Here is a 55,504-nt window from a genome sequence, read left to right on the forward strand (position 1 = left end):
GGAAGAGGGCCAGTTCCTCCGTGTCCAGGATGGCCGCGGCGAGGTCGAGGAGCTCGTGGACCGCGCGGTCGGTGAGGACCTCGGGGAGTTCGCCGGACAGGAGTACGACGGACTCGCCGTCCGGGCCCCGGACCACCGCGGTGGCAGGCCCGCCATGCACCAACAACACGTTCCCCCCAAGGGCCCGTGGTCGTGCGGCTCTCGCTCCTCGGGCAGGACGAGAGACTAGCGGGGGATCTCGGCCCGTTCGGGTGGACTTGCTTTCTTTTTCCGAGTTGACGGAAGCGTGGCCGGGTCGGGGCGCCGGTCGGACACTCCGTGACGCGCCCCGGTACGGGGCTTCAGTCCCGCTGGTCCGGCTTCGCCGCGCGGCCGAGCAGGGACTCCACCAGCGCGGTGACATGTCTGCGGTCGTCGGACGACAGCCGCTGCACGCTGGCGATCAGCAGGTCCACCTCCGGGTCGCCGGAGCGGGGCGTGGACGGTGCGGAGTCCTCACCGGCCGGACTGCCGTACACGTGGATGCCGCACGCCTCGGCCGCCGCGCGGCGGACGGTGTCCAGCGGGAGTTCGAGGCCCTTGGCCAGGCCCTCCAGGGTGCCGGCCTGGGGCATGCGCACCACGCGCTCGGTGGTGGCCAGATGGTGGACGGTGGAGCGGGGGACACCGCCGCGACGTGCCACTTCGCCGTAGGACCAGCCCTCGCGGTCCAGGCGCTCGCGGATCAACTGCTGCAGTGCGTTGGCCACCGTTGGTCACTTCCTGCTCGTCCTGCTCGCCGCTCGGCCGCACGTCCCTGTCGGGAGGGAGTCTACGGGCGAGTAGCTGAACCGCCGAAAGGGCGATTACCCAAAAGGGTTGCGGACAGCCGCCGCGAGGGCCTAGTGTCCAATCTCGTTGGACAGCTCGTCCGACCAAGTTGGACAGAGTCCGGGGGGAACCTGACTCGGTCCGACCGGAAACGCCCATTTCCCGAGGGGGAATCACCATGATGGACGCCCACGAGCTCGAGGCCGAGTCCGCCGAACTGCTGCCCGGCCGCGAGGCCCTCGGCAAGCTGAAGTTCAGCTTCAACAAGACGGTCAACGTCACCAAGCACGTCGCCAACATCGAGGCCGCCAACCAGTCGGCCGCCCTCAACGACCACTCGGCGTGGTCCGTCGCCAACTCCGGCGCGTCGCAGGCGATCAGCGTCAGCCAGTAGTCCGGACCGTCGGGAAACAGCAAGCACCACAAGCAGGACAAGAGGGGAACACCATCATGAGCATGGACATGCGCGACCTGGACGCCGAGTCCGCGGAGCTGCTGCCGGGCCGCGAGGCTCTGGGCAAGCTGAAGTTCAGCTTCAACAAGACGGTCAACGTCACCAAGCACGTGGCCAACATCGAGGCCGCCAACCAGTCCGCCGCGCTCAACGACCACTCCGTGTGGTCGGACGCCCAGTCGCACGCCGGACAGACGATCACCGTCAAGCAGTAGCCCCACCGCCGCGACGGCGGTCACGGGGGCGGACCGCGCCCGAGCACGGGCCGGTCCGCCCCCGCGGCCATGCCGGGGGGAGAGCGGCGGTGAGGTGGCATCGACGTGGGGGGAGACCACAGATGACGGTGCTGGGGAACGGCACGACCACGCTGTACGACACCGGACCGCTGCCCGGACCCGGTGGCTGGCCGGTGACGTACGAGCAGGTGGCGACCGGCACTCTGCCGACCGCCGGGGTGCCCGCCCGGCCCGTCCCGAGGCTGAGCGCCGGGATGCGGCTGCACGGCGAGTACCAGGGCTCGGGGTTCACCGAGTCCAAGTACATCGCCCGTCGGGGGGACGGGCAGGTCGTGCAGCTCTCGCGCCTGCTGTACCTGGTGGCGTCGTCCGTCGACGGGGTCCGCGACGACGACACGATCGCCCACCGGGTCAGCGCGCGCTTCGGCCGCGAGGTCAGCGCGGAGAACATCCGCTACCTGGTGGAGAACAAGCTCGACCCGCTGGGCGTGACCGTCCCGGAGGGCCAGGAGAGCGACGAGGTCGACGCCCCGCGCTCCGACCTGCTGCTCGCCCTCAAGGGCCACCGGGTCATCTTCGACGAGCGCCGCACCGCCCGGATCGCCAAGTCGCTGGCCTGGCTGCACCGGCCGGTGGTGGTCGCGGCGGTGCTGCTGGCGGCCGTCGTCATGGACGTCTGGCTGTTCGGCTTCTTCGGCGCGATCGAACCGGTGCTGGAGGTGCTGGACCAGCCGGTGCTCATCCTGCTGGTCTTCGCGCTCACCGTGGCCTCGCTCGTCTTCCACGAGTTCGGCCACGCCTCCGCGTGCCGGTACGGCGGGGCCAGACCGGGCTGCATCGGCTGCGGGCTCTTCCTCATCTGGCCGTCGATGTACACCGACGTCACCGACGTCTACCGGATCAACAAGGCCGGGCGCATCCGCACCGACTTCGGCGGGGTGTACTTCAACGTCGTCTTCATGCTGGCCATGGCCGGTGCCTACTTCGCCACCGGGGAGCAGTTCTTCCTCGCCGCGGTCTACCTCGGCCACTTCGAGATCCTGGAACAGCTCATGCCCGCCGTCCGCCTGGACGGCTACTACATCCTGGGCGACCTCGCGGGCGTCCCGGACCTGTACGGCAAGATCAAGCCGATCCTGCTCTCCCTGGTACCGGGGACGCGGGGACAGGCGGCCCGCCAGGAGGTCGCGGGGCTGAAGAAGTCCGCGCGCGTCATCGTCGCCACCTGGGTGCTGACCATGGTGCCGCTGATCGTCGGCGAGCTGGGCTACGGGCTGTGGAACCTGCCCCGGATCATCAGCACGATGATCCGCTCGCTCACCGAGCAGGTCACCGGGACGGGGTCGGCGTTCGCGCAGGGGGACGTGCTGCCCGGCATCGTCGGGGTGCTCGGCACGCTGATGCTGCTGTTCCCGATGGCCGGTGTCCTCTATCTCTCCGTGAAGATCGGCGGCAGGCTCTTCCGGCTCGCCAAACGCTCCACGGCCGGACGGCCCACCCTGCGGATCGCGCTGTGCGGGCTGCTGCTCGCCGGACTCGGCGGGCTCGCCTACGCCTGGATGTCCGGGGTGACCCCGCAGCCGCTGCCGAAGAAGCCGCCCATCGCGCCGATCCTCCAGCCGGGGGTGCCCACCACGCCGCCGCCGTCCCCGGACGCCTCGACGCCGGGCGCCGGTCCTGGACGCACCTCCGGCGGGCCGGGCGCCGCCTCCGGTGAGCCCTCGGCGACACCGGGCGCACCGGCCGAGGGCAGGCCGGGGGACCCGAGCGCCGGGCCCTCGGACGGCACTTCCGCCTCCGCTTCGCAGCCCTCCGCCGCCTCCTCGACGGCCCCGGACAAGCCGACGCGCGGCGAGGACGGCCCCAAGCAGAGCGAGAGCAGCAGCGGCGGGGCACCGGTCGGCCAGCCGTCCGCGCAGCAGTCGCCGCCCCCGGTCACCGAGACCTCGTCGGTCCCGTCGGAGAGCGCCACGCCGACGCCGACCACCGAGCCCTCGACGGCGCCGACCAGTGATCCACCGGTCCCGGTGTCGTCGTCCTGACCCCGTCGCGGCCCCCGGCCCGGCCGCGACCGTGCGTGTGCCGGGCCTCTCATCAGCACGTCCTTCATTCCTCGGGAGAGAACCCATGAGCAGTCACCGGAAACCACGCAGCAGCCCGTTCAACGGGCGGGCCGTCCGTACCGTCCTCCTCGCCGCCGGTGCGGCGGGGGTGGCCACGGCCGTTCCGGCGCACGCCGCGACCGGGCCCGCGCGGTCCGCCGCGGTGGTCTCGGACAGCGTGTTCACCAACGCCAACCGGCTCCACCACACCCAGGCCCGCGACTCCTTCACCATCCGCGAGTTCGGCAAGGTCAACGCGACCTCCGTCCGCAACCAGGCCCGGGCGGTCTCCATGGGCTGCTCGGTCGACGACCACTGCCGGTCGGTCGCGCTGTCCTTCCAGATCGTCACGGTCGCCGGGGACGCGCACCACCTGAAGGCGGTCAACGTCAGCGACGCGGCCAACAAGTACTGCGACGGCTGCCAGACCCTGGCCGGGGCCTACCAGTTCGTCGTCTCCACGCCCCACCCGCTCAGCCTCGACGCGGGGGCCCGCCGCCAGCTGGCCGACGTGCACCGCAGGCTGGACGCGCTGACCCGGTCCACGCTGCCCGCCGCCGAGCTGCAGCAGCGGGTGGACGCCCTCGCGGGCGAGGTGAACGGCGTCCTGAAGGCGGCCGTGGCCAAGGCGCCCAAGGGCACCGAGAAGCCCGACGTCACCCTGCACCGCCGACTGGACGGCTGGCCGGGCCACTGACCCCGGTCTGACCGTCCCTCCCGGCCGGCCGCCGGTCCCCGCGAGCGCCTCCCGCGGGAACCGGCGGCCGGCCTCCTCCGTGCCAGGTCAGGCACAGAAGAGCTGGCATATAAGAGGACCGGGCTGGGAACATGGCTTCCGCGCGGTGCGTTGGTCAAGCACGGCGAAGGAAAGATCCTCCTCAGGGAGCAGGGCCGATCCTTTGCCAGTCCATTACTCTTGAGCCAAGGCTGCGCACGGCAGCCATGGAGGAGTGAAATGAGGAGCAGCAACCCGGTCTTCTCGCGCCGAGGGTTCGGTCGCGACAACGGCTACGCAGGCTTCGACACCGCACAGCAGGCCGGGTACGCGCAGGGCAACCCGTACGGCCAGAACCCCTACGCGCAGAACCCGTACGCGCAGACCACCGTCGGCCAGGGCGCGCCGCCGCAGGCGCCGCCCACGACCGGCCGGATGACGATGGACGACGTGGTCGTCCGCTCGTCGACCACGCTGGGCGTCGTCGTCCTCGGCGCGGTGCTCGCCTGGGCCCTGCTGCCGGTCACCCCGACCAGCTTCGCGCTCGCCTTCGGGTCGGCGCTGATCGCCATGGTCCTGGGCCTGGTGCAGAGCTTCAAGCGCAAGCCGTCGCCCGCGCTGATCCTGGGTTACGCGGCCTTCGAGGGCGTCTTCCTCGGGGTCATCAGCGAGATGTACAACAGCCGGTGGAGCGGCGCCCCGTTCCAGGCGGTGCTCGGCACCATGGCGGTCTCCGCCGCCACCCTGCTGGTCTACAAGGCCGGCTGGATCCGCGTCACCGCCCGCTACGCCCGCATCGGCATGGCCGTCGCCATCGCGTTCGTGCTGGCCATGGCGGTGAACATGCTGCTGGTCGTGTTCGGGGTCGCCCCGGACGGCGGGCTGCGCGGCATGGGCCCGCTGGGCGCGATCGTCGGCGTCCTCGCCATCCTGCTCGGCGCGTTCTTCCTGACGCTGGACTTCAAGCAGATCGAGGACGGCATCGCCTACGGCGCCCCGCGCGAGGAGTCCTGGCTCGCCGCGTTCGGTCTCACCGTGTCCCTGGTGTGGATCTACCTGGAGATGCTGCGCCTGGTCGCCATCTTCAGCAGCAACGACTAGCGCCCCGGCGCGACGGAGGGCCCCCGGTGCACCCGCACCGGGGGCCCTCCCGCGTGTGCGGGCCGGTGCCCGTCAGCGCAGCTTGCGCGCGGCCCTCCTCAGGTCGTACTCGTGGACGATGGCCTTGGCGTGGCCGTACGCGAGGTCGTGCTCGTGCCGGAGCCAGCTGACCTTGTCCTCGAAGCGGAGGGCCGGGCCCTCGTCGACGGTGCGCAGCCAGTCGGCGACTTCACGGCCGGTGCAGTGCGGGATGCGGGCGAGCAGGTTGCGGTGGGTCTCCTCGGAGAAGACTTGGGACATCGGCGCCTCCGGACACAAGGGAAATTAAGGCCGGTCCTTCAGGTCACCGTGCCCGAGCACGGGCCGCTTGGCAACAGTGCCCGCGTTACGCTCGGCGCGTGCTGGATACGACGCCCCTGACCAAAGCAGTGGAACTCTTCGCCGACCGGCTGCGGGCCGCACCGCAGAGCAGGCTGCAGCGCGGCGCGGCCGCCGAGGCGCTGGCGGTCGCGCGGGAGCTGGCCCGGCGGGCGCAGGAACTGGAGGAGCCGGGCAGCGAGCCACGGGAGATGCCGGACGCGGGGATGTTCGCGGCGGCCGACCAGATCACGGTGGCCGGGCACGACCTGGCGGTCGCGCTGCGCGGCGAGGACCAGCTCGCCAAGGCGGTGGAGCTGGTCGAGGAGGCCCGCAAGCGGGCCGGTGTCTGAGAGGCCGGGCTAGAGGGAGGCGATGACCCGGTCCGCGAGGACGTACACCGTCTCCTCGCCGCAGGCGAAGGTCAGCGTGAAGGCGCCGGAGATGCCCGAGCCGCCCAGCAGACAGGGGGCCTCGCCCTGCTGGAGCGCGGCCGCCAGCCGTTCGGCGGTCTCGCGGTGGCCCGGGGTCATGCACAGGGTGGTGCCGTCGGCGAAGACATAGACGTCGAGGGTGCCCAGCGGGCCGGGGCGGACGTCGGCGAGCGCGGTGCCCTCGACGGACAGCCGCTCCAGGATGGTGACGGCGCGCTCCTCCTCGTCGCCCACCGGGGACTGCACCGGGACGAAGTCGGGGTGCGAGGGGTGGCGGCGGCGGGCCGCGGCCAGCTCGGGGGAGTCGCCGGAGAACTCGTCCGGCTCGACGCCCGGTTCCGACACCGGCTCCAGGCCCGCGAAGTCGGACGGGCGGGGCAGGAACGTATCGGCGTCCAGGCCGTACAGCGGGGGCGGCGCGTCGGAGAGGTCGCGGACCTCCTGCGCGGCCCAGAAGGCGCGGGCCTCGGCCAGTTCACGCTCCCGCTCCTCGGCGAGCGCGGCGGCCACGGCCTCGCGTATCTCCTCCGCGTCGGCGGTGGTGCGGGCCGCGGGCAGCAGCGCGCGGATCTCGGCCGCCTGATGCGCGGCGAGCTGGGTGTGCAGCTCGGCGATCTGGCGGCGCAGCCGCAGCACGGTGCACAGGACGGCGACGCCCACGGCGCCCGTGGCGGCCGTGGTGAGCAGCAGGGCGATGGACATGGCGCTCACTGACGTACTCCCAGGTTCAAAGTCGACCCCCGACTTCCTACCTCAGCTTGAAGGGTGGACTGACCGCCTGTCAGTGCGTAACGTCACGAAACGGACAGGGTTTTGGCCTCGGCGGCCTCTGGTGTCACTCGGGCGACGGCACTGACCTGCGCCGATCCCCCAGCGAGCGAGATAGGTCACACCCTGGGGGAGATTGGATCACAAAACGGCCCAGAATCCGGGGGCTTTACCGGGTTCTGGGCCGTTCTCGACCGACCGTGCGGAGGCGGTCACCGAGGGTCGATCAAAAGGGGTTTAGCTCAGGCGCTCGATGACCATGGCCATGCCCTGGCCGCCGCCGACGCACATGGTCTCCAGACCGAACTGCTTGTCGTGGAACTGCAGCGAGTTGATCAGCGTGCCGGTGATGCGGGCGCCGGTCATGCCGAAGGGGTGGCCGACCGCGATGGCGCCGCCGTTGACGTTGAGCTTGTCCAGGTCGATGCCCAGCTCCTGGTAGGAGGGGATCACCTGGGCGGCGAACGCCTCGTTGATCTCGACCAGGTCGATGTCGCCGACGCCGAGACCGGCGCGGCTCAGCGCCTGCTTGCTCGCCTCGACCGGGCCGAGGCCCATGATCTCGGGGGAGAGACCGGAGACACCGGTGGAGACGATGCGGGCGAGCGGGGTCAGGCCCAGCTCGCGGGCCTTGGTGTCGCTCATGATGACCAGGGCCGCGGCGCCGTCGTTCAGCGGGCAGCAGTTGGCCGCGGTGACCAGGCCGTCGGGGCGGAACACCGGCTTCAGGCCCTCGACGCCCTCCAGGCTGACACCCGCGCGCGGGCCGTCGTCCTGGCCGACCACGGTGCCGTCGGGCAGCGTGACCGGGGTGATCTCGCGCTCCCAGAAGCCGTTCTTGATGGCCTGCTCGGCGAGGTTCTGCGAGCGGACGCCGAACTCGTCCATCTCCCGGCGGCTGATGCCCTTGAGCCGGGCCAGGTTCTCGGCGGTCTGGCCCATGGCGATGTACGCGTCCGGGATCAGGCCGTCCTCGCGCGGGTCGTGCCAGGTGGTGCCCTCCTGCTGAGCGACCTCGGCGGTGCGGGCCTCGGCCTCGGCGAAGAGCGGGTTGCGCGTGTCCGGCAGGCTGTCGGAGTTGCCCTTGGCGAAGCGGGAGACCATCTCCACACCGGCGGAGATGAAGACGTCGCCCTCGCCCGCCTTGATGGCGTGCAGCGCCATCCGGGAGGTCTGCAGCGAGGAGGAGCAGTAGCGGGTGATCGTGCAGCCCGGCAGGTGGTCCATGCCCATCTGCACGGCCACGATCCGGCCGAGGTTGTTGCCCTGCTCGCCGCCGGGCAGGCCGCAGCCGAGCATCAGGTCGTCGATGTCCCGGGGGTCCAGCTCGGGCACCTTGGCGAGCGCCGCCTGGATGATCGTGGCGGTGAGGTCGTCCGGACGCAGGTCCTTCAGGGAGCCCTTGAAGGCGCGGCCGATGGGGGAGCGGGCGGTCGACACGATGACGGCTTCGGGCATCACGGCTCCAGAGGCTTACGGGAATTCGGGCAGGGCCGAGTCGGAAGTTACCCGTACGTATGGTCCGGGTCACCGTTGCGGCGGTGTGACACTGACCGCAATTGTCTAAGCGCTTGCTTGGCCAGTGTCATTCCCTCCCGTCGCGGGTCGTGCCCTTCAGGCGGGTCGTTCCCTTCAGGACGGTGTGACCGGTTCCGTCTCGCGCACCCGGCGGCGCCGCCGTCGCTTGAGCAGCGCCCAGGGGCCGCGCGGCCCGGTCGGCATCGCCGCCGCGACCTCCGTACCCGCCTCCGACGCCGCCTCGGCGGCCGCGCGGGCCACCGGCAGGAAGCCCTCCCGGCGCGAGGCGTCCGGCACCTCCTCCTCGGCGGGCCACAGGCCGAGCGCCGCGCAGAGGGTGGGCAGCACCGCCATCGCCGCGGTCGCGTACCCCTCGGCCGAGGGGTGGTAGTGGTCCGGGCCGAACAGCTCGCGGGGGTTGGCCGCGAACTCCGGGCCCAGCAGATCGCCCAGCGACACCGTCCGGCCGCCCCGCTCCACCGCCCCGATGGTCTGCGCCGCCGCCAGCTGCCGCGAGGCGCGCCGGGCCAGCCAGCGCAGCGGCTGCCGCACCGGCTCGATGGTGCCGAGGTCGGGGCAGGTGCCGACGACGACCTCGGCACCGGCCGAGCGCAGCCGCCGTACCGCCTCCGACAGATGCCGGACCGAGCGGGTGGGCGGGATGCGCCGGGTGACGTCGTTCGCGCCGATCATGATCACGCAGATGTCCGGCGCGGCGATCGGGGCGGCCAGCACCAGCGCCACCTGCCGGTCCAGGTCGTCCGAGGTGGCGCCCGGCAGGGCGACGTTGCGCAGGGACACCGGGCGCTCCGCCACCGCCGCCAGCCCCGCGGCCAGCAGCGCGCCCGGTGTCTGGCCCGCCCGGTGCACGCCCTGCCCGGCGGCCGTGGAGTCGCCCAGCATCGCCAGCCGCAGCGGGGGCTCGCCGAACCGCCCGTACCCCGCGCCGTACACACCGTCCGCCAGGGGGACCCGGCCGGTGGTGTTGCCGTTGTTCACATGGCGCCGCGCCATCCGCATCTCTGTCAGCAGCAGTCCGACGGCGGCCGCGCCCACCAGTCCGACCCCGCCGCCGCCGTACGCCGCCCCGGCCGCGATGCGCCGGGCCACTCTCGCCCTCGACATGCTCGTCATGCGTCGCCGCCACCTCCTCGTAGCCGTACCCACTCCTTGCCCCGTACGGCATGTGCGCCAATCTCCACACGGAGTGAAGGCCCGTCCGCATCTCCTCCCGCTGGCCGTAGGCTGGCACAACCACGACGACCGCAGTTTTTTGCAAGCAACCGGAGACAACGGTGCATTTCCACGACTCGATGATCAGCCTCGTCGGCAACACCCCGCTGGTGAGGCTCAACAACGTGACCGAGGGCATCCAGGCCACCGTCCTGGCCAAGGTGGAGTACTTCAACCCCGGCGGTTCCGTGAAGGACCGCATCGCCCTGCGCATGATCGAGGCGGCGGAGGCGAGCGGGGAGCTGAAGCCCGGGGGCACGATCGTCGAGCCGACCAGCGGCAACACCGGTGTCGGGCTCGCCATCGTGGCGCAGCAGAAGGGGTACAAGTGCATCTTCGTGTGCCCCGACAAGGTCAGCATGGACAAGATCAACGTGCTGCGCGCGTACGGCGCCGAGGTCGTGGTCTGCCCGACCGCCGTGGACCCCGAGCACCCGGACTCGTACTACAACGTGTCCGACCGGCTGGTCCGTGAGACGCCGGGCGCCTGGAAGCCCGACCAGTACTCCAACCCGAACAACCCGCTCTCGCACTATCACTCGACCGGCCCCGAGCTGTGGGAGCAGACGGACGGGAAGATCACCCACTTCGTGGCGGGCGTCGGCACCGGCGGCACCATCTCCGGCACCGGCAACTACCTGAAGGACGCCAGCGGCGGCAAGGTCAAGGTCATCGGCGCCGACCCGGAGGGCTCCGTCTACTCCGGCGGCTCCGGCCGCCCGTACCTGATCGAGGGCGTCGGTGAGGACTTCTGGCCGACCGCCTACGACCGGAACGTGGCCGACGGGATCGTGCCGGTCTCCGACAAGGACGCCTTCCAGATGACCCGCCGCCTCGCCAAGGAGGAGGGCCTGCTCGTCGGCGGCTCCTGCGGCATGGCGGTCGTCGCCGCGCTGCGCGTCGCGGAGGACCTCGGCCCGGACGACGTGGTCGTCGTCCTGCTCCCGGACAGCGGCCGCGGCTACCTCTCGAAGATCTTCAACGACGAGTGGATGGCCGACTACGGCTTCCTGGAGGACGAGGGCCCCAGCGCCCGCGTCGCCGACGTGCTCAAGGACAAGGTGGGCGGCGTCATCCCGTCCCTGGTCCACATGCACCCCGAGGAGACGGTCGGCGAGGCCATCGAGGTGCTGCGCGAGTACGGCGTCTCGCAGATGCCGGTCGTGAAGCCGGGCGCCGGTCACCCGGACGTGATGGCCGCCGAGGTCGTCGGCTCGGTCGTGGAGCGTGAGCTGCTGGACGCGCTGTTCTCCCAGCGGGCCTCGCTCGGCGACCCCCTGGAGAAGCACATGTCGGCCCCGCTGCCGCAGGTCGGCTCCGGCGAGCCGGTGGGCGACCTGATGACGGTGCTGGGCGCGGCGGACGCCGCCATCGTCCTGGTCGAGGGCAAGCCGACCGGCGTGGTCAGCCGCCAGGACCTGCTGTCCTTCCTGGCCAAGGGCGGGCTGCACTAGTCCACTTGACCGGGGCGTGGTCCAAGCGGCACGAGCGTGTCACGTGCGCGCAGCACCCGCTTAACACGCGCCCGGCACAGTAGTGGGTGTCGGCAGGGCGGGAGCGGCTCCCCGCCCGTGCCGACGCCGTACGGCGCCCAGGAAACTCCGGAGCGGCTCCCGGACCTCCCACGGCGCCTCGGGCGCGCACGGGCCTGACCCGACCCGCGTCCTTCGCGGGGACCGCCGTCGTCCCGCCCCCCTTCACCGGGGGTGCGGCGGTCCCCGCGAAAGTCTTCTACGGGTTCTCAGCTGGGCCCCGAGGTGTCCGCCGCCAAGGTGAGCGCCAGGCCCCCCAGGACCGTCCCCATCGCGTACCGCTGGAACTTCAGCCAGGACGGTCGTCGGGACAGGAACGTGGCGATGGTTCCGGCCGCGAGGACGATGGCGAGGTTCACCGCGACGCTCACCGCGATCTGGCACGCGCCCAGCAGCAGGCCCTGGGTGAGGACGTGGCCCCGGTCCAGGTCGACGAACTGGGGGATCAGGGACACGTACATGATGGCGATCTTCGGGTTGAGCAGGTTCGTCATCAGGCCCATCGTGAAGAGGCGGCGCGGGGAGTCCGGGGGCACCTCGCGCGGGGCGAACACCGAGACGCCGCCCGGCCGCAGCGCCGACCAGGCCAGATACGCGAGGTATCCCGCACCGGCCAGCTTCACCGCGACGTACAGCTCCGGGACCGCGAGGAAGAGCACCGAGAGGCCGAGGTTGGCCGCCAGCAGGTAGGCGAGGAAGCCCAACGCCACCCCGCCGAGGGAGATCAGCCCGGCGCGTCTGCCCTGGGTGATGCTGCGCGAGACCAGGTAGATCATGTTCGGGCCCGGGGTGAGCACCATCCCGAGGGCCACCACCGTCACCCCCAGGGCCGCGCTGGGCTCGATGAGCATGGAAGGTCCCCCTGTTGGGCGCGTGAGCGGTATTGCCTTGAGGCTATGGACCCTCAAATCTCGGTGCAATAGCCGCTATTGTTCTCAGGGCAATGTCATGGGAGGGGGCCTGGGTGAGCGACTACCGGAGCGTGGCCGACGCGGTGGCCGAGGAGATCCGCGGTGGAACCCTCCGCCCCGGTGACCGGCTGCCCCCGCAGCGGACGTTCGCCCGGCGGCACGGCATCGCCGACTCCACCGCCACCCGCGTCTACCGCGAACTCGCCCGCAGGGGCCTCACCGTCGGCGAGGTCGGCCGGGGCACCTACGTCCGCGCGGGAGCCGAGGCCGCGACCCCCGCCCTCACCGAACCCGCCGCCGCCCCCGTCGACCTGGAGCTGAACCACTCCACCCTGCCCGGCCACGCCGACCTCCTCGCCGGGGGCCTGGCCCCGCTGACCCGGCCCGACATCCTTGGGGACGCCCTCCGCCCGGTCGGCGCCGCCGGTACCCCGGCCGCCCGCGAAGCCGCCTCCGACCTGCTCGCCCGAGGCGGCTGGCGCCCCGACCCCGGCCAGGTGCTGTTCGCCGGGAACGGCCGCCAGGTCATCTCGGCCGCCGTCGCCGCCCTGGTCCCGCCCGGCGGACGGCTCGGGGTGGAGGAGCTGACGTACCCCGTCATCCGGACGGTGGCGGCCCGGCTCGGCGTCACCCTCGTACCGCTCGCCATGGACGACGAGGGGCTCGTCCCCGGCGCCGTCGAGCAGGCCCATCGCCGCGCCCCGCTGCACGCCCTCTACACGCAGCCGACCCTGCACAACCCGCTCTCCCTCACCGCCCCGCCCGCCCGGCTGGCCGCGCTCGCCGAGGTGCTGACCCGGCTGGACCTCCCCGTGGTCGAGGACGCAGTCTGGGGCTTCCTGTGCGACGAACTCCCGCCACTGGCCGCCCTGTTGCCCGAGCGGACCGTGCTCGTCGACAGCCTCTCCAAGCGCGTCGCCCCCGGCCTCACCCTCGGCTTCCTCGTCGCACCCGCCGCCCGCACGGACCGCCTCGCCACCTCGCTGCGCTCCGGCGGCTGGACCCCCATGCGCTTCCCCCTGGAGGTCATGCGGCGCTGGCAGCACGACGGCACCGCTGGGACGCTCGCACGGGACAAGCGCCGGGACGCGGCCGAGCGGCAGACGCTGGCATCCCGGCGCCTCGACGGATTCGACGTGCGCGGGGACTCCCGCGCCTACCACTGCTGGTGGCGGCTGCCGGAGGGCTGGCGGGCGGACACCTTCGTCGCCGCCGCCGCGCGGCACGGCATCGCGGTCGCCCCGGCCGCCGCCTTCGCCGTACGCCGCGACAGCGCCCCGCACGCGATCCGCCTCGCCCTCGCCTCCCCGCCCATCGACGTGCTCGCGGCCGCCCTGGACACCCTGGCCGGGATCGCCCGGTCCGCGCCGGAGGATCTGCTGGCCGACTGACGGGCCGCCCGCCGCGCTGTATAAAGGTATGCAGGGAGCGTCGCGTCTGAATAGGCGACGGTGCCCGACCCCGCCCCGGCGCTGTACCCTCCGTACTTTCCGCGCGGGGGCGTCAGGACCCGACGACATCTGGAGGGGAGCGCGGCATGAGCGCGAGCGACAGCCCTGCGAACCGGTTGCAGGCGCTCTTCGAGGGGCACCGGCTCACGCCCACCCAGCGCCGCATCGCGCACAGCATGGTGCGCCGCGCCGCCGACGTGCCGTTCCTGTCCAGCGTGGAGCTGGCCGAGCTGGCCGGGGTCAGCCAGCCCTCCGTCACCCGGTTCGCGGTCGCCCTGGGCTTCGACGGCTACCCGGCGCTCCGCCGCCATCTGCGCGAGGTCGTCCCCGCTGAACCGGCCGCCGACAACGGGGCGTTCAACGAGTACCAGCAGGCCGTCGAGGCCGAGATCGAGAACCTGCGCCACCTCGCCGAACTCCTCGCCGACCCCGCCCCGGTCGAGCGCGCGGGGCGCGTCCTGGCCGCCTCCCGCCCGCTTCTGGTGCTGGGCCTGCGCGCCGCCGCCCCGCAGGCGTTCGGCTTCGCCTACTTCGCCGCCAAGGTCCACCCCGACGTCCGGCTGCTCGACGAGGGCGGCTCGATGGTGCAGGACCGTATCGACGCCGCCGTACGGGCCGGTGCCTCCGCGCTGCTCTGCTTCGCGCTGCCCCGGCACCCGCGCGAGGTGCTGGACACCCTCGCCTACGCCAGGGAGGCCGGGCTGACGATCGTCACGGTGGCCGACTCCGCGTTCGCCCCGGTCGCCAAGTACTCCGACCTGCTGCTCCCCGCCGCCGTCGGCACCGGCCTCGCCTTCGACACCGCGTGCGCGCCGATGCTGCTGGGCCGCGTGCTGCTGGAGGCGCTGTGCGACGGGCTGCCCGACGCGCAGGCCCGGCTGGAGGAGTTCGACGCGCGGGCGGCGGCGCGGGGGCTCTTCGTGGAGTGACCGGCGCGCTCTCAAGGCTCGCGCGGCGGGCGACGCGACCCCCGGTGGGGCCCGCCGCCGTGCCACGGCGTCGTTGTGACTCAGCGGGCCTGCCTCAGACCTCCAGCTCCGCCTCGATCCGCTTCAGCTGGTGCCGTGCCATCGCCAGGTTCGCTCGGCCGTCCAGCACCAGGTAGAGGAACAGGCCGTTGCCGCCGCGGCCCTTCAGCAGCCGGATCAGGTGGTACTGGTCGCTCAGCGTGATCAGGATGTCCTCGATCTCGGCGTTGAGCCCCAGGTGCTCCATGGTGCGCATCTTGGCGCGGATCACGTCGGTGTTGCCCGCGGCGGCGACGTTCAGGTCGAAGGTCTTGCTGCCGCCCAGCGTGCCCAGCGCCATGCCGCTGGTGTAGTCGACGAGCGCGACGCCGGTGGCACCCTCGATGGAGGTGAGCGCCTCTTTCAGCGCCGTTTCGGTGTTCGCCATGGTTCTGCTGTCCTTTCGGAGGTTCAACTCTCGGTTGCGGTCGGTGTTTCGGTGGCCGTGGCCCGCGCGGTGCGGGCGGCGGCGCGGGTACGGGCGGGAGCGGGCCGGGCGGGCCGCTCCGGCGGGCGGCGCCGGGCCTCGGCCTCGGCCGCGTCGAGCAGCTCCCCGACGCGGGCGCCCGCCCGGCGGCCCTCCAGGTGCAGCCGCCCGACGTTGACCCGGTCCTGCGCGAGCAGCGTCAGTACGGCGGTGCGTCCGGCCGCGTAGGTGGCGACATAGCCGCGTTCGCCGCGCACCAGCAGCTCCCGGAAGCCGCCGTTGCCGGTGGCGTCGGCGAGCCGGACGGCGACGCCCAGCGAGGCCGCGGTGAGCGCCGCGAGCCCGTCGGGGTCGACGCCGGGGGTGTCGTGGGCGACGACGAGACCGTCCACGCCCGCCGCCAGGGCGCCGGTGAGCTGGGGTACCCGGGTGCGCAGCCGCCGCAGCTCGTCCAGGACGACGGCCAGATCCGATTCGGGCAGCATCAGCTCTCTCCTCTCGGCGGGCGGTTGCCGTTCAAAGCGCCTCCAGCGCATTCCTGAGCCTCTTCAGCAGCGCGATGTCGGGGTCGGTGACCGTCAGCGGGGCGGGCGGACGGAACGCCGCGGGCGGCGGGTCCGGCGCGGTCGGCACCGGGGCCAGCAGGCCGTCCGCCGTGAGCCGCCGTACGTCCACCAGCGTGTGGAACGCCTGGCGCCCCAGGTCGTGGGCGATGCGCGACGCGGTGCGGACGCCGTCCACCCGCTCCAGCACCGCCCGGCGGCGCGGCGGTACCTGGGCCGCTCCGGCCGGGTCGGCCCGGATCAGCGGGGCGCTGTCGGCGGCCGGGTCGGGCCAGAGCCGGTGCAGCAGCAGGCGGCGGCGCAGCGTCTCCCGTTCCAGCGCGACGACCGGCACCGAGGGCAGCCCGCCCGGCTGGGGCGTGCCGTCGTAGCGGAAGCGGCCCGGGGTGCTGCTCGGCGCGAGGGCGAAGTACCCGGCGTCGTACAGCGCGTCCAGGTGGCACAGTTCCAGCGCGCCCTCCGGCAGCAGCCCGGCGTCGAGCAGCAGCCGGGCGGCGTCCGACGGGCTCTCGGAGCGCTCGGTGGCGCGCTGCCAGGCGGTCGCCGCGAGGGTGCCATGGGCGGTGAGGAGCACGCCGAGGCCGGGGGCGAGCGGACTCTCGGCGTGCACCACTCTGCCCTGGGCGAGGTAGAGGGTGCCGTGTTCGCGGACGAGGATACCGGTGGCCTCTTCCTCGGCGAGCCGTCTGAGCATCGGGGACAGGGCGCCCGAGGCCGGGTCGCGCTGGTCGCTCCGGTCCCGCACGGGCAGCGGCGGGGGTATGTCCACCACGGTCATCCCAGCACCAGCCGGTCGGCCATCTCGCCGAGCCTGATCCGGGCGAGCGCGAGATTGCCCTCCGCGCGGCCCACCCACAGATGGAGGAAGACGCTGCTGTCGAAGGACGTGTCCACGAACCGCAGCAGGTGATAGCTGTCGTGGTTGCTGACGATCACGTCCTCGACGGGTGGTCGCCCGTCCGCGCTCTCCCCGGCCGAGAAGGCGCCGTGTTCGGCGGCCAGCCGGGCCAGTTCGGCGGCCTCGGCGGCCGTGGTCTCGTGGTCACCGCCGGGTGCCTCGCCGACCGTGCCGAGGGCCAGTCCGCTCGTCCAGTCCACCAGCGCGGCCCCTCGGGCGCCGGGCAACCGCATGGCTTCCAGTAAGCATTCGTCGATTCCGGGCACCGTGGGCTCCCCTCCCCGCCTGGGACTCCGGCTCAGTGACACTGACACTACGCAACGTGTGCGTGGCGGGTGGGGGCTTTGGCATTTTCCGTTGGAACGTGCGTCCGGCGTACTAATGTGGGCCGATTGGCGTGCGTTGCGCGGAAGTCGGCCCCTTTGGTCCCTTTGTTAACCGGCCCGGCTTTCCGCGTCAACGGCTCCCAGGCGTGCCCAGGGTGGTGAGCGCGTCGGCGTGCGCCCCGCCGGACTCGGCCACGATCTCCGTCACCGTCTGCGGCTCGCGCACCACGGCGAACTCCACGCCCCCGGCACCGTCCGGCACGAAGCCGTAAACACCCGGCCGGGCAAGGGAGTTGTACGCGTAGTGGTGGGCGAAGTAGTAGGCGCCGGTGTCCAGCACGGCCGCCAGGTCGCCCTGCTCCAGCACGGGCAGCGAACGGCCCTCGGCGAGCAGGTCCCCGGAGAAGCAGGCCGGACCCGCCACGTCCTGCACCACCTCCGGCCCGGACTTGGGGCGGCCCTCGGCGTCGTACGCGGCGACCCGGAGCGGCCACTGCGCGGGCGCGTACACGGTCCGCGCGGCCACCTGCACGCCCGCGTGGGTCACCGCGATCCGCCGCCCGCCCGCGCTCTTGGCGTACTCCACCCGCGCCAGCACCGTGCCGTGCTTGGCCAGCAGCGACCGGCCGAACTCGGTCACCAGCCCGTACCGCCCGTCGAACAGCCCCGGCACCTCGGCGGCCAGCAGCCGGGCGTACTCCGCGTACGTCGGCGCGGTCGCCTCGGCCGTGAAGTCGACCGGCAGACCGCCGCCGATGTCCAGGGTGTCGATCTGGCGCCGCCCGGCCCGCTCGTTGACCTCCTCCGCCAGCGCGTACGCCTCCGCCACGCCCCGCGCCATCAGCGGCAGCGGGATGCCCTGCGAGCCGGTGTGCGCGTGCAGCCGGGTCAGCCAGGGCCGGTCCAGATACGCCCGCATCACCCACTCCCTGGCCCCCTCGTCCAGCAGCGCCACCCCGAACTTGGAGGTCGGCGTCGCCGTGGACGTCGCCCCGATGGACCCGCCGCCGACCTGCGGGTTCACCCGGATGCCGAGCGGGGAGCGGGTGGGCCCGGCCGCCACCAGGGCGTCGATGCGGGCCAGCTCCTGTGGGTTGTCCGCGTTGACGGCGACCCCCAGCGCCAGCGCCTCACGCAGCTCGCCGGGCGTCTTGGCGGGGGAGTCGAACACGGTCCGGGTGGCGGGCATCCCGGCGGTGCGGGCGAGGGCCAGCTCGCCGGGGCTCGCCGCCTCGGCGCCCAGACCGGCCGCGTGCAGCAGGCTCAGTACCGGCACCAGCGGGGCCGCCTTCACCGCGAAGGCGTGCAGCACCGGCGTACCCGGCGCCACCACCGCGTCGAACGCCGCGCGCAGGGCCGCCGCCGACTCCTGGATGCCCGCGACATCCAGCAGCGCGACCAGCGGCGCGTCCGGGCCGAGCAGCCCGTCGGTCACCGCGCCCCGCACGGCGGCGTCCCGCCGGGCGACACGCGCGGCGGCCTCCCGCTCCCGCTCGGCGGTGCCGTCGTGCTCCACGGTCTCCTGTGCCACGGTGTGCCCTCGTTCCTCTCGCTCGCCCCCGTTCACTGGTTCCAGCCAAACATTCCCGACGCGCGGGCGATGGCACCTGGAACCTATTGACTAGCTCTATTCACGACTGGACTATGTGAATAGCGACAGCAACAGGAGGAGCACACGATGTCGGGACCCCGCCCCGTACGAGCACCGCGCGGCACGGAACTGAGCGCCCTGGGCTGGCAGCAGGAAGCCGCCCTCCGGATGCTCCAGAACAACCTCGACCCCGAGGTCGCCGAGCACCCCGACAAGCTCGTCGTCTACGGCGGCACCGGCAAGGCCGCCCGCGACTGGCGCTCCTTCGACGCCATGGTGCGCACGCTGCGGACGCTGAAGCAGGACGAGACGATGCTCGTCCAGTCCGGCCGCCCGGTCGGCGTCATGCAGACCCACGAGTGGGCGCCGCGCGTCCTCATCGCCAACTCCAACCTGGTCGGCGACTGGGCCAACTGGGAGGAGTTCCGCCGCCTGGAGGCCCTCGGCCTCACCATGTACGGCCAGATGACCGCCGGTTCCTGGATCTACATCGGCACCCAGGGCATCCTCCAGGGCACCTACGAGACGTTCGCCGCCGTCGCCACGAAGAAGTTCGGCGGCACCCTGGCCGGCACCATCACGCTGACCGCCGGACTCGGCGGCATGGGCGGCGCCCAGCCCCTCGCCGTCACCATGAACGACGGCGTCGCCATCTGCATCGACGTCGACCCGCGCGCCATCGAGCGCCGCATCGAGCACAAGTACCTCGATGTGAGGGCCGACAGCCTCGAGCACGCCCTCCAGCTCGCCACCGAGGCCCGCGACGCCCGCCGCCCGCTCTCCATCGGCGTCCTCGGCAACGCGGCGGAACTGGTCCCGCAGCTCCTCGCCATGAGCGCCCCCATCGACATCGTCACCGACCAGACCTCGGCCCATGACCCACTGGCCTACCTCCCGGTCGGCGTCGACTTCGAGGACATGGCCGACGCCGCCGCGAAGGACCCGGCCGGGTTCACCACTCGCGCCCGCGAGTCCATGGCCCGGCATGTCGAGGCGATGGTCGGCTTCATGGACGCGGGCGCCGAGGTCTTCGACTACGGCAACTCCATCCGCGGCGAGGCCCAGCTCGCGGGCTACGACCGCGCGTTCGCCTTCCCCGGCTTCGTCCCCGCCTACATCCGGCCCCTGTTCTGCGAGGGCAAGGGCCCCTTCCGCTGGGCCGCGCTCTCCGGCGACCCGGCCGACATCGCCAAGACCGACCGCGCGCTGCTGGAGCTGTTCCCGGAGAACGAGTCCCTCGCCCGCTGGATCAAGATGGCCGGTGAGCGGGTGCACTTCCAGGGTCTTCCGGCCCGGATCTGCTGGCTCGGGTACGGGGAGCGGGACAAGGCGGGGGAGCGGTTCAACGACATGGTGGCGAGCGGTGAACTTGCCGCTCCGCTGGCCATCGGGCGGGATCACCTCGACTGTGGGTCCGTCGCTTCGCCGTACCGGGAGACCGAGGCGATGCTGGACGGGTCCGACGCGATTGCCGACTGGCCGCTGCTGAACGCCATGGTGAATGTGGCTTCCGGGGCGTCCTGGGTCTCCATTCACCATGGGGGTGGGGTGGGGATGGGGCGGTCCATTCACGCGGGGCAGGTGAGTGTCGCCGACGGCACGAAGCTGGCGGGGGAGAAGATTCGGCGGGTTCTTACCAATGACCCCGGTATGGGTGTCATTCGCCATGTCGACGCGGGGTACGACATCGCGGAGTCGGTCGCCGAGGAGCGGGATGTTCGGGTGCCTATGCGTGAGGGTGGGGACGCGTGAGGGACGGCTCTGCGGTGGGGGCTGAGGGGACGTCGCCGTCCTCGGGTCCGGCTGTGCCCACCCTCCCCCAAGCTCTCGACTCCGCTCGAGCAGGGGGGACCCCCAACGCCCTGCGGAACGACTGCCCACAGCCTGGGGCGGGTGACGGCCGTCAGCCTGCCGTGGGCAGCTCTTTCCACGAGATGTGGCGGGAGCTGGCACCCATCGGGCGGCACCGGGACTCCGGCGGTTACCGGCGATACGCCTGGACCCCCGCCGATGCCGAATGTCGGGCCTGGTTCAAGGAGCAGGCCGAGGCTCGCGGGCTGACCTATGAGGTTGACCGGAACGGGAATCAGTGGGCCTGGCTCGGGGACCCCGCCGAAGGGGACGCCGTTGTCACCGGGTCGCATCTTGACTCCGTGCCCGATGGCGGGGCCTTCGACGGCCCTCTGGGTGTCGTCTCCGCCTTCGCGGCGCTGGATGAACTCCGTTCCCGGCAGGTCCCGTTGAACCGCCCCCTCGGCATCGTAAACTTCGGGGACGAGGAAGGGGCCCGGTTCGGGCTCGCCTGTGTGGGTTCCCGGCTGGCCGTCGGGCAGTTGACCGTCGAGCAGGCCCACCTCCTCACCGATGGCGACGGGATCACGCTGCCCAAGGCCATGGCGGCCGCGGGCCACGACCCCGACACCATCGGCGCCGACCCCGAACGCCTCGCCCGCATCGGCGCGTTCGTCGAGCTGCATGTCGAACAGGGCCGTGCGCTGGACCTCTCCGGCGACCAGGTCGGCATCGCCAGCTCCATCTGGCCGCACGGCCGCTGGCGGTTCGACTTCCGGGGCGAGGCCAACCACGCGGGCACCACCCGTCTCGTGGACCGGCGCGACCCGATGCCGACGTACGCCGAGACGGTGCTCGCCGCCCGCCGGGAGGCCGAACTCGCGGGAGCGGTGGCCACGTTCGGCAAGATCTCCGTGGAGCCCAACGGGGTCAACGCCATCCCCTCCCTGGTGCGCGGCTGGCTGGACTCCCGCGCCCCCGGCCAGGAGGCGCTGGACACGGTGCTCGACGGCATCACACGGGCCGCGCGGGAGTACGCGGACGCCCACGGCATCGACCTGGACGTGGTCCGGGAGTCCTACACCCCGGTCGTCGAGTTCGACCACGCCCTGCGCGACGAACTCGGCCGCCTGCTGGGCCGGGACACCGGGCTGACGGTGCCCGTGCTGGGCACCGGCGCCGGGCACGACGCCGGGATTCTCTCCGGGACCGTCCCGACCGCCATGCTGTTCGTACGCAACCCCACCGGGGTCTCGCACTCCCCGGCCGAGTCCGCGACCGAGGACGACTGCGTGGCCGGGGTGCGCGCCCTCGCCGACGTACTGGAAGGACTGACCCGCAGGTGACCCAGGGAACCTACTGGTTGGAGCACGCCTGGCTCGGCACCAACGCCGAGCCGGGAGTGCTCGTCGAGGTCGCGGACGGCCGGATCACGGCTGTCCGCACCGGCACGCCCACCCCGCCGCCCGGCGCCGACATCCTGCGCGGCCTCACCCTGCCCGGCCTCGCCAACGCGCACAGCCACGCCTTCCACCGGGCCCTGCGCGGCACGGTCCAGGTCGGCTCCGGGACCTTCTGGACCTGGCGCGAGGTGATGTACTCCGTCGCCGACCGGCTGACCCCGGAGACCTACCACGCCCTCGCCCGCGCGGTGTACGCCGAGATGGCACTCGCCGGGATCACCTGCGTGGGGGAGTTCCACTACCTCCACCACGCCCCCGGCGGCACCCCCTACGCCGATCCCAACGCCATGGGCGAGGCCCTCATCGCGGCCGCCGCCGAGGCCGGAATCCGCATCACCCTCCTCGACACCGCCTACCTCTCGGCGGGCTTCGGCGAGCCCCCCAACCACCATCAGCTCCGCTTCTCCGACGGCACCGCGGACGCCTGGGCCGAACGCTGTTCAGTTCTCAAGGAACAGGATCACGCGCGGATCGGCGCGGCCGTCCACTCCGTACGGGCCGTCCCCGCCGCCCAGTTGGCGACCGTCGCGGGCTGGGCCGAGGAGCGGCGGGCCCCACTGCACGTCCACCTCTCCGAGCAGACCGCCGAGAACGACGCCTGCCTCGCCGCGCACGGCGTCACCCCGGCCCGGCTGCTCGCCGACCACGGCGTGCTCGGACCGCGCACCACCGGCGTGCACAACACCCACCTGACCGGCGAGGACATCGCGCTGCTCGGCGGCTCGGGCACCGGCACCTGCATGTGCCCCACCACCGAACGCGACCTGGCCGACGGCATCGGACCCGCCGTCGCCCTGCAGAGCGCGGGCTCCCCGCTCTCCCTCGGCTCCGACAGCCACGCCGTCATCGACCTGCTCGAAGAAGCGCGCGCCATGGAACTGGACGAGCGGCTGCGCACCCGCACCCGCGGCCACTGGACCGCCGCCGCGCTGCTGCGCGCCGCCACCGAGGACGGCCACGCCGCACTCGGCTGGCAGGAGGCGGGCGCCATCGAGCCCGGACGGCTGGCCGACTTCACGACCATCGCGCTGGACTCGGTCAGGACGGCCGGACCGCCGCCCCGGCTCGGCGCCGAGACGGCCGTATTCGCGGCGAACGCGGCGGACGTCCGGCACACGGTCGTGGGCGGCCGCCAGATCGTCCGGGACGGAGCGCACACGCGCGTGCCCGACGTGCCCGCCGCCCTCGCCGACGCGATCGGCGCCCTGCGCGACTGACCCCCACCGGCACCCCCGCCGACGCCCCCACCGGCACCTCTGAGGACACCGAGAACACCATGAGCAGCAGCACCGCCATCACCAACATCGCCACGCTGGTCACCAACGACCCCTCCCTCGGTGACGGTTCCCCTCTCGGACTCATCCAGGACGCGGCCCTGGTCATCGACGGCGAACGCGTCGTGTGGGCCGGTGAGTCAAGGAAAGCACCCGCCACTGACAATCGCCTCGACGCCGGTGGGAAGGCCGTCCTGCCGGGCTTCGTGGACTCCCACTCGCACCTGGTCTTCGCCGGTGACCGCACCGCCGAGTTCAACGCCCGCATGTCCGGCCGCGCCTACAGCGCGGGCGGCATCCGCACCACGGTCGCCGCCACCCGCGCCGCCTCCGACGCGGAACTGGAGGCCAACCTCGCCCGCCACCTGGCCGAGGCGCTCCGCCAGGGCACCACCACGATGGAGACCAAGTCCGGCTACGGGCTCACCGTCGAGGACGAGTCCCGCGCCCTGCGCCTCGCGGCCGCCCACACCGACGAGGTGACCTACCTCGGCGCCCACATCGTCGCCCCCGAACTGGCCGAGGACCCGGCCGCGTACGTCGCCCTGGTGACCGGCGAGATGCTGGACGCCTGCGCCCCGCACGCCCGTTGGATCGACGTGTTCTGCGAGAAGGGCGCCTTCGACGGCGACCAGGCGCGCGCGATCCTCACCGCGGGCCGCGCCAAGGGCCTGCACCCCCGCGTCCACGCCAACCAGCTCTCCTACGGCCCCGGCGTCCAGCTGGCCGTGGAGCTGGACGCGGCCAGCGCCGACCACTGCACCCACCTCACGGACGCCGACGTGGACGCGCTGGCCAGCGGCAACACGGTCGCCACGCTGCTGCCCGGCGCCGAGTTCTCCACCCGCGCCGAGTGGCCGGACGCGCGCCGCCTGCTGGACGCGGGGGCCACGGTGGCCCTGTCCACGGACTGCAACCCCGGCTCGTCGTACACCTCGTCCGTGCCGTTCTGTATCGCGCTGGCGGTGCGGGACATGGGGATGACCCCGGACGAGGCCGTGTGGGCCGCCACGGCGGGCGGGGCGGCCGCGCTGCGCCGTACCGACGTGGGGCGCCTCACCCCCGGCGGCCGGGCCGACCTGGTGCTGCTGGACGCCCCCAGCCATGTCCACCTGGCGTACCGCCCCGGTGTCCCGCTGGTCGAAGGGGTCTGGCGGGCCGGTACCCGGCTGGTCTGACAGGCGAGAAGAGACGGGACGGACAGGAAGAGGCGGCCCGGCATCGTCAGCCGGGCCGCCTCACGCGTGCGGGAAAGGTCCGCCTTCCGGCGGCGCCCACCGTCACTCGTCCAGCGTCAGTCCCTTGCGCAGCCGCGCCAACGTCCGCGACAGCAGCCGCGAGACGTGCATCTGGGAGATGCCCAGCTCCTCGCCGATCTCCGACTGGGTCAGGCCCGCCACGAAGCGCAGGGAGAGGATCTTCCGGTCGCGGGGCGCCAGTTCGGCGATCAGCGGCTTCAACGACTCGATGTACTCGATGCCTTCGAGCCCGTGGTCCTCGTAGCCGATGCGGTCCGCGAGCGCGCCCTCGGTGTCGTCCTCGGCGGGCTGGGCGTCCAGCGAGGAGGCGGTGTAGGCGTTCGAGGCCGCCATGCCCTCGACGACCTCCTCGTGGGAGAGCCCGAGCCGCTCGGCCAGTTCCGCGACGGTGGGGGTGCGGTCCAGCCGCTGGGCCAGCTCGTCCCCGGCCTTCGCCAGGTCGAGCCGCAGCTCCTGGAGGCGGCGCGGGACGCGTACGGACCACGAGGTGTCACGGAAGAAGCGCTTGATCTCGCCGATGATGGTCGGCATGGCGAAGGTCGGGAACTCGACGCCGCGCGACATCTCGAAGCGGTCGATCGCCTTGATCAGACCGACCGTGCCGACCTGGACGATGTCCTCCATCGGCTCGCTGCGGGAGCGGAACCGCGAGGCGGCGAACTTGACGAGCGCCAGATTCAGTTCGACCAGGGTGTTGCGGACGTACGAGTACTCGTACGTGCCCTCCTCCAGGGACTCCAGGCGCTCGAAGAGCGTCTTGGACAGGGCTCGCGCGTCCACCGGGCCGACCTCGTCGAACGGCGGGATCTCGGGGAGCCCCGCCAGGGGGTCGAGGGGGTCGAGAGGGTCGATGGTGTGGTCCAGCTGGTCCGGTGGGGGTGTCGACGTCGCTTTGTGGGTAGGCGATCCGTCGAGCCGGGGTGACATGGGTGTCCTCCATCGTTCTCGGCATATGGCTGCCGAAGCCGATACGTGCACTGCGGTGTGCGGCGCCTCCGAAGCCGGCGTGTAGGGATGTGTGTGTACTAGCCCTACCTGCTTCGGTGAGCTGGTCGCAAGTGTCGTTTGTGGCGATATGCCCGTTTCTGTGGGGTTGTTCGGGTGTCGAAGTGTGGCTGGAAGGCGTAATGTTCGAGGGCATCAGCAGCCAAGACCTCGGGAGAGAGACGGCATGGACCACGGGACGGTCGGCAGCGCACAGTCGGGCCGACTTCTGGTGGAGGTGCGGGAAGAGGGCTCCAGCGCCGTAGTGACGCCGGCCGGTGAGCTCGATCACCACACCGCCGATCTACTGCGCGAGCCGCTCGACGACCTCCTCGAGAAGGGCTTCGCGCGACTTGTCGTGGACTGCTCGCGACTGGAGTTCTGCGACTCGACAGGGCTGAACGTCCTGCTCGGGGCGCGGCTCAAGGCGGACGCGGCGGGCGGTGGAGTCCACCTCGCGGGCATGCTGCCCGTTGTCGCGCGCGTGTTCGAGATCACCGGAGCCGAGGCGGTCTTCACCGTCCACGACTCCGTGGAAGCCGCCCTGTCGGGCGAGACCGGCTGACTCCTCCCGCACACCCTCTCTCCACCGGTGCTCCACGAGCACGGGGTGAAAGCGGGGGTGTTCCGGGGGATCAGTCGGGCAGGAGACACTCTGAAACCTTTCGGCAGCCCCGCCGCCGGACTCGTGCCGGGAACCGGGGAAGGGGTCCGGCGCGACGTATGAGGCGAGTGCGGACCGCCGAAGGGTGACGGAGGCAGCACGCGGACACCGGACGGACGGTGAACCGGCCGTCCGGCACCGAAACGGAGTCGGACTTTTGGAATCGTGTACTGGTGGATCGGTGAGGTGAAGCGCTGATGAGCACCACCCGGCCCTACTCGCCGGGCGACGGTGGCCCGGAGCCGAGCGGCGCTTCCGGCATGCCCGCAGCGGACGAGGCATCGGACGACGTGACGGCCGTGAGCGCCGTCGCGCCCGCCGAGCCGTCCGACGGCGCGCCGGAGGCGTGGGGACGGCAGGTCCGCAGACTGAGCCTGGACGGTGAGAGCGGGGTGGTCCCGCTCGCCCGGGACTTCACCCGGCAGGCGCTGTACGCGTGGGGCTGGCTGCCCGCGGACGGCGCCGAGCAGCGGGCGGCCGCCGAGGACGTGCTCCTCGTCGTGTCGGAGCTGGTCACCAACGCCTGTCTGCACGCCGGTGGACCGGACCAGCTGTTCCTGTCCTGCGACAAGAAGGCGATCCGGCTGGAGGTCTCCGACCGGGGCACCGGCCAGCCCGCACCCCGTACCCCGCACCAGGCGGGCCGCCCCGGCGGTCACGGCATGTTCATCGTGCAGCGCCTCTGCCTGGACTGGGGCGTCGTACGCACCCCCGACCAGCCCGGCAAGACGGTCTGGGCGGAACTGGCCGCCCCGGCCTGAGCCCCGGCGTCCTCGGACCACGGCGAAGGGCCCCGCATCACCGATGCGGGGCCCTTCGTGCGTCCAGCGGAGCGGGATCAGGTCAGTTGACGCTGCCCATCAGGGCCTTGACCTTCTTGCGGTACATCCAGACCGCGACGCCCGCCACCACGGCCAGGATCGCCTCCAGGCAGACGAAGCCCATCTTGTCGAGGTTGACCCCGCCGACGGCCGGGTTCGACAGCAGGGCGGTGATCGAGTCGCCCGCGGTGACCGCGAGGAACCAGACACCCATCATCTGCGAGGCGTACTTCTTCGGCGCCATCTTCGTGGTCACCGACAGGCCCACCGGCGACAGCGCCAGCTCACCGACGGTCTGCACGAAGTAGATCGCCACCAGCCACATCGCCGCGGCCTTGTGACCGCCCTCGGCGATCGACAGCGGAGCGAGGAAGAGGAAGAAGGACGCGCCGATCAGGACCAGACCGACGGAGAACTTCACGGCGGTGCTCGGCTCCTGGCCGCGCCGGTTCAGCCACAGCCACAGCCAGGCGAAGACCGGGGCCAGCGCCATGATCATGATCGGGTTGACCGACTGGTACCAGGAGACCGGGAAGCCCCAGCCCGCGATGGTGTTCTTGGCCGAGCTGTCGGCGAACAGCGACAGGGTCGAACCACCCTGGTCGTAGATCATCCAGAACACGGCGGCGGCGGCGAAGAACCAGACGTACGCGCCGACCTTCGAGCGCTCGGCGGGCTCCAGGTCCTTGTCGCGGTAGATCCGGGCGATCACCAGGATCGGGACGACCAGGCCGATGATCGTGAGCGGGATGAGCGCCCAGTTCAGCGTGAAGTGGCCGGTGCCGCCCACCAGGGCGTAGAAGACCGCGGCGATGGCGAGCCACATCAGGCCCTTGCGCAGCGTGGACTTCTTCTCCTCGGCGGTCAGCGGGGTCGGGACCTCGTTGGACTGCGGGGAGAGGTGACGGCCGCCCAGCATGTACTGGATCAGGCCGAGCGCCATGCCGAGCGCGGCCAGCGCGAAGCCGAGGTGCCAGTTCACGTTCTCGCCCACCGTGCCGATGGCCAGCGGAGCGATGAAGGCGCCCAGGTTGATGCCGATGTAGAAGAGGGTGAAGCCACCGTCGCGGCGCGGGTCGTCCACGCCCTTGTACAGGTGGCCGACCATCGTCGAGATGTTGGCCTTCAGCAGACCCGAACCGATGGCGACCAGGACCAGACCGACGAAGAAGCTCGCGGAGACGGGCAGCGCCAGGCACAGGTGGCCGAGCATGATGATGAGACCGGAGACGGCCACCGTCTTGCGGGGGCCGAGGAGGCGGTCGGCGACCCAGCCACCGGGCAGGGCGAGCAGGTACACCAGCGACAGGTACACCGAGTAGATCGCCGTCGCGGTGCCCGCGCTCATGTGCAGGCCGCCCGGAGCGACCAGGTACAGCGGGAGCAGGGCCCTCATGCCGTAGTAGGAGAACCGCTCCCACATCTCGGTCATGAAGAGAGTGGCCAAGCCTCGGGGGTGGCCGAAGAAGGTCTTCTCGGTACCCGGGGTCTCCGGGCGGACCGAGTCCTTCGTCAGGCTGGACGCCATGGTCGTTCCTTGCTGATCGGGACGCGCGATGGAGCGCTGCGCGCCCGGTGGGGGTGCGGCCGGCACCGGCAGGGTCGGGCGTCCACCCCCACGCCCTGGGGGTTCCCGCGTCGATACGCATCGAGAGCGGAGGACGGCGACCACCGGGATCCACGCTCCGACGCGTCACTGCGTCGAGAGCCCGGCCAGAGGTCATTCCTTTCAAGGCTGATCTTCGTCAGCCCGCACAGAAAAAGGACCCATGGCGTCATGTACCCGCCAAAGGCCCCCGGTGTGCTACAGGCGTTCAGGTCACCATACGGCAGGACACTGCCGGATATGGAAGGACTTGAGACACGGATCACAGGTATCAGGGGAACCGCGCGACCTGTTTCCAAGGTCTCTTCCACGATCGCATCCCAGCGGCACTGGTTTGTACATGCAGGGTACAAAGGTAAGAGCGGTGCTGCCGACCACGCCCCGGTCCCCCGCGCGGGCGGTCTACCATCAGCTCATGACCCGTGTACTGCTCGCCGAGGACGACGCGTCCATCTCGGAGCCGCTGGCCCGCGCTCTGCGCCGCGAAGGTTACGAGGTCGAGGTGCGCGAGGACGGCCCCAGCGCGCTCGACGCCGGACTCCAGGGTGGTGTCGATCTCGTCGTGCTGGACCTGGGCCTGCCCGGCATGGACGGCCTGGAGGTCGCCCGCCGACTGCGCGCCGACGGCCACACCGTGCCGATCCTCATCCTGACCGCGCGGGCCGACGAGGTGGACACCGTCGTGGGCCTCGACGCGGGCGCCGACGACTACGTCACCAAGCCCTTCCGCCTCGCCGAGCTGCTGGCCCGGGTCCGGGCCCTGCTGCGGCGCGGCTCGGCGGAGCCGCAGCAGCCGACGGCCACGCACGGGGTGCGGATCGACGTCGAGTCGCACCGCGCCTGGATGGGCGAGGAGGAGCTCCAGCTCACGGCCAAGGAGTTCGATCTGCTGCGGGTGCTGGTGCGGGACGCTGGCCGCGTGGTGACCCGGGACCAGCTCATGCGCGAGGTGTGGGACACGACGTGGTGGTCCTCCACCAAGACGCTGGACATGCACATCTCGTGGCTGCGTAAGAAGTTGGGTGATGACGCGGCGAACCCCCGGTACATCGCCACGGTGCGGGGTGTGGGGTTCCGGTTCGAGAAGAGCTGAGGTTCGCCTTCCGGGGAGGGGCTGCGGGAGCGTCGGCGACCGACCCGGCGTCGTGGCCGGTCGCGCAGTTCCCCGCGCCCCTGAAAGGCAAGGGACACTGGGGGTTCTCAGTAGTCCCGGAGGGAACCCGTGCGCCGTCGTCTCATTCAGTCCACGCTCGCCGTCGTGCTGGTGGTGATCGCCGTGTTCGGGGTCTCGCTGGTGATCGTGGAGACCCGGACGATCAGCAACAGCGCCCAGGAGCGGGTGGAGTCCGAGGCGGTGCGGCTGGCCAGCATCGTGGACAGCCGCATCCTGGCCGCCGAGAACGTCAACGCCGACGTGCTGCGCAACCCGGTCAGCAAGACCCAGTACGCGGTGATCAAGATGCCCGGCCGGGCCCCGATCGAGATCGGCAGCAAGCCCGAGGGCGACGTCATCCACTCCACGCAGCACGGCGAGGAGGGCGAGACGGTCACCGTGCAGGAGCCCCGCTCCGCCGTGACCCGCGAGGTCGGCCGCACCCTGCTGATCATCGGCCTGGTCGCCCTGCTCGCCGTGATCGCCGCCGTCCTGCTCGCCGTACGCCAGGCCAACCGGCTCGCCTCCCCGCTCACCGACCTCGCCGAGACCGCCGAACGCCTCGGCTCCGGCGACCCCCGCCCCCGGCACAAGCGCTACGGCGTCCCCGAGCTGGACCGGGTCGCCGACGTGCTGGACTCCTCCGCCGAGCGCATCGGCCGCATGCTGACCGCCGAACGGCGCCTCGCGGCCGACGCCTCCCACCAGCTGCGTACGCCCCTCACGGCGCTCTCCATGCGGCTGGAGGAGATCACCCTCACCGACGAGCCGGAGACGGTGAAGGAGGAGGCCACCATCGCGCTGGCGCAGGTGGAGCGGCTGACCGACGTGGTGGAACGGCTGCTGACCAACTCACGCGACCCGCGTACCGGCTCCGCCGTCACCTTCGACCTCGACGAGGTCATCCAGCAGCAGCTCGCCGAGTGGCGCCCCGCCTACCGCAGCGCGGGCCGGGCCATCGTCAGCTCCGGCAAGCGGCACCTGACGGCGGTCGGCACACCCGGCGCCGTCGCGCAGGTACTGGCCGCGCTGATCGAGAACTCGCTGATGCACGGCGGCGGCACCGTCGCCCTGCGCACCCGGGTCACCGGCAACCAGGCCGTGATCGAGGTCACCGACGAGGGCCTCGGCGTCCCCGCCGACCTCGGCGCGCGGATCTTCGAGCGGACCATCAGCGGCCGCAACTCCACCGGCATCGGCCTCGCCGTCGCCCGCGACCTCGCCGAGGCGGACGGCGGACGGCTGGAGCTGCTCCAGACGCAGCCACCGGTCTTCGGACTGTTCCTCTCCCGCACCGCCCCCGCCCACAAGGACAAGGGCGACGGCCAGGAGCCCACGGTCCGCTGAACCGGGCCTCAGCGCACCCGCGCCGAGTTCTCTGGGTTCTCCGGCTCGTGCCGGGCCACCGGCTCCTCGCCCCCGCCGCTGGGCAGCGCGCGGAACACCCACGTGCGGTACGACCAGAAGCGGAACAGCGTGGCGACGCCGATGCCGACGAACTTGAAGACGTTGCTCTGCACCGGGCTGTCCCAGCCGAACCCGTAGGTGGCGAGGTACAGCACCCCGTTCTCGATCACCAGGCCGATCGCGCTGAACACCAGGAACAGCATCAGCTCCCGCGGGCGCCCGCCCCGGTCGCGGTCCCGGTACGTCCAGTAGCGGAAGCCCAGGTAGTTGAAGATGATGGCCACGATGGTGGCGATGATGCTGGCCCGGACCACGGGCAGGTCGGACACGTGCCGGACCAGGTTGAACACACCGAGGTTGACCAGGACCCCGGCTCCTCCGACCGCGCCGAACTTGGCCACCTCACGGGCGAGCCGTTGCAGCCCCGAGGAACGACGTTCCATGGCTGTGCAGCTCCCGTCCATAGGTTCTTCTCGGCCCCGCCATGCTATCCACGCCGTCCCTCCCGTGCCCGCGCACCCGGCCCCGACGGGGAAACGGGTCGGCAAGAGGCGGGCAAGGGGCGGGTAAGAGATGCGCGCCCGGGGTGCCGGGAAGCCGGACGTCCGGAGCGGTCCCGACGGCCGATACGCTAGAGGGGTGACGTTCCCGGTAGTCGGCATGGTCGGCGGGGGGCAGCTCGCGCGTATGACGCACGAGGCGGGCATCCCGTTGGGCATCAGGTTCAAGCTCCTCAGTGACACTCCCCAGGATTCCGCGGCGCAGGTCGTGAGCGAAGTCGTCATCGGCGACTATCGCGACCTCGACACGCTGCGTGAGTTCGCGCGCGGCTGTGACGTGATCACCTTCGATCACGAGCACGTGCCGACCGAGCACCTCAAGGCTCTGGAGGCGGACGGCATCCCCGTCCGGCCGGGGCCGGACGCGCTCGTGCACGCCCAGGACAAGGGCGTGATGCGCGCGAAGCTCACGGAGATCGGCGTGCCCTGCCCGCGCCACCGCATCGTGCGCGACCCGGCCGACGTGGCCGCGTTCGCCGCCGAGGGCGAGGGCTTTCCCGTCGTCCTCAAGACGGTGCGTGGCGGGTACGACGGCAAGGGCGTGTGGGTCGTCGACTCCGAGGCCGAGGCCGCCGAGCCCTTCCGGGCGGGCGTGCCGGTGCTGGCCGAGGAGAAGGTCGACTACGTCCGCGAGCTGGCCGCCAACGTCGTCCGCTCCCCGCACGGCCAGGCCGTCGCCTACCCGGTGGTGGAGTCCCGGCAGGTCGCCGGGGTCTGCGACACCGTGATCGCGCCCGCGCCCGACCTGGACGAGGGTCTCGCGCTGCGGGCCGAGGAGATGGCGCTGAACATCGCCAAGCAGCTCGGTGTCGTCGGACACCTCGCGGTGGAGCTGTTCGAGACCCGCGACGGCCGTGTCCTCGTCAACGAGCTGGCGATGCGCCCGCACAACTCCGGCCACTGGTCGATGGACGGCGCGATCACCTCGCAGTTCGCCAACCACGTCCGCGCGGTCCTCGACCTCCCCCTCGGCGACCCGCGCCCGCGCGCGCCGTGGACGGTCATGGTCAACGTGCTCGGCGGCGACTACCCGGACATGTACTCCGCGTACCTGCACTGCATGGCCCGCGACCCCCAGCTCAAGATCCACATGTATGGCAAGGACGTAAAGCCCGGCCGCAAGGTGGGTCACGTCAACACCTACGGCGACGACCTGGACGACGTGCTGGAGCGCGCCCGTCACGCAGCCGGCTATCTGAAGGGCACGATCACCGAATGAGCCCCGTTGTTGGCATCGTCATGGGGTCGGACTCCGACTGGCCCGTCATGGAGGCCGCCGCCAAGGCCCTCGACGAGTTCGAGATCCCCTACGAGGTGGACGTCGTCTCCGCGCACCGGATGCCGCGCGAGATGGTCGCGTACGGGGAGCAGGCCGCCGAGCGCGGGCTGAAGGCCATCATCGCGGGCGCGGGCGGCGCCGCCCACCTGCCCGGCATGCTCGCCTCGGTGACGCCGCTGCCGGTCATCGGTGTGCCGGTGCCGCTGAAGTACCTCGACGGCATGGACTCGCTGCTCTCCATCGTCCAGATGCCCGCCGGTGTGCCCGTCGCCACGGTCTCCGTCGGCGGCGCCCGCAACGCCGGTCTGCTGGCCGCCCGGATGCTCGCCGCGCACGACGAGGACCTCCTCCAGCGCATGCGCGACTTCCAGCAGGAGCTGAACGACCAGGCCACGGAGAAGGGCAAGCGCCTGCGCGCCAAGGTCGAGGGTTCGGCCGGTTTCGGATTCGGGAAGTAGACGCGGATGACCTCTCCGGACTCTCTGGACCAGGCCCGCGCGCTGCTGCGGGAGTTCCCCGTCGTCGACGGCCACAACGACCTGCCGTGGGCGCTGCGGGAACAGGTCGCCTACGACCTGGCCGCGCGGGACATCGCCGGTGACCAGGGCGCGCATCTGCACACCGACCTGCCCCGCCTGCGCGAGGGCGGGGTCGGGGCGCAGTACTGGTCGGTGTACGTGCGGTCGGACCTGCCCGACGCGGTGCCCGCCACGCTGGAGCAGATCGACTGTGTGACCCGGCTGATCGAGCGGTACCCGGCCGAGCTGGCGCCCGCGTTGACCGCCGCCGACATGGAGGCGGCCCGCGCCTCCGGCCGGATCGCCTCCCTGATGGGCGCCGAGGGCGGCCACTCCATCGCCAACTCCCTCGGCACGCTGCGGGCGTTGTGCGCGCTCGGCGTCCGCTACATGACGCTCACCCACAACGACAACGTGGACTGGGCGGACTCCGCGACCGACGAGCCGAAGGCCGGGGGTCTGACCGCGTTCGGCCGCGAGGTCGTCCGCGAGATGAACCGGCTCGGCATGCTGGTCGACCTCTCCCACGTCGCGGCGACGACGATGCGGGACGCGCTGGACGCCACCTCGGCGCCGGTGATCTTCTCGCACTCCTCCGCGCGTGCCGTCTGCGACCACCCGCGCAACATCCCGGACGACGTGCTGGAGCGGCTGTCCGGCAACGGCGGCATGGCGATGGTGACCTTCGTGCCGAAGTTCGTCCTCCAGACCGCCGTGGACTGGACGGCCGCCGCCGACGACAACATGCGCGCGCACGGTCTGCACCACCTCGACACCACCGAGGAGGGCATGAAGGTCCACCGGGACTTCGAGGAGCGCCACCCGCGTCCCGTCGCCACCGTCTCCACGGTCGCGGACCACCTCGACCACATGCGCGAGGTCGCCGGGATCGACCACCTCGGCATCGGCGGCGACTACGACGGCACCGCGTTCACCCCGGACGGCCTCAACGACGTCTCCGGCTACCCGAACCTGGTCGCGGAGCTCCTCGACCGCGGCTGGTCCAAGCCGGACCTCGCCAAGCTGACCTGGCAGAACGCGGTCCGTGTCCTGGGCGCGGCGGAGGACGTCGCCCGCGAGGAGCGCGCCGCCCGCCCGGCATCCACCGCGACGATCGAGTCGCTGGACGGCTAGCGGTCCGCGAGGGCGGGGTAGTCGGTGTAGCCGTCGGCCCCGCCCACGTACATCAGGTACCGCTCCCGGAGCGGGTTGAGCGGGGCGCCCCGGCGCAGGCGGGCCACCAGGTCCGGGTTGGCGATGTAGGGGCGCCCGAGGGCGACCAGGTCCGCGCCGGAGGCCAGCATCTCGCGCGCCGCCCGCGCGACCGCCTCGGTGGTGAGGTCGGTCAGCACCGGGTTGCCGATCAGGGTGCCGGGCCAGTCGGCGCGCAGCCGCCGGTACACCTCGTCGCCGGGGTCGGCGCGGACCACGTGCAGATAGGCGAGGCCCAGGCCGCGCAGGCGGTGCACCAGCGCGCGGTACAGGGCGGCGGTGTCGTCCTCCTGGATGCCGTTGACCGTGCCGCCCGGTGAGATCCGTACGCCCGTCCGCTCGGCGCCGATCGCGTCGGCCACCGCCTCGGTCACCTCCACGGTGAAGCGCACCCGCTGTTCGGGCGGGCCGCCGTAGGCGTCGGTGCGGCGGTTGGTGTTCCCGGCGAGGAACTGGTGGAGCAGATGCCCGTTGGCCGAGTGCACCTCCACGCCCTCGAACCCCGCGTCGATCGCCCGCCGGGCGGCGGACGCGAAGTCGGCGACGGTGGTGCGGATGTCATCGTGCGTCATCGCGCGGGGCACGGGGGCGGGCAACTGCCCCTGCCGCGTGAAGATCGTCTCCGGCAGCGGTACGGCCGAGGGCGCCACGGGGGTCAGCCCCGTCGTCGCCGGGTGGCTGACCCGGCCGCCGTGCTGGAGCTGGAGGAACATGTGCCCACCGGTCGCCCGTACCGCCTCGGTGACCTTGCGCCAGCCGTCGGTGTGCCGGTCGGTGTGCAGCGCGGCGATGTCCGGGTACGTCTGGCCGACCGCGTTCGGGGTCGCGGCCTCGCCGATGATGAGCCCGGCGGACGCGCGCTGGGCGTAGTAGTCCGCCATGAGCGGGGTCGGGGTGCCGTCCGGCTCCGCGCGGTTGCGGGTGAGCGGGGCCATCAACAGGTGGTGGGGGAGGGCGAGTTGGCCGAGCCGGGCCGGGGTCAGGAAGTCCGTCATGGCCGTACCGTAGAAGCTGACATTGATGTCAGGTTCAAGCCCCGGGGGGACGCACATGCGGATCGGTGAACTGGCCCGTCGCACCGGCGTGAGTGAGCGGTCGCTGCGCTACTACGAGAGCCGGGGGCTGCTCGCGGCCGAGCGCACGGCGGGCGGCCACCGGGAGTTCCCGGAGGCCGCCGTCGACCGCGTGGTCCGCATCCAGGAGCTGTACGCGGCCGGCCTGCACAGCGACCGCATCCGCCACCTCCTCCCCTGCATGCGCGACCAGGACGGCGGCCCCTCCGCCCAGGCCACCCCCCGCCTCCTCGCCGACCTCACCGAAGAACGCACCCGCATAGACCGCCTGATCACCGACCTCCACCGCACCAGGGACACCCTGGACGAGGTCATCGAGGCGGCGGGGGGCGAGTGACGTTCTCGCGGCGCGGTGCGGTACCGGATGGTGGTACAACTGAAGTACCGGTTCTCGGTACCACCAGGGAAGGGCGACGGACCATGACCATAAGCGCCAGTGAGGCACGTCGGGATCTGTTTCCCCTGATCAAGCGCGTCAACGACGATCACGAGCCGGTCCGCATCAGTTCGCGGGGCGGGGACGCGGTGCTGATGTCCGCCGAGGACTACGAGTCCTGGCAGGAGACGGTGTACCTGCTGCGTTCACCCGCGAACGCCCGGCGGCTGATGGAGGCGGTCGCCCGCGACAAGGCGGCGTCCGGCGCCGTCACCAAGTCGCTGGACGAACTGCGTGAGCTGGCGGGTGAGGAGTGAGGAGCGTCCATTTCGACCCCGACGCGTGGGAGGACTTCCTCTTCTGGCTGGCCGCCGACCGTCGGATGGCGCGCCGGATCACCCGGCTCATCGCGGAGATCCAGCGGGACCCCTTCACCGGCATCGGCAAGCCGGAGCCGCTCAAGGCCGACCTGTCCGGCTACTGGTCCCGTCGGATCGACGACGAGCACCGGCTGGTGTACCGGGCCGACGACAAGGAAGTGAAGATCCTCAAGGCCCGGTACCACTACGGCTGAACCGCCGGAGGCTTCAGCAGGCGCACAGGCAGAACGGGTGGCCCGCCGGGTCGGCGTAGACGCGCCAGGTGCGGGTGGGGGTGTTGGTGTCCAGGGGCTTGGCGCCCAGGGTGAGGATCTGTTTCTCGGCGTCGTCGAGGTCGGGGACCGTGAGGTCGAGGTGGAACTGCTGGGAGGCGTCCGGGGTGGGCCAGGCCGGGGGGACGTGGCCTTCGGCGCGCTGGAACGCGACGGTCTGGCCGGTGGGGGTGCGCAGGTCGACCCAGTCGGCGTCGCCCTCCACCGTGCCGCCCAGGATCTCGGCGTAGAAACCGGCCAGTGCCTCAGGGTCGGGACAGTCCAGGACGACCGCGCCCAGCTCGGCGAGAGCCATGACTTCCTCCTCGGAGTTACTCGTAAAACAGAGCAACCGGTAACGGTTACCTCATGGTCCCGCATGAGGGGTAACGTCGCAAGCATGAGTGAGAGATCGGCCGCGCCGGGCAGCCTCGCCCTGGTGGAGTCCCTGGTGAACACCCTGGACCTCGAGAGCGGCCGGGACGCGCTCGACACCGAGGAGGGCCGCGTGGGCCTCGGCATCGGTGACGGCGAGCTGGACACCGCCCGCGCGCTGCGCGAGTCGCTGCGCGCCGCCCTCCTCGCGCACGCCGGGCACCCGCCGCACGCCACGGTCTCCCCGCTCGGCGAACTGCTGGCCCGCGCCCCGCTGTTGGTCGCCGTCGACGACACCGACGGCTCCGCCGCCCTCACCCCCGCCCACACCGGCCCGCTGCTCTCGCGGGTCGCCGCGGCCGTCGCCGGGGCGCTGGTCGAGGGCACCTGGCAGCGGCTCAAGGCGTGCGAGGCGCCGACCTGTCACTGGGCGTACTACGACCGCAGCCCCGCCGGGCGGGGCCGCTGGTGCTCGATGCAGGTGTGCGGGGCGCGCGCGAAGATGCGCCGCTACCGCGCCAAGGACAGGTAAGAGCCGGGGGGTTGACCGGCCGCCGCCCGGCCAGGTGGTGCACAATGCGCACAGACGCCGGTTCGGCCGACTGAGCCTCGGCCGAACCGGCGTCGTGGAACAGCGGGTTACGCGGTCGGCCGGCCCATCGCCCGGTACGTCCACCCGGCCTCGCGCCACGGCACCGGGTCCAGCGCGTTACGCCCGTCCAGCAGCACCCGGGCCGCCGTGACCTCGCCCAGCTCCGCCGGGTCCAGCTCGCGGAACTCCCGCCACTCCGTCAGGTGCAGCACCACGTCCGCGCCCCGTACCGCCTCCCGTGCCGACTCGGCGTAGCCCAGCGTCGGGAACAGCCTGCGGGCGTTCTCGACGCCCTTCGGGTCGTACACCGTGACCTGGCCGCCCTGGAGGTGTATCTGGCCCGCCACGTTCAGCGCGGGCGAGTCCCGGACGTCGTCGGAGTCGGGCTTGAAGGTGGCGCCGAGCACCGCGACCCGCTTGCCGAGGAACGAGCCCCCGCCGAGCGCCTCCCGCGCCATCTCCACCATCTGCCCGCGACGGCGCATGTTGATGGAGTCGATCTCGCGCAGGAAGGTGAGCGCCTGGTCCGCGCCCAGCTCACCGGCGCGCGCCATGAACGCCCGGATGTCCTTGGGCAGACAGCCGCCGCCGAAGCCGATCCCGGCGCGCAGGAACTTCTTCCCGATCCGGTCGTCGTGCCCGATGGCCTCCGCCAGCTTCACCACGTCGCCGTCGGCGGCCTCGCACACCTCGGCCATCGCGTTGATGAAGGAGATCTTGGTGGCGAGGAAGGAGTTCGCGGCCGTCTTCACCAGCTCGGCGGTCGGGAAGTCGGTCACCACGAAGGGGGTGCCCTCGCCGAGCGGCGTCGCGTACACCTCGCGCAGCAGCTTCTCCGCCCGCTCCCCGCGCACGCCGACCACGATCCGGTCCGGGTGCAGGGTGTCCTGGACGGCGAAGCCCTCGCGCAGGAACTCCGGGTTCCACGCCAGCTCGGCGTCGGCCCCGGCGGGCGCGTGCGCGGCGAGGTAGGCGGCGAGCCGCTCCGCCGACCCGACCGGCACCGTCGACTTGCCGACGACCAGCGCCGGGCGGCGCAGATGCGGGGCGAGGGAGGCGATCGCGGAGTCGACGTAGCTCATGTCACAGGCGTACTCGCCGTGCTTCTGCGGGGTGTTCACACAGACGAAGTGGACGTCGCCGAACTCCGCGACCTCGGCGAAGTCGGTGGTGAACCGGAGCCGTCCGGTCGAGCCCTCGATACCCGCGACATGCGCGCGCAGCAGCTCGTCGAGGCCGGGCTCGTACATCGGGGTCTCGCCCCGCTCCAGCATCGCGATCTTCTCGGGGACCACGTCGAGCCCCAGCACCTCGAAGCCGAGTTCGGCCATGGCCGCGGCGTGTGTGGCGCCGAGATAGCCGGTGCCGATCACGGTGATCTTGAGGCTCATGGGTGCTCCAGCCGGGGTACGTCGATGATGCGGCCCCCGAGCATAGTCGTGCCCCACGGGGTGTCTCGGCCGGGGGAAATCCCCCGCTGTCGTCAAGCTCACCTATGCGGGCCGGGAGCGGCCAACTAAACTTCAGTTACTTAACGGTAATTAGCGTCAGTTTCACAGTGTCCTTGGAGCGTGAGAGACCGTGGCCGGATCGGCTGACTTCGACCTGTACCGCCCGTCCGAGGAGCACGACATGCTCCGCGACAGCGTCCGCTCGCTGGTCGAGGCGAAGATCGCGCCGTTCGCCGCCGCCGTGGACGAGGAGGCCCGCTTCCCGCAGGAGGCGCTGGACGCCCTGGTCGCGGGCGACCTGCACGCGGTCCACGTCCCGGAGGCGTTCGGCGGCGCCGGTGCCGACGCGCTCGCCACGGTCATCGTGATCGAGGAGGTGGCCCGCGCCTGCGTGTCCTCCTCGCTGATCCCGGCCGTGAACAAGCTCGGTTCCCTCCCGGTGATCCTCTCCGGCTCCGAGGAGCTGAAGAAGAAGTACCTGGGCCCGCTCGCCAAGGGCGACGCGATGTTCTCGTACTGCCTCTCCGAGCCGGACGCCGGTTCGGACGCGGCGGGCATGAAGACCAAGGCGGTCCGCGACGGCGACTTCTGGGTGCTCAACGGCGTGAAGCGCTGGATCACCAACGCGGGCGTCTCCGAGTACTACACGGTGATGGCGGTCACCGACCCGACGAAGCGCTCGAAGGGCATCTCCGCCTTCGTGGTCGAGAAGTCGGACGAGGGTGTCTCCTTCGGCGCCCCGGAGAAGAAGCTCGGCATCAAGGGCTCCCCGACCCGCGAGGTCTACCTCGACAACGTCCGCATCCCCGCCGACCGCATGATCGGCGAGGAGGGCACCGGCTTCGCCACCGCGATGAAGACGCTGGACCACACCCGCATCACCATCGCCGCCCAGGCCCTCGGTGTCGCCCAGGGCGCCCTGGACTACGCCAAGGGCTATGTCCAGGAGCGCAAGCAGTTCGGCAAGCCGATCGCCGACTTCCAGGGCATCCAGTTCATGCTGGCCGACATGGCGATGAAGATCGCCGCCGCCCGCGCCCTGACCTACCAGGCCGCGGCCGCCTCCGAGCGCGGCGACGCCGACCTCACCTTCCAGGGCGCGGCCGCCAAGTGCTTCGCCTCGGACGTGGCGATGGAGGTCACCACGGACGCCGTCCAGCTCCTCGGCGGCTACGGCTACACCCGTGACTACCCGGTCGAGCGCATGATGCGCGACGCCAAGATCACCCAGATCTACGAGGGCACCAACCAGGTCCAGCGCGTCGTGATGGCCCGCAACCTGCCGAAGTAGCCGGTACGACGAAGGCGCCTCCCCGGCCGAGCGGGGGTGGCGCCTTCGGCATGTACGGGCTCAGTTGCCCGTGACGGTGACCTTCTCGTCGTTCTTCAGCTGGTCGACCAGCGTCTTCACCTTCGCCTTGTCCCAGACGAGGTTGCCGCCGGAGGAGCCGGAGACGGGCATGTTCAGGGACGTGCCGTCGCCGCCGTTGACGCCCTTCATCGCCCAGAACATCGAGGCCAGGTCGAACAGGCCCATGTCCTTGTCGACGCTGAGGGAGTCCAGGCCCGCGCCCATCGTCGGATAGAACTTGAAGGGGTTCAGCACGGTCGACGGGGTCGCCACCTGGTGGGCCAGCGCCGCGAGGAACTTCTGCTGGTTCTTGGTCCGCTCCAGGTCGGAGGCGGCGAAGGCGTGCCGGGTACGGACGAAGGCGAGGGCCTGCTCGCCGTTGAGGGTCTGCTCGCCCGCCTGGAAGTCGGCGCCGGAGTACTTGTCCTTGAAGCCCTTGTCGATCTTGATGTCGACGCCGCCGACCGCGTCCACGATGTTGGCGAAACCGGCGAAGCCGATCTCCACGTAGTGGTCGATGCGCAGCCCGGTGTTGTACTCCACGGTCCGGGTCAGCAGGGTCGGGCCGTCCTCGGCGTACGTCGCGTTCAGCTTCGCGTGCCGTCCGCTCGCGGGGTAGACCTTGCCGGAGGTGGAGCCCTTGTAGGAGGGGACGATCACGTCGGAGTCGCGGGGCAGCGATATCAGGGTGTCGCCGTTGGAGCCGACGTGCAGGATCATCATCGAGTCCGTGCGCTGGCCGTCGGCCGACCCTGTGTGGAGTCTCTTCTTGTCCTCGCTGGTCATGCCCTTGCGGCTGTCGGAGCCGACGATGAGGTAGTTGGTGCCCTCGCCCTCCGCGGGGCGGTCGATCACCTGGGACAGGTCGACGTCCCGGTTCAGCTTGGAGTCGGCCCAGAAGTAGGTGGCCACCGAGGTGACGAGCAGCACAGCGGCCAGGGTGATCGTGCCCACCTTGATCCGGCGGCCCCAGTTGGGCGCCGGACGGGGTCCGCGGGTGCCGGTGGGGGCCCCGGGGCCGCCCGGGCCGCCACCGCCGTAGACCTGGCCGGTGTTGTAACCGCTGTCGTAGCCGTCATGGCCCTGGCCGTCGACGTACGACGGCTGCCTCGGCACCCCGCCGCCGTACTGCGGCGCACCGGGGCCGGGAGGCGCGGCCGGGCGGCGTACCTGCCGCATCACGCGCGGGGCTTCCGGCTGCGCACCGGCGCTGCCGCGTCCGTAGCGGGGGCCGCGCTCGTCGTCGGACCATCCCTCGGGCCAGTCATTCATGCGCCCCAGTGTGCAGGGTGCCGACCGTTGCCTTACAAGGGTTGTCGGAAAATCGGAGCGCCTCTGTTGCGAACCCGACATAAATTCCGCGAAAGCGGCTTCAGCATAGGGTGGGGGACATGACAGACCAGGCGCCGCCCGCTTCTCCGGAGATTCCGGGCAAGCCCACTTCCGCTTCCCGCACCACCCTCAGCCACATCATGACCCACAACGACACCAACCTCCTGGGGTCGGTGCACGGTGGTGTGATCATGAAGCTCGTCGACGACGCCGCGGGCGCCGTGGCGGGCCGCCACTCCGGGGGGCCCGCCGTCACCGCGTCCATGGACGAGATGGTCTTCCTGGAGCCGGTGCGCGTGGGCGATCTGGTCCACGTCAAGGCTCAGGTGAACTGGACCGGCCGCACCTCCATGGAGATCGGCGTGCGGGTCCTGGCCGAGCGCTGGAACGAGTCCGCGCCCGCCACCCAGGTCGGCTCCGCCTACCTCGTCTTCACCGGCGTGGACGCCGACGGCAAGCCGCGCCAGGTCCCCCCGGTGATCCCGGAGACCGAACGCGACCGCCGCCGCCACCAGGAGGCCCAGATCCGCCGCACCCACCGCCTGGCCCGCAGGCGCGCCATCCGCGAGCTGCGCGAACGCCGCGCGGCGGAGGGCATCACCGACTAGGCCCTCGTCACGCCTCGCCCGAGCACACCACCTCGTCGCCCCGGACCACCGGGGCGTCCGGGGCGGCGATCTGCGGAGCCTTGACCGGGTGGACGGACTTCCAGTCGGTGCCCGCCGTGACGCGGAGGACCGGGCCGAGGCGGGGGACCGGGTGGAGTTCGCTGCCGGGGAGAGCCGTGGCCAGGGAGCGGGCGGAGCGGTCCCAGCGGGGGTCGTAGGAGATCACCGTGCGGGCGAGGGGATGCGCGGCGGTCACCGGGCGGTGGGTGGTGGCGAAGCCGGTCGCGGCGAGTGCCGCGTCCACCTTCCGGCCGAGTCCCGCCGTGCCGGTGGCGTTCTCCACCCGGACCCGGACCGCGTGCGGGTCGACCTCGACGGTCGTCGCCGCCGGGGCCTTCCGCACCGGGTGCGTGGCGAGCGGCTTGTCGTCGCGCAGGTTCTTGAAGAGTTGCTCGGACTTGACCGGGTCCCACTTCAGGGTCGAGCCGATGCCCTTCACGGCGAACCCCATCTGCCCGATGGGCACGGTGGTGAACTCCGAGGACGAGGGCGAGAAGTTCCGCATGGCCCGGCCGAGGTCGAGCAGCTCGTCGGTGCCGAAGCCGTTGTCCGCCCGCACCGAGCCGAGCACCGCCCGCGTCACGTCCCGGAACCGCATCGGGTTGAACAGCACCCCCGAGGACGTGGCCCGCTCGATCAGCGCGGCCATGAACCGCTGCTGGCGCTGCATCCGGCCCAGGTCGCTCGCCCCGTCCACATGCCGGGCGCGGACGTACTGGAGCGCCTGGCCGCCGCCCAGGGTGTGCGGGCCGGGCGCGAGGTCCAGCCCGGTGTAGGAGTCCTTGAGCGGGCTCGGGGTGCAGATCTTCACCCCGCCGAGGACGTCCACCGTCTTCATGAAGCTGGTGAAGTCGACCTCCAGATAGTGGTCGACCTTCACATGGGTCATCGCCTCCACCGTGCGCACCGTGAGCTGCGGCCCGCCCTCGGCGTACGCCGCGTTCAGCTTCATCGGGTGCGCGTGGTGCCGCTCACCGGTGGTCTGGTCGACGTGCTCGGGCACCTCCGCGTACGAGTCGCGCGGCAGGCTCACCACGCTGGCCCGCTCCCGGTCCGCCGAGATGTGCACGATCATCATCGTGTCGGTGCAGTGGCAGGGCGCGCCGCCCAGCCGGTACGCGCGCCGCTCCGCCTCGGTGATCTTGTCCCGGCCGTCGGTGCCGACCAGCAGCACGTTCATGCCGTGGCCCGCGCGGGGCCGGTTCTTCATGTCCTTGAAGGCGTCGACGCGGGCGATCCCCGAGTCCAGGCCGGTGACGACCGCGTGCCCGATCCCGGCGGAGGCGAGCACCGTCACCGACAGCGCGGTCACCGCCCGCACCGGCCAGCGCGGCCGCCGCCTGCGGGCGAGCGGAGCCCGGCGCACCTTGCCTGCGGGGCGCGGCCTGCGCGGGGGAGCGCCCCCCGCACCCCGGGCGGAGGGGGAGGGGGGCCGGGGCGGTCTGGGCAAGGGACACCTCCGGGCTGCGGCCGTACGTGGGAATGTGATCACCGTAGGTCGATACGATCTCCAGCCCACGTCGCGGTCGCGGCGGCGCGCACCGGTGTCCCCCGTTCGCGGTAACGTCAGCGCCCCATGCCGTGACGGGCCCTTTCCCTTACCGCCTAACGCCGGTGCTGCCTACCACTGGTACGGCTTGTACACGTCCATGCAGGACTTCTGGTCCGAGCCGTTGATGGCGTCCGTACCGTCGGGCAGGTCACCGGCCTTCGGGGCGGCCTTCTTCGGGTAGGTGTCGCCGGTCCGCCAGTCCGTGCCGACCACGACGGTCACGCCGGAGACGTCGGTGGACCGCTCCACCTGCTTCGCCGGGATGCCCAGCGCCTTGGCCACGGCCTGGGCGTCGCCCTCCATGTCGGCGCTCGGGTAGCGCACCACCGTCTCGTCGGCCGACGGCGCCGCCGAGGTGTCCGCCTGGGCCTGGGCGTACCCCTTGGCCCCCAGGGCGCTCGCCACCGCGCGGGCGCGGCCGCTGACCGGGGCCAGCGTGCTGCTCCGGGTTCCGTTCTGCACCTGCACCCCGAGCCGGTCGGGGGCGGCCGACGCCGCCTTGACGGGCTCGGCGTCCGCGACGGTCTTCTGCGCGGGCTTGCCGTTCTTGTCCAGCGGCACGTCCTCGCGGAGCATCTGCCACAGCTTGTCGGCGCTGCCCTGCGCGGGCAGCACGTGCGAGTTGTTCTGCGGGTCCTCGATGTTGGGCATGGTCACCGAGGTGATGCGGTTGGTCGGCACCGCCTTCAGCTCCATGCCGAGGTCGTAGAGCTTCTTGACGCTGCCGATCTCGTCGGACACCGTCAGGGACTTGGTGGCCGCCTCCGCCAGGTCCATCAGCCGACCGCTGTCGGTGAAGACGTTCTGGCCCTTGAGCGTGCGGATCATCGAGTTCAGGTACATGTGCTGGGCGCGGGCGCGCATCACGTCGCTGCCCCAGGCGTGCCGGGTGCGCAGCCACTGGAGGGCCTGCTCGTGCTGGACCTTGGTCCGGCCCGCCTTCAGCTTCAGCCCGGAGCCGCCGCGCTGGGCGGCGGTGGAGCGGTCCCAGACGTTCTGGTTGACGCAGACCTCGACACCGCCGATGGCGTCGGCCATCCGCACCACACCGGCGAAGTCGATCGTCATCCAGTGGTCGATGTAGACCCCGGTGAGGTTCTCCCAGGTCGCCAGGGTGCAGCCCGCGCCGCCCCGGGCCAGCGTGGTGTTGATGATGTCGTTGGTCGCCGGGTAGACCTTTCCGGTCTTGGCGTCCTTGCACCGGGGGATGTCCACGCGGGTGTCGCGGGGGATGCTCACCATGGCGGCGCTCTGCCGGTCCGCGGAGACGTGGATCAGCATCTGTACGTCACCGAGGGGCGGGTTGTTGCGGTTGTCCTTGCTGCCGCCCAGCTTGACGTTGGCCGCGGAGGCCCGGCTGTCGGAGCCGATCAGCAGGATGTTCAGCGGGGTCTGGCCGTCGGCGTTGGGCCGGGCACGCTGTGCCCTGGAGTCGTCGCTGCCGCTGCGCGCGCCCGCCTGGATGTTGCCGTTGAGATGCTGGTAGTACAGGTAACCGGCGCCGGCCGTCCCGAGTATCAGCAGCGCCAGCACACTCGCCGACCAGCGCAGCGCGCGCCGTCCGCCCGGTCGCCCCGCCCCCTTCCCGTCCCGCCGCCGACCGCCCCGCCCCGGGCCTTTGTCGCGCGGGCCGTCGGCCCTCGGTGCGCGTTCCCTGGTGTCCTGCGCCACCGAACCCCTCCCCCGTACCCGACTTTGCGACAACTCCCCGTCCTTCCACCACACACGCAGCAAACGGGCCCGTCCCGCGCCGGGTTAGACGCACGACGGGCCCGATGGGTTACTTACGAGGCGCACTCGACCTTGTCGGCCGTGGACTTGTCGGTCACTTCGGGCGCCTTGGCCGGTGCGGTGAGCGAGACGCCCGCGCCCTTGAAGTCCTTGCCCAGCGTCAGCGACATGGTGGGCAGACCCTGGGCGTTGGTGACGCTCTTGCCCGGCTTCAGCGCCGCGCCGGGCAGGCCCATGAGGGCGGCCAGTTCGCGTGCCTGCGGTGCCTGGTCGGGCGCGTACTCCAGCGTCGTCTTGCCCACCTCCGCCGGGGCGTTGCCCGCGTTCTCCGACTTGAGGATGCCCTTCTCGGTCTGCATCCAGTTCAGGGCCGCCTGAGCGCTGCCGCCCGCCGCGCCGCCGTTCATGATGCGCACCCGCACGTCGGACGGCGCCGACCTGGTGCCCTGCAGCCGGGCGGCCAGGGCGTCCTTGGCCGCCTTCTCCTTCTTCTTCACGTCGGTGAAGGAGACATCGCCGTTGATGGCGTCGAAGATGGCCGGTGCCACGTCCGGGTTGACGATCACGGTCTTGTGGATCACGCCGTCAGCCGGGTTGTCCTTCACCGGCACCGTCATGAAGGTGATGTTCTTCGGCGGGACCTTCTTCATCTCCAGGGCTATGTCCTTGAGCGTGCCCACGGTCTTGATGCCCTGGTCGACCGTCAGCGCCTTGGTCGCGGCCTCGGCCAGGTCCAGCAGCTTGGCAGGGTTGGTGAGGGTGTCGCTGGAGGACATGTCCCGCATCAGCGAACCCATGAACTGCTGCTGCACCTTGATCCGGTCAAGGTCGCCCGCGTTGCCCCAGGCGTGCCGGGTACGGACGAACGCGAGCGCCTGCTCGCCCTCGATCCTGGACTCGCCCTCAGGCAGGTCCAGGTGGGAGTCCTTGTCCTGCACCGCGTGCTTCAGGCACACCTTCACGCCGCCGACCGCCGAGGTCAGCGTCTTGACCGCGTTGAAGTCGACCATCATGAAGTGGTCCGGCGTGATGCCCGTGACCGCCTTCACCGTGCGCATGGTGCAGCCCGCGTCCCGGCCTTCCTGGCCGAGGCTCTCGTTGAAGCGGACCCCGCTGGAGCCGGGGATGACCTTCTTGCTGCCGTCGGGCTGGTTGGTCTCGCAGTCCGGCACGTCCACGACCATGTCGCGGGGGATGCTCAGCGCCGTCGCGTTCGTCCGGTCCTTGGCGACGTGCAGCAGGATGTTGGTGTCCGCGTGGCCGACGCTGTTCTTGTCGCCGTAGTGGTCGTTGCCCTTGCCGGTGCGCTTGTCGGTGCCGATGATCAGGATGTTGAATGCGTCGTCCTTGCTGAAGCCCTGCTTCGCCGCGCTGCCGACATCGGTCGCGGAGACGTTGCCTTCCAGGTGCTTGAGATAGAGGTAGCCCGCCGAGCCCGCGGCGACCAGCACCAGCGCCATGCCGCCGCCGGTCCACGCCACGATCTTCTTGGCCTTCGACTTCTTCTTCACCGGGCGCCGGTTGCGCCGTCCCGGCGGCGGCTCCGGCTCGGCCCCCCTGCGGCGGCGCGGCTGCGGCACCTCGGCGCCGCGCTCCGGCGTCTCCCGCACCGGCGCGCCGCCCCGGCCTTGCTCGGCCTCGGGACCGGCGGGACGACCCCGCCGGGAAGCCCGCGGCGAGGGAACCGGTGACTGCGGTGCGGAATTACTCAGTCGCAGTTCGTATTCGCCGGTGTTCGGATTGAGTACCCACTGGTCTGCGGGGTCGATGTTCTCCGCCCGCCCACGGCTTTGCGCGTCCACGGTTGTCCGAATCCTCCGTCGGGGCCACGCGGCGCCTTCCCCCTCGTAGGCGCTCGGGTCTCGGTGAAACGGTGCGCGGCCGCAGGGCAAGCCTGACGGGTCGGGGCACCGGATCGCTCACACTATCCGCCCTGTTCAGGGTCGAGCGACGTCGGTGACGAATTCCACGTTCCTAGAACTGGGCAATCCCGCTCATTCCCCTGAACAAAAGTTCGTCGATTTGGTGTGAGGATTACTCACACGTGTGCGCGGCGGCGGTGCTGCCCCGGAACGTGGGGGTCGCCGAGGGAAGCTTTCCCGCGTTGTCGTCGGGGGATTTGCCACCGTTTTCCGGCGAAGTGTCCGCCACCTCGACGGGCCGGTCCGCGCGCAACCGGGCGAACAGCTCCCCGGCCTCCGGCTGCACCAGTTGGTCACGGTCGGAGTCGTAGACGTACGCCTCGCGTGGTGCCGTGAGGAACTGCACATGTTCGGTGGGGATGTCGCGCAGCCCCCGGACCAACCGGTACAAGCCGCGCAGACTGGCCAGTTCGGGGTCGGTGGTGAGGGCGGAGGTCGCCGCGTCCAGCACCGGATACAGCTTCACCGGGTTCAGCAGTACGTCGTCGCCGCGCACCTTCTCGACCAGCGCGCCGAGGAACCGCTGCTGGCGGTCCATCCGTTCGGTGTCGCTGCCGTCCCCGAGCGTCTTGCGGGCGCGTACGTAGCCGAGCGCCTGCTCGCCGTTCAGCGTGACCCGGCCGGCGGGCAGCTTCAGCTTGGCCGCCTTGTCGTCGATCGGCTCGCGCAGGCAGACCCGCACCCCGTCGACGGCGTCCACCAGCTGCTTGAACCCGCTGAAGTCGACGACCATGTGATGGTCGACCCGGATGCCGGTCAGCTCCTCGACGGTCCGGATCGTGCAGGCCGAACCGCCGATCTGGAAGGCGGTGTTGAACATGGCGAACGACGGCGCGGCCTGCCCGCCGCCGGTGCGTGGGCAGGCCGGGACGCGCACCATCAGGTCGCGGGGGAGCGAGACGGCGGTGGCGCTGCGCCGGTCGGCCGCCAGGTGGAGCAGGATCGTGGTGTCCGAGCGCTCGGTGCCCGAGTCCCGCCCGTACTTCTCGTTGCCGCTCCCGGCCCGGGTGTCGGTGCCGATCAGCAGGATGTTCTGGGCGCCCGACACCAGCGCGGTGGGCCGTTCCTCGTCGTAGCGGGCCAGCTCGCGCGCGGCCGCCTCGTCGGGGGTGATGTTGTCGCTGAGCCGGGAGTACAGCGCCCAGCCGACCCCGCCCGCCGCCAGGAGCAGCACGGCCGCGCCGAGCGCGCCGCCCGTCAGCCACCGCCTCCGGCGCCGCCGTGCGAGGCCGTCCCCGGTGGCCGAGGCGCCGGGCACGGCGGAGTCGTCCGCGCTCTCGGGCACGGCGGCACCACCCCTCGCGGTCGTCCGGACGTCACGTCCTGCTCTCCTACGACCATGGCGGCGCGGACGGCCCGGGGCCGCCCTTTGCTGGGCCTAACGGGTGGTGGCCTCAGTGCCGGGAGGCGGTCACCCGCTCGGTGTCGATGCGCTGCGCCAGCGCGTCGGCGGACAGCTTGTCGAGGTTGCGGCACAGCACCACGGAGCCCCCGGCGGCGAGCGGCGCGTACAGCCCCGCGCTCAGCCCGGCCCAGGTGTCGTAGGGCAGCCCCGACAGCAGCCGGGAGCCCGGCCCGGTCAGGTCGAGGTCGGGCGCGTCGGCGAGCGCCCGCTCCACCACCTCGGCCGCGCTGAACTCGGCCCCGGCCACGATCAGCGCGGGCTCCTCCGGGTCCACCGGCGCGAAGGGGGCGAACTGGTCGCCCTGCCCCGGCACCTCGGCGGCGTAGTCCATGAACCCCTCCGGCACCTGCGGGAACCGCCCGCCCAGCGGGCGCAGCGCCAGCGCGACCCGCTCGCCCCGGCAGGCCCGCGCCTCGTCCAAGGTGTCCGGCCCGCTCACCACCACGTCCGCCGCGGCCGGATTCCCGGACACGTCGGCGACCGCGCCCACCGACGAGCACGCCAGCAGCCACACGGCCGTCTGCCAGTGCGCGGGCAGCAGCAGCGCGACCCGGTCGCCGGGGGCCACGGACAGCTCGCCCTGGAGCAGATTGGCGGTCTTGGCCACCCAGTTGGCGAAGGTGGCGACGGACAACTCCACGCGTTCGCCCGTGGCGTCGTCGTAGAAGGTCACCAGGGGGCGTCCGGCGTCCGCGGCGAGCGCGGAACGCAGCAGGTCGGCTGGGGTGCGATCGGTGGCGTTCACCCGCGCAAGGGTACGCGGGCGAAGCCGCGCCCGACGGACGCTCAGAACGGCCGCCCCGGCCCGTACATGAGCGGGGTCCGGCGGTGGCAGCCTCCTGGCGGGCGGCACCGCCTGGGCGGACGCGTACGGCCGGGGGACGACGTACGCCGATCTCCGGGACATCGCGCGGCCATGAGAGGCGCTGTCGCACCGCACGCATACACTGACCGGCCGAAACGACACGTTCCGCCGGTCCCGGCAGGAAGCGGAGACGACAGGTGACAGAAGCGATCCTCCTGGTCGGCGGCAAGGGCACGCGGCTGCGGCCGCTCACGGTGCACACGCCCAAGCCCATGGTCCCGGCGGCCGGGGTGCCGTTCCTCACGCATCAGCTGGCGAGAGCGAGAGCGGCGGGCGTCGACCACGTCGTCCTCGCCACCAGCTATCTCGCCGAGGTCTTCGAACCCCACTTCGGCGACGGCTCCGCCCTCGGCCTGCACCTGGAGTACGTCACCGAGACCGAGCCGCTGGGCACCGGCGGCGCCATCCGCAACGTGGCCGCACGGCTCCGCTCCGGCCCGGACGAGCCCGTCCTGATCTTCAACGGCGACATCCTCACCGGCCTCGACATCCGGGCCCTGGTCGACACCCACGAGTCCACCGGCGCCGATGTGTCCCTGCACCTGACCAAGGTGGCCGACCCCCGCGCGTACGGGCTGGTCCCCACCGACGACACCGGGCGCGTCCTGGCCTTCCTGGAGAAGCCGCAGACGCCCGAGGAGATCGTCACCGACCAGATCAACGCGGGCGCCTACGTGTTCCGCCGCTCCGTCATCGACACCATCCCCGCCGGGCGCCCGGTCTCCGTGGAGCGCGAGACCTTCCCCGGCCTGCTGGCCGCCGGGGCCCACCTCCAGGGCATGGTCGACTCCACCTACTGGCTCGACCTCGGCACCCCGGCCGCCTTCGTCCGGGGCTCCGCCGACCTCGTCATGGGCCGCGCACCCTCACCCGCCGTGCCCGGCCGACGCGGGGACCGGCTGATCCTGCCCACGGCCAGGGTCGCGCCGGACGCCAAGCTGACCGGGGGCACGGTGGTGGGCGAGGGCGCGTTCGTCGCCGAGGGGGCGCGGGTGTGCGGGTCCACGATCCTGCCGGGCGCGGTCATCGAGCCCGGCGCGGTCGTCACCGACTCCCTCATCGGCAGCCGGGCCCGCGTCGGCGAACGGTCCGTCCTCACGGGAGCGGTCATCGGCGACGGCGCGGTGGTGGGAGCCGACAACGAGCTGCGGGACGGAGTCCGGGTGTGGTGCGACGCGCGCATCCCGGCCGGGGCGGTCAGGTTCTCCTCCGACCAGTGACGCGGCTCACCAGCGACCGATGTCCGTCTTCCGCATCTTCGGGTGCCTGCGGGCCGGGGTATTGCCGCTGAGCAGGACGTAGCGGGCGGCCCGGTGCCGCTGGCCCCCGGGGGCGTACGGCTCCAGCAGCCGGAGCATCTCCGCGTCGTCCGCGTCCCGGTTCCCGGCCAGCGCCCAGCCGATGATGCGGGGCAGGTGCAGATCGCCCGTGGTCACCGCGTCCGGCGCGCCATGGCTGCGCTGCACCACCTCGGCCGAGGTCCACGGTCCGACACCTGGGACGACCTCAAGGCGGGCCCGCGCCTCGGCCGGGGGCATCCCCACGGTCTGCTCCAGCCGCGCGGCCAGCCGGACGGCCCGCAGGATGGTGGAGGCACGCTTGTCGTCCACGCCCGCCCGGTGCCACTCCCAGGACGGGATCAGCGCCCAGGTCCGGGGCGCGGGCATCACCCACATCGGGCGCTCACCCGTACCGGCCGGGCCCGGCGCGGGCTCCCCGAACCAGCTCACCAGCCGCCGCCACGCCCGGTACGCCTCGTCGGCGGTGACCTTCTGCTCCAGCACCGACGGGATCAGCGACTCCAGCACCAGCCCGGTCCGGGTCAGCCGCAGTCCGGGACGCCGGTGCCTGGCGAGGGCGACCAGCCGGTGCCGGGGCTCGAAGACATCGGGGTCGTCGGCGGCGCCCAGCAGCTCGGGCAGCCCCTCCAGCAGCCAGTCGGCGCCGGGCCCCCACGCCTCACCGCGCACCTCGCCGCCACACGCGTACACCCGCAGCGTGCCCGGCCCGGCGGGCGTACGGGTGGCCCGCCACACCGAGCCGTCGCGCGTCGCGCGGAACGTCGGGTCACCGCCGCCGCGCCGCAGCGGGCCCAGCACCAGCCCGAGGTCGTACGGCCCCTCCGGCACCCAGGTCCGCGTCCGGGGGCCGCCCGCCTGCCGGGGCACCACGGGCGCCGGAACCCGGCCGTCGCGCACGGTCGCGTGCGACGGGGGCCGGGGGGCGAAACGTCCTGCCACGGGGAGAGGTCCTAGGGGTGCGGATGGGGCGGGGGTGCCCTACGAGACTAGGGCCTTTCGCCCCGGCCTTTCAGCGCACCTCGATGAACGCCCCCGCCTCCCGCGCCGGGCGGGCCGGGGGTTCCTGGGCCGGGTGACCGATCGCCACCGCGCCCATCGGGTCCCAGTAAGCGGGCAGGTCCAGCACCTCGCGGACCACGTCACGGCAGAACATCGTCGAGGACACCCAGGCCGAGCCCAGCCGCTCCCCGGCCAGCGCGACCAGGAAGTTCTGCACCCCCGCGCCCGTGGCCACCACGAACATCTCCCGCTCGGCCGCGTCCCGCCGCGCGTCGCCGTAGGTGTGCGAGCCGTCCATGACGAGGCAGGGCACGGCGAGGTAGGGCGCGTCGCGCAGTACGTCACCGCGCCGGACCCGCTTGGCGATGGACTCCTCGCTCTTGCCGTCCCGGCGCAGGTCGGCGATCCAGGCGTCCCGCATCGCGTCGAGGAGGCTCAGCCGGGACTCGGCCGACTCCAGCAGCACGAACCGCCACGGCGTGGTGTGGTGCGGGGCGGGCGCGGTCACGGCGGCGGCCACCGCGCGGCGCACCGAGCCGGGGTCGACCGGCTCGTCGGTGAAGGCCCGCACGGTACGGCGCAGGCTCAGTGCCTCCCGTACCGCCTCGGAGGTGCCGAGCCGGAACATGTCGTCCCGCGCGGAGCGCACCAGCGCCCGCGCACCGTCGCCCTGCTCGGCCGCCTCGGTGACCACGTGGGGCAGGCCGCGGACGACCGCCACCGGCAGGCCCGACGCCTTGCCCTTGATCAGATCGCCCGCCGAGGCGAGTTCGTCGGCGGTGGCGACGACGGTGGCGGAGAGCGGGTTGCCGTGCGCGTCGGTGCCGCCGCGCAGGTCGTCCAGGACCTCGACCCCGGCCGCGCCGATCGCCACGTCGGTGAGCCCGGCGCGCCAGGGGCGGCCGAAGGTGTCGGTGACGATCACGCCCACGGTGACGCCGAGCGCCTCCCGCAGGCCCGCGCGGATCGCGCGCGCGGAGGCGTCCGGGTCCTCGGGCAGCAGGAGCACGGTGCCCTCGGCGGTGTTGGACGCGTCGACCCCGGCGGCGGCCATGACCAGGCCCTGCCGGTTCTCCACGATGCGCAGCGGACCGCGCCGGGCCACCACGCGCACCGTCTCCGCGTCGATCGCGGCCTCCCGGTCGGCGGCCCGGACGATCCGCCCCTCGGCCTTGGACACGATCTTGGAGGTGACGAGCAGCACGTCCCCGTCGGCGAGACCCGGCTCGGCCGAGGCGATCAGCTTGGCCAGGTCGTCGCCCGGCGCCACCTCGGGCAGGCCGGAGGGTGCCCAGACCCGGTAACCGCTCACGCGGTCCCCACCTCCTCGGCCAGCTTCAGCGCCTCGCGTGCCATGGCGGCGGTCGCGTCCAGGTCGCTCATCATCAGCGGCACGGCACGGCAGCGGATACCGGCCGCCTCCACCGTGTCGACGGAACCGGCGTCCACGGTGTCGACGAGCCAGCCGTCCAGCAGCCCCGAGCCGTAGTGCGCGGCGACCGCGGCGGCGGTGGACTCCACGCCGACGGCGGCGAGCACCTTGTCGGCCATCCCGCGCACCGGCGCGTCACCGACGATGGGGGAGAGGCCGACGACCGGGACGCCCGCGTCGGCGATGGCCTCCCGGATGCCGGGCACCGCGAGGATCGTGCCCACGGACACCACCGGGTTGGACGGCGGGAAGAGGATGACGTCCGCCGCCGCGATGGCCTCCAGCACACCGGGCGCGGGCTTGGCCTGCTCGGCGCCGACCGGCACGACCGCCTCGGCGGGCACGGAGGCGCGCAGCCGCACCCAGTACTCCTGGAAGTGGACCGCCTTGCGCTCGCCGTCCAGGTCGACGGCGACGTGGGTCTCCACCCGGTCGTCGGTCATCGGGATCAGCTTCACGCCCGGCTTCCAGCGGTCGCACAGCGCCTCGGTGACCGCGCTCAGCGGATACCCGGCGCCCAGCATCTGGGTCCGCACGATGTGGGTGGCGAAGTCCCGGTCGCCGAGCCCGAACCAGCCCGGACCGGCGCCGTAGGCCGCGAGCTCCTCCTTGAGGTGGAAGGTCTCGTCCTGCCGCCCCCAGCCCTGCTCCTCGTTGATGCCGCCGCCGAGCGTGTACATCACGGTGTCGAGGTCCGGACAGACCTTCAGCCCGAAGAGATGGATGTCGTCGCCGGTGTTGCCGATGACCGTGATGTCCGCGTCCGGGGCGGCCTGCTTCAGACCGCGCAGGAAACGGGCACCGCCGATGCCGCCTGCCAGAACCACAATGCGCATGGGATCAGTGTGTCAGCAGCCACCGACAGGCAGTGCGGCCGGTGATCACACCGCGGCCGGGCTCGGCTCCGTGCGCGCCTCGCAGTGCGGGGAGATGGGGGTCCCCCCGGTCGAACGCAGTTGAGACTGGGGGAGCATGGGCATCGAGGTGAGGCCGGGGTAATAGACGTGCAGGCTGACCGCGGGCTCCAGCGCGTCGTTGACCACGTCGTGCACATAGCCGGGCGCGAAGACCCGCTGGGCTCCGGCGGTGAGGGTGCGGGTGCCCCGGTCGGTGCGCTCGGTCAGGGTGCCCTCCAGCACGGTGAGGATGCCGGAGGAGGGGCCGTGGTCGTGCGGTCCGCTGCCCTGGCCGGGCACCCAGGACAGCAGCCACACCTCGTAGCCGGGGCCGGTGCGCAGCCGGTGGTACCAGCGGGTGGTGGCGTCGTAGCGGACCAGGTGGGCCCACGCGTCGCGGTCGGCGGCGACCGCGCGGGCCAGTCCGGCGAACTCGGCGACGGTCACCGGGTGCTCGCGGGGCGGCTGCAGCAGGTGGGGGACTTCGAGGAGGTCACCGGCGATCTGAAGGTCGTTGTCGCTGTTCATGGGGGTGTGGGGTTCCTCGGCTCAGAGGCGGTGGCTGGGTGTCGCTGGGCCCCGGCCCGGATCACGGGCCTACGGGCGGATGTCCCCGAGGGGGTGCGGGAACGGCGGGACACGCGGGCCGGAGTGGGCCCGGGGTCGGCTGGAGCGCGGGTCGGCTCAACAGCAGGGACAGCAACAACAGCTGAAACGCGTGCCGACAGCACCGAGGGACCCGGCGATGCGGGTCGTCGTGGGTGCGAAGTCGGCGAGCATGCCCCCTAGGACAGCGGTTCACACCTGCGGTGTCAACTCGGGGCCCGGATCGAGCGACGTGCTTCACCTCATCCGGTGCATCTGCGAGGTGAAAGGTTTGTGCACCCCGTACCCGGGACACATGGCGCACATCCGGGCGGCGCCCCTCGGTGCCCTCAGCCCTGCGTCTAGGTTTATCCCGATTTGAACACTAAACGCAGGGCCTTGGTTCCGCAGAGTGAATAACGGGCCCAATAGCAGATCTCGGCTTGACTCGCTCGGAGCCGCACACTTGTAATTTCACTCGTGTCGTTCGGCCGGGTCGGCCAGGCACGGGGACGCGAAAGACGGACGAGGGGCGCACATGA

Annotated in this window: 56 protein-coding genes (2 of these 56 running past the window's edge); 28 read left to right on the forward strand and 28 right to left on the reverse strand. The window is 72.0% G+C overall.

Going from position 1 to position 55,504, the window contains the following annotated elements; genetic code table 11:
- Positions 1–160 carry the 5' portion of a hypothetical protein gene (locus tag ACI2LY_RS27675; RefSeq protein ID WP_393913907.1) on the reverse strand. Its footprint begins 92 nt before the window's first position, so 160 of the gene's 252 nt are visible here — the first part of the coding sequence; its start codon is at positions 158–160; the stop codon falls past the left edge of the window.
- A gap of 181 nt (positions 161–341) precedes the next feature.
- The gene (locus tag ACI2LY_RS27680; protein WP_404709517.1) at positions 342–749 is read right to left on the reverse strand and encodes a helix-turn-helix domain-containing protein; all 408 of its coding nucleotides are present in this window, start codon (positions 747–749) and stop codon (positions 342–344) included.
- A gap of 239 nt (positions 750–988) precedes the next feature.
- Here ACI2LY_RS27680 and ACI2LY_RS27685 point away from each other — a divergent pair, with 239 nt between their 5' ends.
- The 5 genes from ACI2LY_RS27685 to ACI2LY_RS27705 all read left to right on the forward strand — a co-directional run bounded on the left by ACI2LY_RS27685 (position 989) and on the right by ACI2LY_RS27705 (position 5,418).
- Complete coding sequence (locus tag ACI2LY_RS27685; RefSeq protein ID WP_401452370.1) at positions 989–1,204, forward strand: hypothetical protein; 216 nt, start codon at positions 989–991, stop codon at positions 1,202–1,204.
- 56 nt (positions 1,205–1,260) lie between these two features.
- Entirely contained in the window at positions 1,261–1,479 is a 219-nt protein-coding gene (locus ACI2LY_RS27690; RefSeq protein ID WP_161148035.1) for a hypothetical protein, read from the forward strand.
- A 122-nt stretch (positions 1,480–1,601) separates the two neighbouring features.
- Positions 1,602–3,542, forward strand: a complete 1,941-nt coding sequence (locus tag ACI2LY_RS27695) for a hypothetical protein (protein WP_404709518.1) — start codon at positions 1,602–1,604, stop codon at positions 3,540–3,542.
- Between the two features lie 85 nt (positions 3,543–3,627).
- The gene (locus ACI2LY_RS27700; protein WP_404709519.1) at positions 3,628–4,299 is read left to right on the forward strand and encodes a hypothetical protein; all 672 of its coding nucleotides are present in this window, start codon (positions 3,628–3,630) and stop codon (positions 4,297–4,299) included.
- A 258-nt stretch (positions 4,300–4,557) separates the two neighbouring features.
- Positions 4,558–5,418, forward strand: a complete 861-nt coding sequence (locus tag ACI2LY_RS27705) for a Bax inhibitor-1/YccA family protein (RefSeq protein WP_404709520.1) — start codon at positions 4,558–4,560, stop codon at positions 5,416–5,418.
- Between the two features lie 72 nt (positions 5,419–5,490).
- On the opposite strand, the gene ACI2LY_RS27710 is transcribed toward ACI2LY_RS27705, so the two are convergent.
- Entirely contained in the window at positions 5,491–5,718 is a 228-nt protein-coding gene (locus ACI2LY_RS27710; protein WP_389006748.1) for a DUF4287 domain-containing protein, read from the reverse strand.
- 98 nt (positions 5,719–5,816) lie between these two features.
- Here ACI2LY_RS27710 and ACI2LY_RS27715 point away from each other — a divergent pair, with 98 nt between their 5' ends.
- Positions 5,817–6,128 carry a hypothetical protein gene (locus ACI2LY_RS27715; RefSeq protein WP_404709521.1) on the forward strand — a complete coding sequence of 104 codons (312 nt, stop codon included), beginning with the start codon at positions 5,817–5,819 and terminating at the stop codon, positions 6,126–6,128.
- Between the two features lie 9 nt (positions 6,129–6,137).
- On the opposite strand, the gene ACI2LY_RS27720 is transcribed toward ACI2LY_RS27715, so the two are convergent.
- The 3 genes from ACI2LY_RS27720 to ACI2LY_RS27730 form a co-directional block, all read right to left on the reverse strand.
- Positions 6,138–6,920: a hypothetical protein gene (locus tag ACI2LY_RS27720; RefSeq protein WP_393595239.1), complete on the reverse strand. Its 783-nt coding sequence runs from the start codon at positions 6,918–6,920 to the stop codon at positions 6,138–6,140.
- Between the two features lie 294 nt (positions 6,921–7,214).
- Positions 7,215–8,435 (reverse strand): acetyl-CoA C-acetyltransferase, encoded by a 1,221-nt coding sequence (locus tag ACI2LY_RS27725; RefSeq protein WP_393913902.1) that lies wholly within the window; start codon positions 8,433–8,435, stop codon positions 7,215–7,217.
- A 174-nt stretch (positions 8,436–8,609) separates the two neighbouring features.
- On the reverse strand, positions 8,610–9,629 hold the full coding sequence (locus tag ACI2LY_RS27730; RefSeq protein WP_404709522.1) for an SGNH/GDSL hydrolase family protein: 1,020 nt from the start codon (positions 9,627–9,629) through the stop codon (positions 8,610–8,612).
- Positions 9,630–9,790: 161 nt separating this feature from the next.
- Here ACI2LY_RS27730 and ACI2LY_RS27735 point away from each other — a divergent pair, with 161 nt between their 5' ends.
- Positions 9,791–11,182 carry a cystathionine beta-synthase gene (locus tag ACI2LY_RS27735; protein WP_393913900.1) on the forward strand — a complete coding sequence of 464 codons (1,392 nt, stop codon included), beginning with the start codon at positions 9,791–9,793 and terminating at the stop codon, positions 11,180–11,182.
- A 287-nt stretch (positions 11,183–11,469) separates the two neighbouring features.
- On the opposite strand, the gene ACI2LY_RS27740 is transcribed toward ACI2LY_RS27735, so the two are convergent.
- Positions 11,470–12,111 carry a LysE family translocator gene (locus ACI2LY_RS27740; RefSeq protein ID WP_404709523.1) on the reverse strand — a complete coding sequence of 214 codons (642 nt, stop codon included), beginning with the start codon at positions 12,109–12,111 and terminating at the stop codon, positions 11,470–11,472.
- A 113-nt stretch (positions 12,112–12,224) separates the two neighbouring features.
- Here ACI2LY_RS27740 and ACI2LY_RS27745 point away from each other — a divergent pair, with 113 nt between their 5' ends.
- A complete protein-coding gene (locus ACI2LY_RS27745) occupies positions 12,225–13,562 on the forward strand; it encodes a PLP-dependent aminotransferase family protein (RefSeq protein ID WP_404709524.1) in 1,338 nt (445 codons plus the stop codon).
- Between the two features lie 146 nt (positions 13,563–13,708).
- Complete coding sequence (locus ACI2LY_RS27750) at positions 13,709–14,551, forward strand: MurR/RpiR family transcriptional regulator (RefSeq protein ID WP_404709525.1); 843 nt, start codon at positions 13,709–13,711, stop codon at positions 14,549–14,551.
- Positions 14,552–14,645: 94 nt separating this feature from the next.
- Here the strand turns inward: ACI2LY_RS27750 and ACI2LY_RS27755 are convergent, their stop codons facing one another.
- From ACI2LY_RS27755 to ACI2LY_RS27775, 5 genes are all read right to left on the reverse strand, one after another.
- A complete protein-coding gene (locus ACI2LY_RS27755) occupies positions 14,646–15,017 on the reverse strand; it encodes a hypothetical protein (RefSeq protein WP_389006771.1) in 372 nt (123 codons plus the stop codon).
- Between the two features lie 23 nt (positions 15,018–15,040).
- Entirely contained in the window at positions 15,041–15,541 is a 501-nt protein-coding gene (locus ACI2LY_RS27760) for a roadblock/LC7 domain-containing protein (RefSeq protein WP_401452395.1), read from the reverse strand.
- Positions 15,542–15,572: 31 nt separating this feature from the next.
- On the reverse strand, positions 15,573–16,397 hold the full coding sequence (locus ACI2LY_RS27765) for a transcriptional regulator (RefSeq protein WP_404709526.1): 825 nt from the start codon (positions 16,395–16,397) through the stop codon (positions 15,573–15,575).
- On the reverse strand, positions 16,394–16,783 hold the full coding sequence (locus ACI2LY_RS27770) for a hypothetical protein (RefSeq protein ID WP_161192007.1): 390 nt from the start codon (positions 16,781–16,783) through the stop codon (positions 16,394–16,396). The genes ACI2LY_RS27765 and ACI2LY_RS27770 overlap by 4 nt, the downstream gene beginning before the upstream one ends.
- A 190-nt stretch (positions 16,784–16,973) precedes the next feature.
- On the reverse strand, positions 16,974–18,374 hold the full coding sequence (locus ACI2LY_RS27775; protein WP_404709527.1) for a diaminopimelate decarboxylase: 1,401 nt from the start codon (positions 18,372–18,374) through the stop codon (positions 16,974–16,976).
- A 147-nt stretch (positions 18,375–18,521) separates the two neighbouring features.
- On the opposite strand from ACI2LY_RS27775, the gene hutU reads away from it, so the two are divergent.
- The 4 genes from hutU to hutI all read left to right on the forward strand — a co-directional run bounded on the left by hutU (position 18,522) and on the right by hutI (position 24,140).
- A complete protein-coding gene (gene hutU / locus ACI2LY_RS27780; protein WP_404709528.1) occupies positions 18,522–20,186 on the forward strand; it encodes a urocanate hydratase in 1,665 nt (554 codons plus the stop codon).
- A 182-nt stretch (positions 20,187–20,368) separates the two neighbouring features.
- On the forward strand, positions 20,369–21,571 hold the full coding sequence (locus ACI2LY_RS27785) for an allantoate amidohydrolase (RefSeq protein WP_404709575.1): 1,203 nt from the start codon (positions 20,369–20,371) through the stop codon (positions 21,569–21,571).
- Entirely contained in the window at positions 21,568–22,905 is a 1,338-nt protein-coding gene (locus ACI2LY_RS27790) for a formimidoylglutamate deiminase (RefSeq protein ID WP_404709529.1), read from the forward strand. The genes ACI2LY_RS27785 and ACI2LY_RS27790 overlap by 4 nt, the downstream gene beginning before the upstream one ends.
- 59 nt (positions 22,906–22,964) lie before the next feature.
- Positions 22,965–24,140: an imidazolonepropionase gene (gene hutI, locus ACI2LY_RS27795; RefSeq protein WP_404709530.1), complete on the forward strand. Its 1,176-nt coding sequence runs from the start codon at positions 22,965–22,967 to the stop codon at positions 24,138–24,140.
- A 102-nt stretch (positions 24,141–24,242) separates the two neighbouring features.
- Here hutI and ACI2LY_RS27800 read toward each other — a convergent pair whose 3' ends face one another.
- Positions 24,243–25,148, reverse strand: coding sequence for an RNA polymerase sigma factor SigF (locus ACI2LY_RS27800; RefSeq protein ID WP_404709531.1), 906 nt, complete (start codon positions 25,146–25,148; stop codon positions 24,243–24,245).
- 244 nt (positions 25,149–25,392) lie between these two features.
- Here ACI2LY_RS27800 and ACI2LY_RS27805 point away from each other — a divergent pair, with 244 nt between their 5' ends.
- Positions 25,393–25,770 (forward strand): STAS domain-containing protein, encoded by a 378-nt coding sequence (locus ACI2LY_RS27805; protein ID WP_389006795.1) that lies wholly within the window; start codon positions 25,393–25,395, stop codon positions 25,768–25,770.
- 296 nt (positions 25,771–26,066) lie between these two features.
- Entirely contained in the window at positions 26,067–26,630 is a 564-nt protein-coding gene (locus tag ACI2LY_RS27810) for an ATP-binding protein (protein ID WP_401637617.1), read from the forward strand.
- Positions 26,631–26,712: 82 nt separating this feature from the next.
- On the opposite strand, the gene ACI2LY_RS27815 is transcribed toward ACI2LY_RS27810, so the two are convergent.
- A complete protein-coding gene (locus ACI2LY_RS27815; RefSeq protein WP_404709532.1) occupies positions 26,713–28,218 on the reverse strand; it encodes a peptide MFS transporter in 1,506 nt (501 codons plus the stop codon).
- Between the two features lie 493 nt (positions 28,219–28,711).
- Here ACI2LY_RS27815 and ACI2LY_RS27820 point away from each other — a divergent pair, with 493 nt between their 5' ends.
- The gene (locus ACI2LY_RS27820) at positions 28,712–29,389 is read left to right on the forward strand and encodes a response regulator transcription factor (protein ID WP_389006804.1); all 678 of its coding nucleotides are present in this window, start codon (positions 28,712–28,714) and stop codon (positions 29,387–29,389) included.
- 129 nt (positions 29,390–29,518) lie between these two features.
- Positions 29,519–30,796, forward strand: a complete 1,278-nt coding sequence (locus ACI2LY_RS27825; RefSeq protein ID WP_389006807.1) for an ATP-binding protein — start codon at positions 29,519–29,521, stop codon at positions 30,794–30,796.
- Positions 30,797–30,804: 8 nt separating this feature from the next.
- On the opposite strand, the gene ACI2LY_RS27830 is transcribed toward ACI2LY_RS27825, so the two are convergent.
- Positions 30,805–31,299 (reverse strand): GtrA family protein, encoded by a 495-nt coding sequence (locus ACI2LY_RS27830; RefSeq protein ID WP_404709533.1) that lies wholly within the window; start codon positions 31,297–31,299, stop codon positions 30,805–30,807.
- 196 nt (positions 31,300–31,495) lie between these two features.
- Here ACI2LY_RS27830 and ACI2LY_RS27835 point away from each other — a divergent pair, with 196 nt between their 5' ends.
- The 3 genes from ACI2LY_RS27835 to ACI2LY_RS27845 are packed head-to-tail and all read left to right on the forward strand — an operon-like array spanning position 31,496 to position 34,347.
- Positions 31,496–32,635 (forward strand): 5-(carboxyamino)imidazole ribonucleotide synthase, encoded by a 1,140-nt coding sequence (locus tag ACI2LY_RS27835; protein WP_404709534.1) that lies wholly within the window; start codon positions 31,496–31,498, stop codon positions 32,633–32,635.
- Complete coding sequence (gene purE / locus ACI2LY_RS27840) at positions 32,632–33,153, forward strand: 5-(carboxyamino)imidazole ribonucleotide mutase (RefSeq protein WP_161147975.1); 522 nt, start codon at positions 32,632–32,634, stop codon at positions 33,151–33,153. The genes ACI2LY_RS27835 and purE overlap by 4 nt, the downstream gene beginning before the upstream one ends.
- 6 nt (positions 33,154–33,159) lie before the next feature.
- Positions 33,160–34,347 (forward strand): dipeptidase, encoded by a 1,188-nt coding sequence (locus ACI2LY_RS27845; protein ID WP_404709535.1) that lies wholly within the window; start codon positions 33,160–33,162, stop codon positions 34,345–34,347.
- Here ACI2LY_RS27845 and ACI2LY_RS27850 read toward each other — a convergent pair.
- Positions 34,344–35,420, reverse strand: coding sequence for an alkene reductase (locus ACI2LY_RS27850; protein ID WP_404709536.1), 1,077 nt, complete (start codon positions 35,418–35,420; stop codon positions 34,344–34,346). The genes ACI2LY_RS27845 and ACI2LY_RS27850 overlap by 4 nt on opposite strands.
- A 55-nt stretch (positions 35,421–35,475) precedes the next feature.
- On the opposite strand from ACI2LY_RS27850, the gene ACI2LY_RS27855 reads away from it, so the two are divergent.
- From ACI2LY_RS27855 to ACI2LY_RS27865, 3 genes are all read left to right on the forward strand, one after another.
- Positions 35,476–35,835: a MerR family transcriptional regulator gene (locus tag ACI2LY_RS27855; RefSeq protein ID WP_376120249.1), complete on the forward strand. Its 360-nt coding sequence runs from the start codon at positions 35,476–35,478 to the stop codon at positions 35,833–35,835.
- A gap of 83 nt (positions 35,836–35,918) precedes the next feature.
- Positions 35,919–36,191 carry a type II toxin-antitoxin system Phd/YefM family antitoxin gene (locus ACI2LY_RS27860; RefSeq protein ID WP_389006819.1) on the forward strand — a complete coding sequence of 91 codons (273 nt, stop codon included), beginning with the start codon at positions 35,919–35,921 and terminating at the stop codon, positions 36,189–36,191.
- Entirely contained in the window at positions 36,188–36,448 is a 261-nt protein-coding gene (locus ACI2LY_RS27865) for a Txe/YoeB family addiction module toxin (protein WP_030814381.1), read from the forward strand. Before ACI2LY_RS27860 ends, ACI2LY_RS27865 begins: the two co-directional genes overlap by 4 nt.
- A 13-nt stretch (positions 36,449–36,461) precedes the next feature.
- On the opposite strand, the gene ACI2LY_RS27870 is transcribed toward ACI2LY_RS27865, so the two are convergent.
- Complete coding sequence (locus ACI2LY_RS27870; RefSeq protein ID WP_404709537.1) at positions 36,462–36,821, reverse strand: VOC family protein; 360 nt, start codon at positions 36,819–36,821, stop codon at positions 36,462–36,464.
- An 84-nt stretch (positions 36,822–36,905) separates the two neighbouring features.
- On the opposite strand from ACI2LY_RS27870, the gene ACI2LY_RS27875 reads away from it, so the two are divergent.
- The gene (locus ACI2LY_RS27875) at positions 36,906–37,412 is read left to right on the forward strand and encodes a CGNR zinc finger domain-containing protein (protein WP_404709538.1); all 507 of its coding nucleotides are present in this window, start codon (positions 36,906–36,908) and stop codon (positions 37,410–37,412) included.
- 107 nt (positions 37,413–37,519) lie between these two features.
- Here ACI2LY_RS27875 and ACI2LY_RS27880 read toward each other — a convergent pair whose 3' ends face one another.
- The gene (locus ACI2LY_RS27880; protein ID WP_404709539.1) at positions 37,520–38,863 is read right to left on the reverse strand and encodes a UDP-glucose dehydrogenase family protein; all 1,344 of its coding nucleotides are present in this window, start codon (positions 38,861–38,863) and stop codon (positions 37,520–37,522) included.
- A 190-nt stretch (positions 38,864–39,053) separates the two neighbouring features.
- Here ACI2LY_RS27880 and ACI2LY_RS27885 point away from each other — a divergent pair, with 190 nt between their 5' ends.
- Complete coding sequence (locus tag ACI2LY_RS27885; RefSeq protein ID WP_389006831.1) at positions 39,054–40,214, forward strand: acyl-CoA dehydrogenase family protein; 1,161 nt, start codon at positions 39,054–39,056, stop codon at positions 40,212–40,214.
- A gap of 60 nt (positions 40,215–40,274) precedes the next feature.
- On the opposite strand, the gene ACI2LY_RS27890 is transcribed toward ACI2LY_RS27885, so the two are convergent.
- Positions 40,275–41,546, reverse strand: a complete 1,272-nt coding sequence (locus ACI2LY_RS27890; RefSeq protein ID WP_404709540.1) for an LCP family protein — start codon at positions 41,544–41,546, stop codon at positions 40,275–40,277.
- A gap of 119 nt (positions 41,547–41,665) precedes the next feature.
- Between ACI2LY_RS27890 and ACI2LY_RS27895 the strand changes: the two genes are divergently transcribed.
- Entirely contained in the window at positions 41,666–42,214 is a 549-nt protein-coding gene (locus ACI2LY_RS27895) for an acyl-CoA thioesterase (RefSeq protein WP_393913879.1), read from the forward strand.
- Between the two features lie 7 nt (positions 42,215–42,221).
- Here the strand turns inward: ACI2LY_RS27895 and ACI2LY_RS27900 are convergent, their stop codons facing one another.
- From ACI2LY_RS27900 to ACI2LY_RS27920, 5 genes are all read right to left on the reverse strand, one after another.
- Entirely contained in the window at positions 42,222–43,595 is a 1,374-nt protein-coding gene (locus ACI2LY_RS27900) for an LCP family protein (protein WP_404709576.1), read from the reverse strand.
- Between the two features lie 300 nt (positions 43,596–43,895).
- Positions 43,896–45,497, reverse strand: a complete 1,602-nt coding sequence (locus ACI2LY_RS27905) for an LCP family protein (protein WP_404709541.1) — start codon at positions 45,495–45,497, stop codon at positions 43,896–43,898.
- A gap of 113 nt (positions 45,498–45,610) precedes the next feature.
- Positions 45,611–47,359 (reverse strand): LCP family protein, encoded by a 1,749-nt coding sequence (locus ACI2LY_RS27910; RefSeq protein WP_404709542.1) that lies wholly within the window; start codon positions 47,357–47,359, stop codon positions 45,611–45,613.
- Positions 47,360–47,591: 232 nt separating this feature from the next.
- On the reverse strand, positions 47,592–48,764 hold the full coding sequence (locus ACI2LY_RS27915; RefSeq protein ID WP_404709543.1) for an LCP family protein: 1,173 nt from the start codon (positions 48,762–48,764) through the stop codon (positions 47,592–47,594).
- A 109-nt stretch (positions 48,765–48,873) separates the two neighbouring features.
- The gene (locus ACI2LY_RS27920) at positions 48,874–49,629 is read right to left on the reverse strand and encodes a TIGR03089 family protein (protein WP_404709544.1); all 756 of its coding nucleotides are present in this window, start codon (positions 49,627–49,629) and stop codon (positions 48,874–48,876) included.
- 257 nt (positions 49,630–49,886) lie between these two features.
- Here ACI2LY_RS27920 and ACI2LY_RS27925 point away from each other — a divergent pair, with 257 nt between their 5' ends.
- Positions 49,887–50,969: a sugar phosphate nucleotidyltransferase gene (locus tag ACI2LY_RS27925; protein WP_404709545.1), complete on the forward strand. Its 1,083-nt coding sequence runs from the start codon at positions 49,887–49,889 to the stop codon at positions 50,967–50,969.
- A 6-nt stretch (positions 50,970–50,975) separates the two neighbouring features.
- Here the strand turns inward: ACI2LY_RS27925 and ACI2LY_RS27930 are convergent, their stop codons facing one another.
- The 4 genes from ACI2LY_RS27930 to ACI2LY_RS27945 form a co-directional block, all read right to left on the reverse strand.
- Positions 50,976–51,989, reverse strand: coding sequence for a DNA-3-methyladenine glycosylase family protein (locus ACI2LY_RS27930; protein ID WP_404709546.1), 1,014 nt, complete (start codon positions 51,987–51,989; stop codon positions 50,976–50,978).
- A gap of 70 nt (positions 51,990–52,059) precedes the next feature.
- On the reverse strand, positions 52,060–53,361 hold the full coding sequence (locus tag ACI2LY_RS27935; RefSeq protein WP_404709547.1) for a coenzyme F420-0:L-glutamate ligase: 1,302 nt from the start codon (positions 53,359–53,361) through the stop codon (positions 52,060–52,062).
- Positions 53,358–54,317, reverse strand: coding sequence for a 2-phospho-L-lactate transferase (gene cofD, locus ACI2LY_RS27940; protein ID WP_404709548.1), 960 nt, complete (start codon positions 54,315–54,317; stop codon positions 53,358–53,360). The genes ACI2LY_RS27935 and cofD overlap by 4 nt, the downstream gene beginning before the upstream one ends.
- A 45-nt stretch (positions 54,318–54,362) precedes the next feature.
- Positions 54,363–54,905, reverse strand: coding sequence for a cysteine dioxygenase (locus ACI2LY_RS27945; RefSeq protein WP_404709549.1), 543 nt, complete (start codon positions 54,903–54,905; stop codon positions 54,363–54,365).
- 595 nt (positions 54,906–55,500) lie between these two features.
- On the opposite strand from ACI2LY_RS27945, the gene ACI2LY_RS27950 reads away from it, so the two are divergent.
- Positions 55,501–55,504 carry the 5' portion of a WhiB family transcriptional regulator gene (locus ACI2LY_RS27950; protein ID WP_030377564.1) on the forward strand. Its footprint extends 260 nt past the window's final position, so 4 of the gene's 264 nt are visible here — the first part of the coding sequence; it begins with the start codon at positions 55,501–55,503; the stop codon falls past the right edge of the window.

Origin of the sequence: Streptomyces sp. NPDC002176 (assembly GCF_044903645.1) — a bacterium.
Taxonomy (GTDB): domain Bacteria; phylum Actinomycetota; class Actinomycetes; order Streptomycetales; family Streptomycetaceae; genus Streptomyces.

What these genes read in the sequence shown, in the direction of transcription:
- ACI2LY_RS27685 (WP_401452370.1), top strand. Translation starts at nt 989, where the DNA reads ATGATGGACGCCCACGAGCTCGAGGCCGAGTCCGCCGAACTGCTGCCC.
- ACI2LY_RS27690 (WP_161148035.1), top strand. Translation starts at nt 1,261, where the DNA reads ATGAGCATGGACATGCGCGACCTGGACGCCGAGTCCGCGGAGCTGCTG.
- ACI2LY_RS27695 (WP_404709518.1), top strand. Translation starts at nt 1,602, where the DNA reads ATGACGGTGCTGGGGAACGGCACGACCACGCTGTACGACACCGGACCG.
- ACI2LY_RS27700 (WP_404709519.1), top strand. Translation starts at nt 3,628, where the DNA reads ATGAGCAGTCACCGGAAACCACGCAGCAGCCCGTTCAACGGGCGGGCC.
- ACI2LY_RS27705 (WP_404709520.1), top strand. Translation starts at nt 4,558, where the DNA reads ATGAGGAGCAGCAACCCGGTCTTCTCGCGCCGAGGGTTCGGTCGCGAC.
- ACI2LY_RS27710 (WP_389006748.1), bottom strand. Translation starts at nt 5,718, where the DNA reads ATGTCCCAAGTCTTCTCCGAGGAGACCCACCGCAACCTGCTCGCCCGC.
- ACI2LY_RS27725 (WP_393913902.1), bottom strand. Translation starts at nt 8,435, where the DNA reads ATGCCCGAAGCCGTCATCGTGTCGACCGCCCGCTCCCCCATCGGCCGC.
- ACI2LY_RS27730 (WP_404709522.1), bottom strand. Translation starts at nt 9,629, where the DNA reads ATGACGAGCATGTCGAGGGCGAGAGTGGCCCGGCGCATCGCGGCCGGG.
- ACI2LY_RS27740 (WP_404709523.1), bottom strand. Translation starts at nt 12,111, where the DNA reads ATGCTCATCGAGCCCAGCGCGGCCCTGGGGGTGACGGTGGTGGCCCTC.
- ACI2LY_RS27750 (WP_404709525.1), top strand. Translation starts at nt 13,709, where the DNA reads ATGAGCGCGAGCGACAGCCCTGCGAACCGGTTGCAGGCGCTCTTCGAG.
- ACI2LY_RS27755 (WP_389006771.1), bottom strand. Translation starts at nt 15,017, where the DNA reads ATGGCGAACACCGAAACGGCGCTGAAAGAGGCGCTCACCTCCATCGAG.
- ACI2LY_RS27760 (WP_401452395.1), bottom strand. Translation starts at nt 15,541, where the DNA reads ATGCTGCCCGAATCGGATCTGGCCGTCGTCCTGGACGAGCTGCGGCGG.
- ACI2LY_RS27765 (WP_404709526.1), bottom strand. Translation starts at nt 16,397, where the DNA reads ATGACCGTGGTGGACATACCCCCGCCGCTGCCCGTGCGGGACCGGAGC.
- hutU (WP_404709528.1), top strand. Translation starts at nt 18,522, where the DNA reads ATGTCGGGACCCCGCCCCGTACGAGCACCGCGCGGCACGGAACTGAGC.
- ACI2LY_RS27785 (WP_404709575.1), top strand. Translation starts at nt 20,369, where the DNA reads ATGTGGCGGGAGCTGGCACCCATCGGGCGGCACCGGGACTCCGGCGGT.
- hutI (WP_404709530.1), top strand. Translation starts at nt 22,965, where the DNA reads ATGAGCAGCAGCACCGCCATCACCAACATCGCCACGCTGGTCACCAAC.
- ACI2LY_RS27800 (WP_404709531.1), bottom strand. Translation starts at nt 25,148, where the DNA reads ATGTCACCCCGGCTCGACGGATCGCCTACCCACAAAGCGACGTCGACA.
- ACI2LY_RS27805 (WP_389006795.1), top strand. Translation starts at nt 25,393, where the DNA reads ATGGACCACGGGACGGTCGGCAGCGCACAGTCGGGCCGACTTCTGGTG.
- ACI2LY_RS27810 (WP_401637617.1), top strand. Translation starts at nt 26,067, where the DNA reads ATGAGCACCACCCGGCCCTACTCGCCGGGCGACGGTGGCCCGGAGCCG.
- ACI2LY_RS27815 (WP_404709532.1), bottom strand. Translation starts at nt 28,218, where the DNA reads ATGGCGTCCAGCCTGACGAAGGACTCGGTCCGCCCGGAGACCCCGGGT.
- ACI2LY_RS27820 (WP_389006804.1), top strand. Translation starts at nt 28,712, where the DNA reads ATGACCCGTGTACTGCTCGCCGAGGACGACGCGTCCATCTCGGAGCCG.
- ACI2LY_RS27830 (WP_404709533.1), bottom strand. Translation starts at nt 31,299, where the DNA reads ATGGAACGTCGTTCCTCGGGGCTGCAACGGCTCGCCCGTGAGGTGGCC.
- purE (WP_161147975.1), top strand. Translation starts at nt 32,632, where the DNA reads ATGAGCCCCGTTGTTGGCATCGTCATGGGGTCGGACTCCGACTGGCCC.
- ACI2LY_RS27845 (WP_404709535.1), top strand. Translation starts at nt 33,160, where the DNA reads ATGACCTCTCCGGACTCTCTGGACCAGGCCCGCGCGCTGCTGCGGGAG.
- ACI2LY_RS27850 (WP_404709536.1), bottom strand. Translation starts at nt 35,420, where the DNA reads ATGACGGACTTCCTGACCCCGGCCCGGCTCGGCCAACTCGCCCTCCCC.
- ACI2LY_RS27855 (WP_376120249.1), top strand. Translation starts at nt 35,476, where the DNA reads ATGCGGATCGGTGAACTGGCCCGTCGCACCGGCGTGAGTGAGCGGTCG.
- ACI2LY_RS27860 (WP_389006819.1), top strand. Translation starts at nt 35,919, where the DNA reads ATGACCATAAGCGCCAGTGAGGCACGTCGGGATCTGTTTCCCCTGATC.
- ACI2LY_RS27870 (WP_404709537.1), bottom strand. Translation starts at nt 36,821, where the DNA reads ATGGCTCTCGCCGAGCTGGGCGCGGTCGTCCTGGACTGTCCCGACCCT.
- ACI2LY_RS27875 (WP_404709538.1), top strand. Translation starts at nt 36,906, where the DNA reads ATGAGTGAGAGATCGGCCGCGCCGGGCAGCCTCGCCCTGGTGGAGTCC.
- ACI2LY_RS27880 (WP_404709539.1), bottom strand. Translation starts at nt 38,863, where the DNA reads ATGAGCCTCAAGATCACCGTGATCGGCACCGGCTATCTCGGCGCCACA.
- ACI2LY_RS27890 (WP_404709540.1), bottom strand. Translation starts at nt 41,546, where the DNA reads ATGAATGACTGGCCCGAGGGATGGTCCGACGACGAGCGCGGCCCCCGC.
- ACI2LY_RS27895 (WP_393913879.1), top strand. Translation starts at nt 41,666, where the DNA reads ATGACAGACCAGGCGCCGCCCGCTTCTCCGGAGATTCCGGGCAAGCCC.
- cofD (WP_404709548.1), bottom strand. Translation starts at nt 54,317, where the DNA reads ATGCGCATTGTGGTTCTGGCAGGCGGCATCGGCGGTGCCCGTTTCCTG.
- ACI2LY_RS27945 (WP_404709549.1), bottom strand. Translation starts at nt 54,905, where the DNA reads ATGAACAGCGACAACGACCTTCAGATCGCCGGTGACCTCCTCGAAGTC.